The organism is Micromonospora sp. NPDC049047 (assembly GCF_040649135.1).
GTDB lineage: Bacteria > Actinomycetota > Actinomycetes > Mycobacteriales > Micromonosporaceae > Micromonospora.
This window is the reverse complement of the sequence record NZ_JBEZEY010000017.1, coordinates 1-46,639: the sequence shown is the minus strand read 5'-3', so window position 1 is coordinate 46,639 and position 46,639 is coordinate 1. Positions and strand designations below refer to the sequence as shown.

At 71.3% G+C, this 46,639-nt stretch carries 45 protein-coding genes and 2 pseudogenes; 22 read left to right on the top strand and 25 right to left on the bottom strand.

The window, feature by feature from the left end:
* Nucleotides 1-683 (bottom strand): annotated as a pseudogene (locus tag AB0B86_RS23970) (hypothetical protein); the annotation flags it as partial.
* Between the two features lie 611 nt (nucleotides 684-1,294).
* On the opposite strand from AB0B86_RS23970, the gene AB0B86_RS23965 reads away from it, so the two are divergent.
* The gene (locus AB0B86_RS23965; RefSeq protein ID WP_357407081.1) at nucleotides 1,295-3,100 is read left to right on the top strand and encodes a glycoside hydrolase family 6 protein; all 1,806 of its coding nucleotides are present in this window, start codon (nucleotides 1,295-1,297) and stop codon (nucleotides 3,098-3,100) included.
* Between the two features lie 117 nt (nucleotides 3,101-3,217).
* Here AB0B86_RS23965 and AB0B86_RS23960 read toward each other — a convergent pair whose 3' ends face one another.
* From AB0B86_RS23960 to AB0B86_RS23940, 5 genes and pseudogenes are all read right to left on the bottom strand, one after another.
* Nucleotides 3,218-3,604, bottom strand: a complete 387-nt coding sequence (locus AB0B86_RS23960; protein ID WP_357407079.1) for a hypothetical protein — start codon at nucleotides 3,602-3,604, stop codon at nucleotides 3,218-3,220.
* A gap of 155 nt (nucleotides 3,605-3,759) precedes the next feature.
* Nucleotides 3,760-4,068 (bottom strand): hypothetical protein, encoded by a 309-nt coding sequence (locus AB0B86_RS23955; RefSeq protein WP_357407077.1) that lies wholly within the window; start codon nucleotides 4,066-4,068, stop codon nucleotides 3,760-3,762.
* A 15-nt stretch (nucleotides 4,069-4,083) separates the two neighbouring features.
* Entirely contained in the window at nucleotides 4,084-5,742 is a 1,659-nt protein-coding gene (locus AB0B86_RS23950) for a sodium:solute symporter family protein (RefSeq protein WP_357407075.1), read from the bottom strand.
* A 674-nt stretch (nucleotides 5,743-6,416) separates the two neighbouring features.
* A pseudogene (locus AB0B86_RS23945) lies at nucleotides 6,417-6,605 on the bottom strand (hypothetical protein); the annotation flags it as partial.
* Between the two features lie 374 nt (nucleotides 6,606-6,979).
* On the bottom strand, nucleotides 6,980-7,573 hold the full coding sequence (locus AB0B86_RS23940; protein WP_357407073.1) for a hypothetical protein: 594 nt from the start codon (nucleotides 7,571-7,573) through the stop codon (nucleotides 6,980-6,982).
* A 352-nt stretch (nucleotides 7,574-7,925) separates the two neighbouring features.
* Between AB0B86_RS23940 and AB0B86_RS23935 the strand changes: the two genes are divergently transcribed.
* The 7 genes from AB0B86_RS23935 (at nucleotide 7,926) to AB0B86_RS23905 (ending at nucleotide 16,401) form a co-directional block, all read left to right on the top strand.
* A complete protein-coding gene (locus AB0B86_RS23935; RefSeq protein WP_357407071.1) occupies nucleotides 7,926-10,286 on the top strand; it encodes a nitrate- and nitrite sensing domain-containing protein in 2,361 nt (786 codons plus the stop codon).
* A complete protein-coding gene (locus tag AB0B86_RS23930; protein WP_357407069.1) occupies nucleotides 10,286-10,708 on the top strand; it encodes a roadblock/LC7 domain-containing protein in 423 nt (140 codons plus the stop codon). Before AB0B86_RS23935 ends, AB0B86_RS23930 begins: the two co-directional genes overlap by 1 nt.
* Entirely contained in the window at nucleotides 10,698-11,087 is a 390-nt protein-coding gene (locus AB0B86_RS23925; RefSeq protein WP_357407067.1) for a DUF742 domain-containing protein, read from the top strand. Before AB0B86_RS23930 ends, AB0B86_RS23925 begins: the two co-directional genes overlap by 11 nt.
* Entirely contained in the window at nucleotides 11,068-11,670 is a 603-nt protein-coding gene (locus tag AB0B86_RS23920) for an ATP/GTP-binding protein (protein ID WP_357407064.1), read from the top strand. Before AB0B86_RS23925 ends, AB0B86_RS23920 begins: the two co-directional genes overlap by 20 nt.
* A gap of 87 nt (nucleotides 11,671-11,757) precedes the next feature.
* The gene (locus AB0B86_RS23915; RefSeq protein ID WP_357407062.1) at nucleotides 11,758-12,795 is read left to right on the top strand and encodes a lactonase family protein; all 1,038 of its coding nucleotides are present in this window, start codon (nucleotides 11,758-11,760) and stop codon (nucleotides 12,793-12,795) included.
* Nucleotides 12,796-12,952: 157 nt separating this feature from the next.
* Entirely contained in the window at nucleotides 12,953-14,710 is a 1,758-nt protein-coding gene (locus tag AB0B86_RS23910; RefSeq protein ID WP_357407060.1) for a substrate-binding domain-containing protein, read from the top strand.
* 224 nt (nucleotides 14,711-14,934) lie between these two features.
* A complete protein-coding gene (locus tag AB0B86_RS23905; protein ID WP_357407115.1) occupies nucleotides 14,935-16,401 on the top strand; it encodes a sugar transferase in 1,467 nt (488 codons plus the stop codon).
* Nucleotides 16,402-16,410: 9 nt separating this feature from the next.
* On the opposite strand, the gene AB0B86_RS23900 is transcribed toward AB0B86_RS23905, so the two are convergent.
* Nucleotides 16,411-17,541, bottom strand: coding sequence for a PP2C family protein-serine/threonine phosphatase (locus tag AB0B86_RS23900; protein WP_357407058.1), 1,131 nt, complete (start codon nucleotides 17,539-17,541; stop codon nucleotides 16,411-16,413).
* A gap of 58 nt (nucleotides 17,542-17,599) precedes the next feature.
* On the opposite strand from AB0B86_RS23900, the gene AB0B86_RS23895 reads away from it, so the two are divergent.
* Entirely contained in the window at nucleotides 17,600-18,289 is a 690-nt protein-coding gene (locus AB0B86_RS23895; protein WP_357407057.1) for a MarR family transcriptional regulator, read from the top strand.
* Between the two features lie 20 nt (nucleotides 18,290-18,309).
* On the opposite strand, the gene AB0B86_RS23890 is transcribed toward AB0B86_RS23895, so the two are convergent.
* Both AB0B86_RS23890 and AB0B86_RS23885 read right to left on the bottom strand, forming a co-directional pair.
* Complete coding sequence (locus AB0B86_RS23890; protein ID WP_357419846.1) at nucleotides 18,310-19,917, bottom strand: SpoIIE family protein phosphatase; 1,608 nt, start codon at nucleotides 19,915-19,917, stop codon at nucleotides 18,310-18,312.
* 127 nt (nucleotides 19,918-20,044) lie between these two features.
* Nucleotides 20,045-21,283, bottom strand: coding sequence for an ROK family transcriptional regulator (locus tag AB0B86_RS23885; RefSeq protein ID WP_357407052.1), 1,239 nt, complete (start codon nucleotides 21,281-21,283; stop codon nucleotides 20,045-20,047).
* 78 nt (nucleotides 21,284-21,361) lie between these two features.
* Between AB0B86_RS23885 and xylA the strand changes: the two genes are divergently transcribed.
* The 3 genes from xylA to AB0B86_RS23870 all read left to right on the top strand — a co-directional run bounded on the left by xylA (nucleotide 21,362) and on the right by AB0B86_RS23870 (nucleotide 25,535).
* On the top strand, nucleotides 21,362-22,549 hold the full coding sequence (gene xylA / locus AB0B86_RS23880) for a xylose isomerase (protein WP_357419845.1): 1,188 nt from the start codon (nucleotides 21,362-21,364) through the stop codon (nucleotides 22,547-22,549).
* 9 nt (nucleotides 22,550-22,558) lie between these two features.
* Nucleotides 22,559-23,986, top strand: a complete 1,428-nt coding sequence (xylB, locus tag AB0B86_RS23875) for a xylulokinase (RefSeq protein ID WP_357407048.1) — start codon at nucleotides 22,559-22,561, stop codon at nucleotides 23,984-23,986.
* A gap of 94 nt (nucleotides 23,987-24,080) precedes the next feature.
* Complete coding sequence (locus AB0B86_RS23870) at nucleotides 24,081-25,535, top strand: MFS transporter (protein ID WP_357407046.1); 1,455 nt, start codon at nucleotides 24,081-24,083, stop codon at nucleotides 25,533-25,535.
* Between the two features lie 322 nt (nucleotides 25,536-25,857).
* Here AB0B86_RS23870 and AB0B86_RS23865 read toward each other — a convergent pair whose 3' ends face one another.
* From AB0B86_RS23865 to AB0B86_RS23845, 5 genes are all read right to left on the bottom strand, one after another.
* Entirely contained in the window at nucleotides 25,858-27,531 is a 1,674-nt protein-coding gene (locus AB0B86_RS23865) for a glycoside hydrolase family 13 protein (protein WP_357419869.1), read from the bottom strand.
* Between the two features lie 52 nt (nucleotides 27,532-27,583).
* Nucleotides 27,584-28,630, bottom strand: coding sequence for a LacI family DNA-binding transcriptional regulator (locus AB0B86_RS23860; RefSeq protein ID WP_357407044.1), 1,047 nt, complete (start codon nucleotides 28,628-28,630; stop codon nucleotides 27,584-27,586).
* Between the two features lie 73 nt (nucleotides 28,631-28,703).
* Nucleotides 28,704-29,669: a carbohydrate ABC transporter permease gene (locus AB0B86_RS23855; protein ID WP_357407042.1), complete on the bottom strand. Its 966-nt coding sequence runs from the start codon at nucleotides 29,667-29,669 to the stop codon at nucleotides 28,704-28,706.
* A 1-nt stretch (nucleotide 29,670) separates the two neighbouring features.
* On the bottom strand, nucleotides 29,671-30,717 hold the full coding sequence (locus AB0B86_RS23850; RefSeq protein ID WP_357407040.1) for a sugar ABC transporter permease: 1,047 nt from the start codon (nucleotides 30,715-30,717) through the stop codon (nucleotides 29,671-29,673).
* A gap of 70 nt (nucleotides 30,718-30,787) precedes the next feature.
* Complete coding sequence (locus tag AB0B86_RS23845) at nucleotides 30,788-32,131, bottom strand: ABC transporter substrate-binding protein (RefSeq protein ID WP_357407038.1); 1,344 nt, start codon at nucleotides 32,129-32,131, stop codon at nucleotides 30,788-30,790.
* Nucleotides 32,132-32,381: 250 nt separating this feature from the next.
* Here AB0B86_RS23845 and AB0B86_RS23840 point away from each other — a divergent pair, with 250 nt between their 5' ends.
* Nucleotides 32,382-33,155 (top strand): peptidoglycan DD-metalloendopeptidase family protein, encoded by a 774-nt coding sequence (locus AB0B86_RS23840; protein ID WP_357419844.1) that lies wholly within the window; start codon nucleotides 32,382-32,384, stop codon nucleotides 33,153-33,155.
* Nucleotides 33,156-33,206: 51 nt separating this feature from the next.
* Here AB0B86_RS23840 and AB0B86_RS23835 read toward each other — a convergent pair whose 3' ends face one another.
* From AB0B86_RS23835 to AB0B86_RS23815, 5 genes are all read right to left on the bottom strand, one after another.
* Entirely contained in the window at nucleotides 33,207-33,701 is a 495-nt protein-coding gene (locus AB0B86_RS23835; RefSeq protein WP_357407034.1) for a TspO/MBR family protein, read from the bottom strand.
* Nucleotides 33,702-33,922: 221 nt separating this feature from the next.
* Nucleotides 33,923-34,066, bottom strand: coding sequence for a GPGG-motif small membrane protein (locus AB0B86_RS23830; protein WP_007464364.1), 144 nt, complete (start codon nucleotides 34,064-34,066; stop codon nucleotides 33,923-33,925).
* Nucleotides 34,057-34,833: a metallophosphoesterase gene (locus AB0B86_RS23825; protein WP_357407032.1), complete on the bottom strand. Its 777-nt coding sequence runs from the start codon at nucleotides 34,831-34,833 to the stop codon at nucleotides 34,057-34,059. Before AB0B86_RS23825 ends, AB0B86_RS23830 begins: the two co-directional genes overlap by 10 nt.
* 10 nt (nucleotides 34,834-34,843) lie before the next feature.
* Nucleotides 34,844-35,119 carry a hypothetical protein gene (locus AB0B86_RS23820; protein WP_357419843.1) on the bottom strand — a complete coding sequence of 92 codons (276 nt, stop codon included), beginning with the start codon at nucleotides 35,117-35,119 and terminating at the stop codon, nucleotides 34,844-34,846.
* Nucleotides 35,116-35,700, bottom strand: a complete 585-nt coding sequence (locus AB0B86_RS23815; RefSeq protein WP_357407028.1) for a nucleotidyltransferase — start codon at nucleotides 35,698-35,700, stop codon at nucleotides 35,116-35,118. The genes AB0B86_RS23820 and AB0B86_RS23815 overlap by 4 nt, the downstream gene beginning before the upstream one ends.
* Nucleotides 35,701-35,861: 161 nt before the next feature.
* Between AB0B86_RS23815 and AB0B86_RS23810 the strand changes: the two genes are divergently transcribed.
* Nucleotides 35,862-36,551 (top strand): dTMP kinase, encoded by a 690-nt coding sequence (locus AB0B86_RS23810; protein ID WP_357419842.1) that lies wholly within the window; start codon nucleotides 35,862-35,864, stop codon nucleotides 36,549-36,551.
* Here AB0B86_RS23810 and AB0B86_RS23805 read toward each other — a convergent pair.
* Nucleotides 36,536-37,228: an SDR family NAD(P)-dependent oxidoreductase gene (locus AB0B86_RS23805; protein ID WP_357419841.1), complete on the bottom strand. Its 693-nt coding sequence runs from the start codon at nucleotides 37,226-37,228 to the stop codon at nucleotides 36,536-36,538. The genes AB0B86_RS23810 and AB0B86_RS23805 overlap by 16 nt on opposite strands.
* Nucleotides 37,229-37,333: 105 nt before the next feature.
* On the opposite strand from AB0B86_RS23805, the gene AB0B86_RS23800 reads away from it, so the two are divergent.
* From AB0B86_RS23800 to AB0B86_RS23785, 4 genes are all read left to right on the top strand, one after another.
* Nucleotides 37,334-38,350, top strand: coding sequence for an NAD-dependent epimerase/dehydratase family protein (locus AB0B86_RS23800; RefSeq protein ID WP_357419840.1), 1,017 nt, complete (start codon nucleotides 37,334-37,336; stop codon nucleotides 38,348-38,350).
* Nucleotides 38,351-38,425: 75 nt separating this feature from the next.
* The gene (locus AB0B86_RS23795; RefSeq protein WP_357407021.1) at nucleotides 38,426-39,340 is read left to right on the top strand and encodes a MurR/RpiR family transcriptional regulator; all 915 of its coding nucleotides are present in this window, start codon (nucleotides 38,426-38,428) and stop codon (nucleotides 39,338-39,340) included.
* Entirely contained in the window at nucleotides 39,337-40,293 is a 957-nt protein-coding gene (gene murQ, locus AB0B86_RS23790; RefSeq protein WP_357407019.1) for an N-acetylmuramic acid 6-phosphate etherase, read from the top strand. The genes AB0B86_RS23795 and murQ overlap by 4 nt, the downstream gene beginning before the upstream one ends.
* A gap of 376 nt (nucleotides 40,294-40,669) precedes the next feature.
* The gene (locus AB0B86_RS23785) at nucleotides 40,670-41,659 is read left to right on the top strand and encodes a sigma-70 family RNA polymerase sigma factor (RefSeq protein ID WP_357407017.1); all 990 of its coding nucleotides are present in this window, start codon (nucleotides 40,670-40,672) and stop codon (nucleotides 41,657-41,659) included.
* Between the two features lie 72 nt (nucleotides 41,660-41,731).
* Here the strand turns inward: AB0B86_RS23785 and AB0B86_RS23780 are convergent, their stop codons facing one another.
* Entirely contained in the window at nucleotides 41,732-42,709 is a 978-nt protein-coding gene (locus AB0B86_RS23780) for an NlpC/P60 family protein (protein WP_357407015.1), read from the bottom strand.
* 574 nt (nucleotides 42,710-43,283) lie between these two features.
* Between AB0B86_RS23780 and AB0B86_RS23775 the strand changes: the two genes are divergently transcribed.
* Nucleotides 43,284-43,718, top strand: coding sequence for a DUF6232 family protein (locus tag AB0B86_RS23775; RefSeq protein ID WP_357407013.1), 435 nt, complete (start codon nucleotides 43,284-43,286; stop codon nucleotides 43,716-43,718).
* 49 nt (nucleotides 43,719-43,767) lie between these two features.
* Here AB0B86_RS23775 and AB0B86_RS23770 read toward each other — a convergent pair whose 3' ends face one another.
* Nucleotides 43,768-44,097, bottom strand: coding sequence for a DUF3817 domain-containing protein (locus tag AB0B86_RS23770; RefSeq protein WP_357407011.1), 330 nt, complete (start codon nucleotides 44,095-44,097; stop codon nucleotides 43,768-43,770).
* Nucleotides 44,098-44,122: 25 nt separating this feature from the next.
* On the bottom strand, nucleotides 44,123-44,548 hold the full coding sequence (locus tag AB0B86_RS23765; protein ID WP_357407009.1) for a hypothetical protein: 426 nt from the start codon (nucleotides 44,546-44,548) through the stop codon (nucleotides 44,123-44,125).
* Between the two features lie 131 nt (nucleotides 44,549-44,679).
* On the opposite strand from AB0B86_RS23765, the gene AB0B86_RS23760 reads away from it, so the two are divergent.
* The 3 genes from AB0B86_RS23760 to AB0B86_RS23750 are packed head-to-tail and all read left to right on the top strand — an operon-like array spanning nucleotide 44,680 to nucleotide 45,943.
* Nucleotides 44,680-45,015 (top strand): DUF6158 family protein, encoded by a 336-nt coding sequence (locus tag AB0B86_RS23760; protein ID WP_357407007.1) that lies wholly within the window; start codon nucleotides 44,680-44,682, stop codon nucleotides 45,013-45,015.
* Nucleotides 45,015-45,347, top strand: coding sequence for a hypothetical protein (locus tag AB0B86_RS23755; RefSeq protein WP_357407005.1), 333 nt, complete (start codon nucleotides 45,015-45,017; stop codon nucleotides 45,345-45,347). The genes AB0B86_RS23760 and AB0B86_RS23755 overlap by 1 nt, the downstream gene beginning before the upstream one ends.
* Before the next feature lie 53 nt (nucleotides 45,348-45,400).
* A complete protein-coding gene (locus tag AB0B86_RS23750) occupies nucleotides 45,401-45,943 on the top strand; it encodes a DUF1360 domain-containing protein (protein ID WP_357407003.1) in 543 nt (180 codons plus the stop codon).
* Nucleotides 45,944-45,997: 54 nt separating this feature from the next.
* Here the strand turns inward: AB0B86_RS23750 and AB0B86_RS23745 are convergent, their stop codons facing one another.
* Both AB0B86_RS23745 and AB0B86_RS23740 read right to left on the bottom strand, forming a co-directional pair.
* A complete protein-coding gene (locus tag AB0B86_RS23745) occupies nucleotides 45,998-46,192 on the bottom strand; it encodes a hypothetical protein (protein WP_357407001.1) in 195 nt (64 codons plus the stop codon).
* Between the two features lie 56 nt (nucleotides 46,193-46,248).
* Nucleotides 46,249-46,482: a hypothetical protein gene (locus tag AB0B86_RS23740; RefSeq protein ID WP_357407111.1), complete on the bottom strand. Its 234-nt coding sequence runs from the start codon at nucleotides 46,480-46,482 to the stop codon at nucleotides 46,249-46,251.
* Nucleotides 46,483-46,639: the final 157 nt, after the last annotated feature.

The window sequence follows — 46,639 nt, the reverse complement described above, 5'->3', positions numbered from 1 at the left end:
CTCTTGTCGGAGCCGTGTTCGTCCTTCGACTCCCAGCTCTTGTCGGAGCCGTGCTCGTCCTTGGACTCCCAGTCCTTCTTGCCCTCGTCCTTGGAGCCCCAGTCCTTCTCGTCGCGGCTGTCGTCCGCGTCCTGGCCGTGCTCCTCGCCCTTCCAGTCCTTGCTGCCCTCGTCCTCGTAGGCGTCGGCGGCAGCGCCGCCGCCCTGGCCACCGGGCTGCGACTGGTCCTTGCCCTCGTCCTTGCCGTGCTCGTCCTTGCCGTTATCGTCCTTGCCCTTGTCGTCCTTGCCGTGTTCGTCCTTGCCCTCGTGGTCCTTGCCCTTGTCGTCCTTGCCGTGCTCGTCCTTGCCCTCGTCGTCCTTGCCGTTCTCGTGGTCGTAGGAGTCCTCCTCCTCGCTCCACTCGCGGTCCTCGCCCCGGTCCTTCTTGGCCGGGTCGAGCTTGACCTTGCCGGTGACCTTGGACCACACGAACGCGTGCTCCTGCCGATCCGGGCAGATCTCGAGGAGCTTGACCTCTTCGCCGGCCTTGACGACGTGCGGCTTGGCGTAAACCTTGCCGTCCTGGTGGTCCCCACCGTCGTCGTGGCCGTTGGCGTAGGCGATCCCCGGTGCGAACACCAGGAGCGACGCGCCGCCGAGCGCGGCGCCCGCAACGACCTTCCCGAGCATCTTCTTAGCCATGACCTGCGTCACTCCATCCCTGTTGTCCTGAGCCCGGCGACAACCGAGCTAAGACCGACGTTAGACCGTTTCATGACTTATGAAGTGAAAGATTCGCGTTTTGACCTTTGGTCAGGGTAAGAGGTGAAGGGGTGCTACGCGGCTTTCAATGCACGTCGCGTCGTGACAGGCGGTGCGAAGCCTTGCGGGCGGCCCACGGCGTTCCGCGCTCGTCGTGCCGCCCCGCCACGGCCATCCCATAGTGCCGGGGACGGCCGCTGACGTGCCGCTCGGGCGAGCTCGGGGGTATCGTCCGAAACGGATCCGCCGGCCGACCACAGCCCCAGGCATCGAGCCATTGCCATGGAAGCGCTCCCATGTAAGAATCGGCGCACGCGGTTCGGGGAGCCACACCGCGCAGGCAGGCAGTCGAGGGCACCCGGTTCACCGGGGCGACGTCCCGCCGTCGATCGACCCGCCACCGCGCTGGTCGTGCACCACCACCATCGCCCGTCCGGGTCGGGCGTCCCCGAAAAATCCCGTTGGCGCCGGCGGCCGTCCGTGCAGGACGCCCACCGGGCCGTCCCGCCGGGCCGTACCTGGGCCCGGTCTCGCCCAAGGAGATCAGTGGCATGAATGTGTGGAGAAGGCTGTCCGGCCAACGCCGGGCCCTCGCGCTCGCCGGCGCGGGTGCCCTGGTCGCCGGTGGGTTGGTAACGATCCCGGTCACGGCGGCGCAGGCCGCGACGCAGTGCGACATCGCGTACACGACGAATGACTGGCAGGGCGGCTTCACCGCCAACATCACCATCAAGAACCTCGGCGACCCGGTCAACGGCTGGACACTGGGTTGGACCTTCCCCAACTCCAGCCAGCGGGTGCAGCAGGGCTGGTCGGCCACGTTCGCCCAGTCCGGCAGCCAGGTCACCGCCCAGAGCATGTCCTACAACGGCACCCTCGCGACCGGTGCGTCGACGAGCATCGGCTTCAACGGCGCGTGGAGCGGCAGCAACCCGAAGCCGACCTCGTTCACCCTCAACGGCGTGGTCTGCAACGGCGGTGGCAACCCCACCACCCCGCCGCCGACCAGCGCACCGCCCACCACGCCGCCCCCCACCACGCCCCCGCCGACCACCCCGCCGCCCACCACGGGCCCGCCGCCGACCACCCCGCCGCCGGGAGTGAAGGTGGACAACCCGTACGCCGGAGTCCCGGGCTACGTGAACCCGGAGTGGAAGGCCAAGGCGGACGCGGAGCCGGGCGGAAGCCGGGTCTCGAACAACCCCACCGCCGTCTGGCTGGACCGGATCGCCGCGATCAACGGCACCCCGAACAGCAGCTCCAACGGTGCCTTCGGAGTGAAGGACCACCTGGACGAGGCGCTGCGCCAGGGTGCGGGCTACATCCAGTTCGTGATCTACAACCTGCCCGGCCGGGACTGCTCCGCGCTCGCCTCCAACGGTGAGCTGGGCCCGGACGAGCTGCCTCGGTACAAGTCCGAGTACATCGACCCGATCGCCGCGATCCAGGGCGACTCGAAGTACCGGAACATCCGGATCATCAACATCATCGAGATCGACTCGCTGCCGAACCTGGTCACCAACACCTCCGGACAGGCCGGCGGCACTGTCATGTGTGACACGGTCAAGGCCAACGGCGCGTACGTGAACGGTGTCGGCTACGCCCTGGCCAAGCTGGGCGCGATCGGCAACGTCTACAACTACATCGACGCCGGGCACCACGGCTGGCTCGGTTGGGACAGCAACTTCAACCCGTCCGCCGAGATCCTGAAGACCGCTGCGGTCGCCTCCGGCAGCACTGTCAACAACGTGCACGGCTTCATCACCAACACCGCTAACTACTCGGCGCTCACCGAGCCGTACTTCAAGGTCACCGACAACGTGAACGGCCAGACGGTGCGGCAGTCCAAGTGGGTCGACTGGAACTACTACGTCGACGAGCTGTCCTTCGCCCAGGCGTTCCGGACGAAGCTCGTGTCGTTGGGCTTCAACTCCAACATCGGCATGCTGATCGACACGTCCCGCAACGGCTGGGGCGGCGCCAACCGGCCCACCGGCCCGGGTGCGACAACGAGTGTCGACACGTACGTCAACGGTGGTCGGATCGACCGTCGGGCGCACGCCGGCAACTGGTGCAACCAGGCTGGCGCGGGTCTCGGCGAGCGGCCGCGGGCGAACCCGGCGACGGGCATCGACGCGTACGTCTGGGTGAAGCCGCCGGGCGAGTCGGACGGCTCCAGCTCGGAGATCCCGAACAACGAGGGCAAGGGCTTCGACCGGATGTGCGACCCGACGTACGGCGGTAACGCCCGCAACGGCAACAACCCGACCGGGGCGCTGGGAGGCGCGCCGATCTCGGGTGCATGGTTCTCCGCCCAGTTCCAGGAGCTCATGCGCAACGCGTACCCGGCGCTCTGACCGGATCGCGCCAGTAGCCACCCGCCGCCGGCAGTAGGTGAGGCACTGCCGGCGGCAGGTCCCCCCGGTCCCCGGTCCGACCGTCAAGGTCGGGCCGGGGACCCCCTCGTGCTCCGGTCAGGGCACGGTGCGCTCTATCGCCGACCGACCCTGCTCGGCCAGATCGCGGCGGGCCTTGTCCAGGTTCTCCGGGGTGAGGTCCTGCCCGCGGGCCATCACCAGATCCTCCGGCTCCCACTGTTGCTCAGCGCCGGTGCGGATGTTGTCGCCGCCGGCTCCGGTGCCGGTCCCGGTCGCCCCGGTGCCGGCCGCGTACGGGTCGCCGATCAACTCGTCGGTGTCCGGGGCGAGGTCGTCCGGCCGGCCACCAGGCTCGGCGAACCCCGGGGTGTCCCGGTCCGGGCCGCCGCCGGTCCGAAACTGCACGACTGTGGTGTCGTCATCCACCGCCGCGGCCACCTCCGGGCTGTCCTCCAACGGCGGTTGCCGATCGCGATCGGTCATGGTGGTGCCTCCTGTGTCCGACACGTTGCCTGCTTCCCGGCGTACCCCCTCGTGCCGGGCTTATGCCGCAGCGGCGGGGCTCAGGCCGATGGGCCGGCCCGTGTCGGAGGGGCAGGCTCAGGCCGACGGGCCGGAGTGCCGCCCCGCGACGGCCGTCAGGTGCCGGGTTGCTTCTCGTTGGGGGTCGGCGGCTCCGCCGGGCGTCGCCACTGCCACAGCAGCATGAGCAGGCCGAAGAGGAGCATCACCAACCCGGCCCACAGGTTGATCCGGACTCCCTGGGCCTTGTCGACCTCGGCGGAACTGTCGAAGACGCCGATCAACGTCACGATCACCCCGTACGCCACGAAGAGGCCACCGATCACCCGACGGATGTCGAACAACCGGGCGGCGGCGGAGCGGCGCTGCTCCGCCTGCGTCTCGTCGATCAACGGGTCCTGTGCCGGCTGGCCGTCGTTGCTCATCTGCCGACTCCTTTCCTAGAAGACCGGGATGTAGAAGAGGGCGGCCAACGCGACAGCGATCACGCCGAGCAGCACCGGGGAGCGGTACCAGACCGCGTCGCCGGCCAGCACGTCCCCCTTCAGGTCGACGCCACCAAGGCCGTAGACCAGCCCGCGCAACTCCTCGTCGCGCTTGGGCGCGGTGAGCGGGGTGATGATCGCGGCGACCACCACCGCCGTGACGAAGGCGAGACCGGCACCCCAGAAGCTCTCCTCCAGGTCGGAGTTGAAGTCGATGACGCCACCCTTGTAGAGCAGGTAGAGACTGAGCGACACCAGGGTTCCCAGCAGCAGCGACCAGAAGCCGGCGAGCGCGGTCATCCGCTTCCAGAACATGCCGATGATGAAGGTGGCGAACAGTGGCGCGTTGAAGACGGAGAAGAGCGCCTGGATGTAGTTCATGATGTTGCTGAACCCGGCCGCGATGAACGCCGTGCCGATACCGACCACCACGGCGGCGACCGTCGCCCACCGCCCGACCCGCACGTAGTGGTCGTCCGGCCGGTCGCGGCGGATGTACGCCTGCCAGATGTCGTAGGTGAAGACGGTGTTGAAGCCGCTCACGTTCGCCGCCATGCCGGCCATGAACGAGGCCAACAGGCCGGTGACCGCGACGCCCAGCACGCCGTTGGGGAGCAGGTCGCGCATCAGCAGCGGGATGGCGTTGTTGTACTGCAGGTCGCCGCTCTCTGCCCCCAGGCCCTTCACCGTCACCAGGGCCACCAGGCCGGGGATCACCGTGACCAGGGGGATGAGCAGCTTCGGGTACGCGGCGATGATCGGCGTACGCCGGGCGGCGCTCATGTTCTTCGCGGACAGCGCCCGCTGCACCTCGGCGAAGTTCGTCGTCCAGTAGCCGAAGGACAACACGAAGCCGAGGCCGAAGACGATGCCGATCCACTGCGCGCCCAGCGGGTTGTCGGTGCTGCCGGTGTCCTGCCAGGCGTGCAGGCCCGCCTCGCCGAGCTTGGAGTCGCGTACCGCGTCCATCAGGCCGTTCACCCCGCCGACCTTGACCAGGCCGATCACGGTGACCGGGATGAGACCGGCCAGGATGACGAAGAACTGGAGCACCTCGTTGTAGATCGCGCCGGTCAGACCACCGATGGTGATGTACGCAAGGACGATCGCCGCGCCGACCACGATCGCGGTCCAGAGCGGCCAGCCGAGCAGCGCCTGCATCACCAGGGCCAGCGCGTAGAGGTTCACGCCGGCGATGAGCACCTGGGCGACGGCGAAGCTGAGCGCGTTGAGCAGGTGGGTGGGGCGGTTGAACCGCAGCCGCAGGTACTCCGGCACGCTGCGGACCTTCGAGCCGTAGTAGAAGGGCATCATCACGATGCCGAGGAAGACCATCGCCGGCACGGCGCCGATCCAGTAGTAGTGGACGGTCATGACGCCGTACTGGGCACCGTTCGCGGCCATCCCGATGATCTCCAACGCGCCCAGGTTCGCCGAGACGAAGGCGAGCCCGGTCACCCAGGCCGGCAGGGACCGGCCGGAGAGGAAGAAGTCGACGCTGGTCCGGATCGCCCGGCGTGCGGCGACGCCGACCCCGAGGACGGTGACGAAGTACAGCGCCAGAATCAGGTAGTCCAGGCCGTTCATGTCGAGCCGAAGACCGTCGCCGTCCATCCCGCCACCCCTCAACCCGACGTCCGCGCCAGTTGGTACGCGCGCGCCCTATTACCCCGTCCGAAACGTTTCACGCCTCGAAGCAGGTGGAGTCCGGTTCGGGCGATTCGGCGTGGGGTCGCGCGCCTGTCGCTCACCCGCCGCCGCGGCGGCACCTGCCGCACAGCGCGAGGGGCACCCCAGCCAGCCGGCCGGGGCGCCCCTCGGTGCGTCGTTCAGCGACCCAGTACGCGGTCCAGGAAGTCCCGGTAGTTGCGCACCGCCATCCGCAGTTGCTCGGTGTCGGCCGAGCCGGCGTCCTGCCATCCGCCGAGCGTGGTCTTCTGCGCGGCCAGCGCCGAGGAGAGTGCCTGGATGGCCTCCTCCACCAGCGACTGCGCCTCGCCGGCCGCAGCCTGCGGATCATCGACGAAACGCAGCTGCACGTCCCGCCAGCGGTCGCGGAAGCCCTGTGCGGTGTCGGTGTCCAGGAGTGTCGCCGGCTCCGCCGCGACTGTCGACCCGGCGGGCCGGGATGTCCCGGCGGCCCCCAACGACGTGCCGTCGCCCTCGGTGTCGACCGGCTCGCCGTCGGCGTCCGGGTCGACCATCTCGGGTGTCGCGCTGCCGTAACCGGCCGCGCCGGCGGTCACCGCGTCCGGGTCGGTCCCCGGGGCGGCGTCCCGGCGGTGCAACTCGGCAGTGGGGTCGGCCCGCAGGCCCTCCCGCTCGCCGTCCTCGGCGCCGTCGCCCGGCTGGGCCGTCCGTTCGGCCCGGGCGTCCGGCTGATCCTGCGGGTTGGGGCTGGCCAGTGCCGAGGCGGCCACCGCGTCGGCCACCGTGGTGGCGCCGAACGCCGTGGGCAGCGGCCCCGGCTCGTGGAAGCCGCCCTCGTCGGCGGAGCGGTCGTCCCGCCGGTGGCGCGGGTCGGAGTCGTCGGCGCGCTCGTCGTCGACCGGGTCGTACGCGGCATCCCGCTCCGCGTCGTCGAACCGGTCGGCGTCGCCGATCCGTGTGGTGTGGTCGGCCCGGTCGGTGTCGTCGACCGGCTCGGTGGCGTCGAACCGCTCGTCCGAGTCGGCCCGCTCGTCGGCGGCGGTCTGGTTGTCGAAGGTGCCCCGGTCTTCCAGGGCATCCTCGGGGACGTCCGAGCGGCCGGCCCGGTCGCCGGTGGGCGGTACCGGGACGGGCGCGGACCGGACGGCCTCCGGGTGGTCGTTGCTCACCTGCTGCTCTTCCTGGCGCATCGGTGACCTCCTCAGCGGCTCGTGGAGTCGTGGTCCGGGTGGTGGCGCTGTTCGGGCGCGCGGTGGCCGACCGGCTCCTCGCCGAGCAGATCGGCGAAGAGCGCCCGGTAGTGCACGACCGCCTGCCGCAGCTCCTCGGTGCTGGCCTCGCCCCGGGAGTTGCGCAGGTGGATGTCGTGCGCGTCGCGGTAGTTGGTGAGTGTGCGAGCGTGCTCGACGGAGAGATGGGCGATCTGGTCGGAGAAGTCGCCGGTCGGGTAGCCCTGCTCCTCAATGAGCCGGGTGACCAGAGCGTCGGCGTCGCCAACCGTTTCGCCGGGCGAGTCGATGAAGCGCACCTGGAGTTCCTCCCAGGCGGCGCTGTAGCGGGCCCGGGACTCCGGGCTGAGCGGGGTGAGCGTGAGCTCGGCGTGCCGGCGTTCCCGGTCGCGCAGTTCGCGCTCGGCGGCGGATCGGCTGTCCTGCTCCTCCACCACCCGGTCGTACTCCGGCCCGAACCGGTCGCGCAGCGCGCGACGGCGGCCGAGCGACCGGACGGCCACGGCCAGCACCGCGACGATCACGAGCACGACGAGCACGATGACGATTACCTGCGTGGGCGACATGGCTCCTCCTTCGTCACCTGGTATTCCCTCCGCGCACTGATCGCCAATCCCGATCCGAGGTACTTTCTGGCCGGCTTGTGTGCGGGAGCGGGAGAAGGAGCTGCCGAGGGCCGCAGCCCGCCGAGCGGCGCAGACCTGACCGAGTCCAGAAAGCGGACCTTCCGCCGCCCGGTGCGGGGCATCTCGGAGCGTCGATGTCGGTGCGACGGGCGGTAGTGCAACGGCCCCCGATTACGTATCCTGCCCAAGGCGCCCGCGCCGGTGCCCGGCGTCACGCCGGGCGCACCGCCGGCCGACGCGTTGCCCGGCGGTGCCGGCACCCCTCCTGCCACCCCTGTACGGGCGAGGTCTGATGAGAACCCGCGACTGGCCGATCCGTTCGAAGCTGACCGCGTTGGTCGTCGCGCCGGTGACCGCGCTCCTGGCGCTGTGGATCTTCGCGACCACGCTCACCTTCGGTCCCGCCCTGGACCTGCTCTCCGCCCGCACCCTGCTCTACGACCTGGGTCGCCCCGGCGAGATCGTGGTCACCGAGCTGCAACGGGAACGCCGGCTCTCGGTGGTGCAGCTCGCGGGCACCGCCCAGCTCCCGGTCCTGGCCGAGCAGCGGGAGCGCACCGACCGGGCCATCGCCGAGCTGCGTCGCCGGGTCGACGGGGAAGCCCTGCGCGACGCCGCCGACGACCCGCTGGAGGCGCGGATCGACGACCTGCTCACCGCCCTGGCGGCGCTGCCGGCCGGGCGGCAGTTCATCGACGACCGCAAGGTGGACCGCAGCGGCGCGATCGGCCTGTACAGCGGCATGGTCACCGCGGCCTTCCAGACGTTCTCCGCGATGGCGACCCTCAACGACCCGGACCTCAACCGGCAGGCCCTGGCGCTCACCGCGTTGGGCCGGTCCCGGGAACTGCTCGGCCAGAGCGACGCCCTGCTGGCCGGCGCGTTGTTCGCCGGACGGTTCGCCGAGGGGGAGCACGCCCAACTCGTGCAGGCCATCGGCAACCAACGGTGGCTCACCGACAACGCCGTGGCCGACCTGCCCGAGTCCGGCCGGGTCGCGTACCAACGGTTGACCGAGAGCGAGGCGTTCACCCGGCTGCGCACGATGCAGGACGCGCTGGTCGCGGCCAACCGGTCCGGCCGACCGCCGGTCGACGCGGCGGCCTGGCAGGCCAGCTACGACGCGGTGCAGCAGCAGCTGCGCGATTTCGAGCTGGCCGAGGCCGACGGTCTCACCGACCGCTCCGTGCCGATGGCGGTACGCATCCTGGTGCGGCTCGCCGCCGCCGGTGTGCTCGGGCTTGTCGCAGTGGTCGTCTCGGTGCTGGTGGCGTTGCGCCTCGGCCGCACGCTGGTCCAGCGTCTCAGTGGCGTCCGCACCGCCGCGCTCGAGTTGGCCGAGCACCGTCTCCCGGACGTGGTGACCCGACTGCGTCGCGGCGAGCAGGTGGACGTCGCCCGGGAGGCACCGCCACTCGAGTACGGCCACGACGAGATCGGCGAGGTCGGCCGCGCCTTCACCGAGGTGCAGCGCACCGCCGTCCAGGCCGCCGTGGACGAGGTCACCCTGCGGCGTGGGCTCAACGAGGTCTTCCTGAACATCGCCCGGCGCAGCCAGAGCCTGGTGCACCGTCAGCTGCACCTGCTGGACCGGATGGAGCGCCGCGCCGAGGACCCGGACGAGCTGGCCGAGCTGTTCCAGGTCGACCACCTGGCGACCCGGCTCCGCCGGCACGCCGAGGACCTGGTCATCCTTGCCGGCTCCGCGCCCGGCCGCGGTTGGCGAAACCCGGTAGCGATCGTCGACCTGATCCGCGGCGCGATCTCCGAGGTCGAGGCGTACGACCGGGTGGACATCACCGCCGCGCAGCCCGCCGGGGTGCTGGGCCGGGCGGTCGGCGACGTCATCCACCTGCTCGCCGAGCTGATCGAGAACGCCACCGCCTTCTCCCCGCCGGACACCCGGGTCACCGTCTCCGGGGACCAGGTCGCGAACGGGTACGCCGTGGAGATCACCGACCAGGGGTTGGGCATGTCCGCCGCGGCCCTGGAGACGGCGAACACCCGGCTGGCCAGCTCGCCCGAGTTCGACCCGGCGCAGAGCGCCCGGCTCGGCCTGTTCGTGGTGGCCCGGCTGGCGGCCCGGCACGGCGTACGGGTGCGGTTGCGCCAGTCCGAGCAGGGCGGGGTGATCGCTGTGGTGCTGATCCCCGCCGAACTGGTCACCGCCGAGCCGCCGGCCGGCCCTGACCCCGCCACGCTGCCCGCCGCGTCGGCCGACCCGGCCCGGCGGCTGGCCCGGACGGCTCGTCGGGGCGCCGTGCCCCGCACCCGCCCACCCACGGCACCGCGCGCCGTCGTCGCACCGTCCGCCCCACCCACCGGCGCACCGAACTCGGGGCCGGCGGCGGGCGGCGGGCCGGGCGACGCGGGGTCGGCAGCGGACGACGAACTCGACGGTCTGCCCCGCCGGGTGCGACGTCGTACCCCCGCCGCCCAACCGCGGTCCGCCGTCACCGACACGCCGGCGCCCCGGTCTCCCGAGGAGGTGCGCCGGGTGATGGCGGCCTTGCAGGCCGGCACGGCGCGCGGCCGCGCCACCGGCACCACCCCGACCGCTGCGGCGACGCCGGCAGTGCCAACCGATCCAACCGATCCGGCCGCCCCGGTGTCGCCCCCCGAACCCCCGACCGCGACTGAGAGGGACGCCTAGTGCGGCATTCGACGAAGCAGAGCACCGGCCTGGACTGGTTGCTCGACGAGCTGGTGCAACGGGTGCCGGCCGCCCGGGAGGCGGTGGTGCTCTCCGCCGACGGTCTGCTGCTCGGCTGCTCGGCCGAGTTGGAGCGCTCGGACGCGGAGCACCTGTGTGCGCTCGCCGCGGGCTTTTCCAGCCTGGCGCGGGGCGCCAGCCGGCACGTGGACGGCGGTCCGGTCCGGCAGACGGTGGTGGAGATGGAGTCGGCGTACCTCTTCGTCACCACCGCCGGGCAGGGCGCCTGCCTGGCCGTGGTGAGCGACGCCGACGCGGACATCGGGTTGGTCGCGTACGAGATGGCGATGCTCGTCATCAGGGTGGGGGAGAGCCTCGCCGCGCCGGCCCGATCGTCGGCCGGAGCCGGTGATGCGGGCTGAGCCGCCGGGGCCGCAACACGAGTGGCTGGACGGCGAGGCCGGTCCGGTGGTGCGCCCGTACACCCTCACCAAAGGCCGGGTACGCTCCGCCGTCGACGGTTTCGACCTTGTCGCATTCGTGCTTGCGACATCGGACGGCGACGTGGCGGGCCATCCGCACCTGCTCCCGGAGCACCGACGGCTGATCGCGTTGGCCCTCCGGCCGGTGTCGGTGGCCGAGTTGGCAGCCGAGCTGGACCTCGCGGTCGGGGTGGTCCGGGTACTCCTCGGTGATCTCCTGGCCGAGGGCCTGGTCGCGGTGCACGAGCCGCCGGCCGCCGGAATTCTTCCCGACGACGACATCCTCAAGGCGGTGGTCAGTGGACTCCGTGCGTTGTGACCATACGGGCACCAGCACCACCATCCCGCTGGCGCTGAAGATCCTCATCGCGGGGGGCTTCGGGGCCGGCAAGACGACACTTGTCAGTGCCCTCAGCGAGGTGCGCCCGTTGCAGACCGAGGAGGTGTTGACCGGCGCCGGGGTCGGCACCGACGACGTCTCCGGGGTGGAGGGCAAGTCGACCACCACTGTGGCGATGGACTTCGGCCGGATCACCATCAACGACGACCTGCAGGTCTACCTGTTCGGCACCCCCGGCCAGGACCGGTTCTGGTTCCTGTGGGACGAGTTGGCGTTCGGCGCGCTCGGCGCTGTGGTGCTCGCCGACACCCGTCGGCTGGCCGACTGTTTCCCGTCCATCGACTACTTCGAGCAACGCGGCATCCCGTTCGTCGTCGGTGTGAACTGCTTCGACGACTCGCGGCGGTTCAATCTGGAGACCGTACGCCGGGCACTCGACCTCGACCCGGACGTGCCGATGGTGCTCTGCGACGCCCGCGACAGGCAGTCCGGAAAGCTGGTGTTGATCTCCTTGGTCGAGCATGTCGCCCGGCAACGCGGGGAGCCGGTGCCGACGGCCTGAGATCCGGGCGGCAAAGCCGGTTAACCGGCCGGCGATGCGGGCAGCCTCTGATTGGATCAGCGGAGGATGCCGGCGGAGGAGTGGGACGTGAGTGCTCAGGGTGGGGTCGTCCACATCGGGGGTTACACCGCGCAGAGCGGTGGGCGGGGCAGCGGCATCGTCGCCGCGCGTCGCGACCCGACGACCGGGGCGCTGACCCCGCTCGGCACGGTGGCTGTCACACCGTCCCCCTCCTTCCTGGCGCGGCACCCCACCCACCCGGTGCTGTACGCGGTGAACGAGTTGACGGCCGGTGAGATCAGCGCCTGGCGGGTCGGGCCGGACGGTGGGCTGGATCCGCTGGGCAGCCGGTCGACGGGTGGCGCCGAGCCGTGCCACCTGGCGGTGCTGCCCGACGGCGACCAGTTGGTGGTGGCCAACTACGGCAGCGGCAGCGTGGCGGTCTTCCCGCTCGACCCGCAGGGGGTGCCCGGCGAGCGCACCGACCTGGTGGTGCACGAGGGGCACGGCCCCGACCCGGACCGGCAGGACCACGCGCACGCCCACATGGTCTCCCCGGGGCCGGGCCGGGGGCCGCTGCTCGCTGTGGATCTCGGCACCGACTCGGTCTACCGGTACGACCTGGACCGGGCGAGCGGTCGACTGGTGCCGCGTGCGCCACGCATCCGTACGACGCCCGGTGCCGGGCCCCGGCACCTGGCCCGGCACCCGGACGGACTGCGGTGTTACCTCGTCGGCGAGCTGGACGCCTCCGTCACCGCCTACGAGCTGACCGACGACGGCGCGCTGCACCAGCGAGGTCGGGTCGAGGCGAGCGCGCGGCCCGGTCACGTCCAGCCCTCGGAGGTGGCGGTCAGCCCGGACGGCCGGTTCCTCTACGTCGCCAACCGGGGGGTGGGCACCCTGTCGGCTTTCACCCTGGCCGGCGAGTTGCCCGAGTTGGTGACCGAAGTGGAGACCGGTGGTGAGTGGCCCCGGCACTTCGCGCTGATCGGGGAGCACATCTACGTCGCCGACGAACGGGCCGACATGGTGCGGGTCTTCCGGCGCGACATCGACACCGGCGTTCCGGAGGCGATCGGGGAACCGGTGCCGGTGCCGAGCCCGACGTGTGTGCTGCCGTGAGGGCCGTCACGGGGACGTGAGACGGACGCTGATTCGGCAACCCCTCGGGGCCGGCACGTCACGCTCCGTTGCCAAATGCTGGTGATCTGTTTCTCCTGCGTAACTTTAGGCCGAACGGATGTGGCAGAGACGGCACCTTGTACGCAAGATGGTCACCGTGTCAGCAGGCCGCCATCGCATGCGTTCGAAACTCCACCTCGCAGCCGCCGCCGCGACGGCGACGGTGCTCGTCGTCACGACCGGCCTGTGGTTCGGCTATCGGGAGCTGGTCCAGTCCAGCTGCTCGGGGGAGATCCGACTCGCGGTGGCGGTCGCCTCCGAGCTGGCCCCCGCTGTGGACGCTGCTGCGTCCCAGTGGGTCAAGGACGGCGCCGCGGTGGGTCCGACCTGCATCAAGGTCGATGTCTCCGCGTCCGACCCGGTCGACGTGGCGGCCGTGGTGGCGGCCAAGCATGGCGCGGTCCTGGCCGGTGTGGGGCAGGCCAGCGGCACCGCCGTCAGCCCGGACGTCTGGGTGCCGGACTCCTCGACCTGGCTGCTGCGGTTGAAGAAGGACGCGACAGCGTTCGCGCCGACCAACGGCGCGTCGATCGCGCGCAGCCCCATCGTCGTCGCGATGCCCGAGCCGATCGCCCTGCGGCTGGGTTGGCCGGACAAGAAGTTCAACTGGACCGACCTGCTCAAGCAGGTGAACAACACGAGCGCGCCGCTGCGCACCGGGATCGTCGAGCCGACCCGTGACGCCGCCGGCCTGTCCGGCCTGCTCTCGTTGACCGCCGCCGCCAACGGCGCAGGCGGCGACGCCCAACGCAACACCGTCGGCGCGCTTCGCGCACTGGCCACCGGCCGCTCCTCGCTGCGCAACGACCTGCTGGCCCGCTTCCCGACCGCCAACGACGCGACGTCGATCGCCAGCGGTCTCGGCGCGGCGGCGCTGTCCGAAGAAGACGTGATCGCCTACAACAGCAAGAAGCCACCGGTGCCGCTGGCCGCGCTCTACATGGAGCCGGCCCCGATGCCGCTCGACTACCCCTACGCGGTGCTGCCCGGCATCGAGCCGACCAAGGCGTCGGCGGCCCGGGTGCTGTTCGAGTTGCTCACCAGCCCCTCCTTCCGGAACCGGCTCGCGGCGCAGTCGTTGCGCGCACCGGACGGCAACTGGGGTGACGGCTTCAAGGCTCCGCAGGGCGCCCCGAGTCCGTCCGGTGGTGCGCCGACCGCAGCGGCGAACGGCGGCACCGCCGCTGGTGGGCTGGACCCGGCAGCGATCCAGCGGGTCGTCTCCAGTTGGTCGATCGCCACCCAGTCCGGCCGGATGCTCGCCGTCATCGACGTCTCCGGCTCGATGAAGGACCCGGTGCCCTCCGCCAACAACCGGAGCCGGGAGGAAGTCACCGTCGACGCGGCCCGTCGTGGCCTCGGCCTCTTCGACGACTCCTGGTCGATCGGCCTGTGGACCTTCTCCACCAAGCTGGTCGGCAACCGGGACTATCGGGAGTTGGTCGGCATCGGCCCGCTCTCCGGCCAGCGGGCCCAGCTGGAGGCGGCGCTCGGTGGCATCAAGCCCTCCGACGGCGACACCGGCCTCTACGACACGATGTTGGCCGCGTACCAGGCGGTGCAGGAAAACTGGCAGCCCGGCCGGGTCAACTCGATAGTGCTGTTCACCGACGGTAAGAACGACGACGACAACGGCCTCACCCAGCAGCAGCTGCTCGCCAAGCTCAAGCAGATCGCTGATCCGGAGCGGCCGGTCCAGGTCATCATGATCGGCATTGGTGAGGGCGTCAGCAAGGCCGAGCTTGAGTCGATCACCAAGGTGGCCGGTGGCGATGTCTTCGTCACCAAGGACCCGAGCGAGATCGGCAGCATCTTCCTCAGCGCCATCGCGCGACGTCCGCCGGCACCGCGCTGAGCTGACGTACGGCCCTCAGCGGCCTGCCTACCGGGATCCGGTAGGCGGGCCGCTTTTTGGCTTCCAGGTTGAAGAAAAGTGACGGCAATACGTCCGAAGCAATCGGCGGTCATAGTTATGGAGGCAGGATGTCGACTGTTCCGGCATAGTCGGTGCGCCTCCGGTCCGACCCGTTGGCCGGGGCCATCCTGAGCAGAGTGGGAGGGCCGGTGACCGCGGCGACACTGTTGACCCCCGCCACGACGGCGGAGCCGAACGACAACCGCGCCGGGCTGGTGGCGCGTGCCGACGAGCGGTCCTACATCCGGGTCATGGTGGTCCTGGACACCACCGTGCTCATCATCGCGCTGCTCATCGGCTACGTCACCCGCTTCGGTGACGGCGAACCGGCCGGCTCCGAGATCCCGTACGTGCTGGTGGCCCCCGGGTTGGTGCTGGCCTGGCTGACCTCGCTCAAGGCGCTCGGCTGCTACGACGACCGGGTGATCGGCTACGGGGCGGACGAGTACCGGCGGGTCAGTTCCGCGAGCCTGCGCCTGGCCGGCGCGATAGCCATCATCGGCTACATCACCGACCTCGGCGTCTCGCGGGGCTTCCTGGGCATCTCCTTCGCGGTGGGCACCGTCGGGCTGGAGGTGGCCCGGTTCGCCGCCCGCAAGCGCCTGCACCGGGCCCGCTCGATGGGTGCCGGCTGGTCCCGCCGGGTGCTGGTGGTCGGCGACACCGCCCACGTGTTGGAGTTGGTGCACACGCTGCGCCGCGAGCCGTACGCCGGGTACCAGGTGGTCGGCGCGTGCATCCCGGACGCGCTGCTGGCACCGGTGGCGCAGCGCCTGGGCGACGTACCGGTGGTGGGGTCGTTCCGGGGCATCCCGGAGGCCGCCACCGCCATCGGCGCGGACACCGTCGCGGTGACCGCCTCCGGCGAGCTGACCGCGACCCGGCTGCGTCGCCTCGGCTGGCAGTTGGAGGGCACCGGCGTCGACCTGGTCGTGGCGCCCGCGCTCACCGACGTCGCCGGCCCGCGAATCCACACCCGTCCGGTGGCCGGCCTGCCGCTGATCCACGTCGAGGCACCGGAGTTCCGTGGTGCGCGCAAGTTGGTGAAGGGTCTCGTCGACCGGTCGGCCTCGTCGCTGGCGCTGGCGCTGCTGATGCCGCTGATCGCGGTCATCGCCCTGGCCATCAAACTGGACAGCCGCGGCCCGGTGCTCTTCCGGCAGGTCCGCGTCGGCCGGGGTGGGCAGGAGTTCGGCGTGTTCAAGTTCCGCACCATGGTGGTGAACGCCGACTCGCTGCTCGCCGAGCTGACCGCGCGCAACGAGACCGACGGCCTGATGTTCAAGATGCGCCACGACCCTCGGGTCACCCGCGTCGGCCGGCTGTTGCGCAAGTGGTCGCTTGACGAGCTGCCGCAACTGGTGAACGTGCTGTTGGGCCAGATGAGCATGGTCGGACCGCGACCGCCGCTGCCCTCGGAGGTGGCCCGCTACGACGGCGACGTGGCGCGGCGGCTGCTGGTCAAGCCGGGCATGACCGGACTGTGGCAGGTGAGTGGCCGCTCCGACCTCAGCTGGGAGGACGGCATCCGGCTCGACCTCTACTACGTGGAGAACTGGTCCCTCGCCGCCGACCTCACCATCCTCTGGAAGACCTTCGGTGCGGTCCTGAACGGTCGCGGAGCGTACTGACGCCGGCGGTCACGACTGCGGGCCGGTCCAGTCCAGGCAGACGACCACCGCGTCGTCGACCAGGTCACCGGCCACGAAGGCGCGTAGGTCACCGATCAGGGACCGGACGGCGTCAAGGGGCTCCATCGGCCCGGTCCGCCGCAGGAACCGGTCAAGTGCCGTCTCGCCGTAGCGCATGTGCTGGCCGGTGGCCTCCACCACGCCGTCGCTGACGACGAAGACCCGGTCGCCGCGCTCCATCGGGAACTTCTGCTCGTGGTAGTCGGTCTCCTCGAACATGCCGAGGGGGAACTGCGCTTCCAGGGGCTGCTCGGTGACCTCCCCGTTGCGGAGCAGGACCAGCCGGGGTGAGCCGGCATCGACAACTGTCATCATCCCGGACCGCAGGTCAAGCTCCATCAGCAACGCCGACAGGTGCTGCTCGCCCCGGTACAGGTCGTAGATGGCCTGGTCGGCGAGGGCGGCCTGGTCGGCCAGGCGCAGCCCGGCCCGACGCGCGTTGCGGAGCGCGTGGGTGGCCAACGAGGTGAGCAGGGAGGCGGCGACCCCCTCGCCGGTGCCGTTGATCGTGGACAACCAGAGTCGTTCCCCGTCGTCGGACCAGTCGAAGCTGTCGCCGCGGACCGCGTAGGCCGGCTCCAACTGCCCGGCCAGGCTGAACGAGGGGCGGATCCGGCTGCGGCCGGGGAGCAGGTCCCACTGCATCTCGGCGGCCAGGGTGAGGCGCTGGGTGCGCCGCGCCGTCCGGTAGACGTCGGTGCCGGCGGAGACCGCCGCCACCTCGTGGGCGAGCGCGGTGGCGATGTCGGCCAGCTCCGCGATGACCTCCCGGTCGTCCGGGACGGGCGCCAGGCACAGCACCCCGCGACGCTCGCCACGCATGGTCACCGGAAACCAGGCGGTGCCGTCGGCCAGGATCGGCGACTGGTGGTCGAAGGCACGCCAGGCGGGATGCCCAGGGCTCGTGATCGAGTCACCCTCGGTGAGTGGCAGTAGCTCCGAGAGCCGGTAGTCGACCTGGTAGAGCTCGACGTCGGTGATTGCGTACGACCGGGCGAGCACCTCGCCGATACCACCGACGAGACGGTCCGCCGATGTCTCGTTCAGGGCGCGTCGTGCCTGATTGACCGGTTCACTCATCGTCGCTCCCTCGGTGAAAGCTCAACCACCAGTGGTTTCGGAGTACTCTCGGGCCACCATGGCTGAACTGCACAGTTCGACGGACCCCGAGACGAGTATGGCTGCCGCGCTCGATGAGACTGCCGCTGCCCTGCTCGGCATCTGGGAATCCGCCCGGGAGGGGACGGCCGGCCGAGTCTCCGGCGCCCAACTACGGGCGGTGATGGTGGTCGAGCAGCACGACGGGATCAACCTGCGGCGGTTGGCCACCCGGCTCGACATGCTGCTCAGCTCCGCCAGCCGGCTCTGCGACCGGCTGGTCGCCGCCGGCATGCTTGAGCGTGAGCCGGGGCGCTTCGACCGGCGGGAGATCTCGCTGCACCTCACGCCGGAGGCCCGCCGGCTCCTCACCGAGCTGCGGGCCGACCGGCAGGCGCGGCTCGCCGTCGTGCTGGCCGGGATGAGCCCCGCGGGCCGCCACGCGCTGCTTGACGGCATGCGGGAGTTCGACGAGGTCGCCCGCCAGCAGCGGGCGCAGCGCACCCCGAAGTCGCGGGACTGGCCGGACGACCCGGACCGGCCCGGTGGGCGCTCGGACGACTGGTCGGACGACCCGGACCGGCCCGGTGGGCGCTCGGACGACTGGTCGATCGATCCGGACCGGCAGACCCGCCAGGCCTGGGCGGACCAGTCCGGTGCGCCGGAACTGTCGATCGGCGGCAACCGGGACCGCCCGGCCGACGGACCGCCGGTGGCGCGGACCGCCTGACCACCTCGCCGAGGCGACGATCACCCCGGCGTCGGGGCACCCACGGCCAGCATCGCGATGTCGTCGTGCGCCTCGCCGGCCAGCCATTCGTCGACCGCCTGCCGTACCCGGTCGACGAGCGCGGCCGGCGACAGCCCGGCCGCCGAGGCGAGCACGGCGCGCAGCCGGGCCACGCCGAACGTCGCCAGGTCACGCGGGCCGCGCGCCGAGGTCACCCCATCGGTGTACGCGAGCAGCAGGTCACCCGGGGCGAGGTGCACCCGGGTCTCGGCGAATCGTGCGACGGTCAGCGCTCCGACCGGCATCCCGCCGACCGGGACCGTGCTGACAGTGCCGTCGGCGGTGACAAGCAGTGGCGCGGGGTGGCCGCCACCGGCGATCCGGATGTCCAGCCCGCCGGGCCCGCTGTCGATCGAGCCGAGCAGCAGGGTGGTCAACTGGCTCTGCCGTGCCGCGTCCGGGGCGTCGGCCAAGGCGCGGTCGAGTAGCTGGATCAGCTCCAGCGGACGCTGCTCGACAAGCCGCAGCGTCCGCAACGACTGGCGGACCCGGCCGGTCAACACGGCCGCGCCCACCCCCTTGCCGCACACGTCGCCGAGCGCGAACAGGGCTCCGCGTGGGTGTGGGAACACCTCGTAGAAGTCGCCACCGATGCGCAGGGTGTCTCCGGCCGCCCGGTATCCGCCGGCAATGGCCACGCCGGGCACTGTGGGCAGCTCGGGCGGGAGCAGGCTGGTTTGCAGCACCTGGGCCAGGTGGGCCTGTTCGCCATGGAGGTCGGCGCTGGTCAGCGCGGCGCCGGCCCGGGCGGCGAACTCGCGGGCCAGTTGGACGTCACGCTCGTCGAAACCGGGCCGCCCGACTCGGCGGATGAGCAGTAGGGCGCCGGCCGATCTGTCGGCGCTGAGCAACGGGCTGACCAGCACGGTGCCCGGGCCGAATCCGGGCGGCAGCAGGGTGGCCAGGTCGGCGGGGCCGGCATCCGGCCAGGGCCCCGGCTCGACGAACTCGCCGGCCAGCGCCGCGGCGACGCCGGGCACGGTGCCGGTCAGGCTGGCGGGGGTCAGGCCGGCGACCGCTGTCGGCTCTCCGTCGGCGTACCGGATCCAACGGGTGGGAGACCCGGTCGGGGTGGCCGGTCGGGGCAGTGCCACCGCCAGGTCGGCCAGGTACGGCACGGCGAGGGTGGTGGTGGCCAGGAGCACCTGGTCCCGGTGCAGGGAGAGCCCGAGCCGGCTGCCGGTCTGGGCGAGGAACGCGGTGCGGGCGCGCTCGGTCCGCAGCGCGGCGGTGTGGGCGTGCTCCTCGGTGACGTCGCGGACGTACCACGCGTACCGGGAGCCGGCGAGCTGCCGCCGGGTGCCGTGCAGCCGCCGGCCGTGGTGCTCGGCGTAGAACTGGGCGGCGTCGTCGGCGAAGGCCCGGGCCAGGGCGGCCACCGGGCAGCGGGCCAGGTCGGTGCCGATGGTGATCTCCGGGAGCAGTTGCTGCGCCGTGGCGTTGGTCAGGGTGACCCGACCGGTCCCGTCAGTGGTCAGCACGGCCTCGGCGAGCCCGTCGAGCAGCTCGCGGGCAAGTCTCGCGTCGGCCGGCAGAGTGGTGTCGCTGGGTTGCCGGGTCGTGGTCACCGTCCGACGTCACCGCGCGTCTGACGACCTGTACGCATGCTGCTGCTCGCCTCCTCGCCGCGGATCGTTGCTGCTGGAAAGGCTACCGAGCCCCTCGGACACCCGCCCAGCCAGCGCTTGGCGTCGATCAACCGGAGCGGCCCAACCAGCCGGCGGGCTGGGCGACGATCCGGCGGGCCACCGAGCCGGCGGCGCCCACCGCGGCGGCCTCCGCACCGAGCGTCGACGGCCGGACCGTCACCGGCGACCAGGCGGCGGTGAGCACCCGACTGGCGATCTCGGCGAGCACCGGCGGACACAACCAGGGTGCCAGCGCCGCGTAACCGCCACCGAGCACCACGGTGTCCAGGTCGAGCAGGTTGACGACACCGGCCACCGCGACGCCGAGCGCCGTCCCGGCCTCGTGGAGCGCCCGGAGCGCGTCCGGGTCACCGGCCGCGGCCAACTCGGCAAGTCGCGCTGTCCCGGTGTCCGCGGGGAGTTCGGTCCGGGCGAGCCCGGCGGCGGTCACTATCGCCTCCTGACCGGCGTACTGCTCCAGGCAGCCCTGTCCGCCACAGCGGCACGGGCGGCCCTCGGGGTGCACCGGGAGATGCCCGATCTCGCCGCTCCAGCCGCGGACGCCGCGGAACAGGGCGCCGTCCAGCACGATGCCGGCGCCGATGCCCACCTCTCCGGAGATGTGCAGGAAGCTGGCCGGTCCGGGTGGCCGGGAGTGCAGCTCACCGAGGGCGGCGAGGTTGGCCTCGTTGTCCACCACGAGCGCGGGTACGCCGGGCACCTGCTCGACAAGCGGCGGGTGCGCGGCGAGTAGCGCGGGCACCGGCACGTCGCGCCAGCCGAGGTTCGGCGCGAGCCGGACCACTCCGGAGTCGTCCACCAGGCCGGGCACCGCGAGTGCGGCCCCGACCAGGGTGAGGCCCTCGTCGGCGGCGTGGTCGCGGGCCGTCCCGGCGATTTCGACAAGCTGGGCCAGGGCATCGGCGGGGGCCACCGGGCGCAGGTCGGCCCGGTGTACCGTGCGGTGCCGGACCTGTCCGGTGAGGTCCACCACACAGACCGCCAGATAGTCGACGTTGACCTCCAGGCCGAGCCCGGCCGGTCCCTGGTCGGCCAGGACGAGGCCGCGGGCCGGGCGGCCGGCGCCGGCGCGGGGCGCCGGTTCGGACTCGCTCACCAACTGCCCGGCGAGTAGGTCCTCGACCACCGCGGACACCGTGGCTCGGGTCAGGCCGGTAGCGGTCGCCAGATCGGCCCGGGACGGAGGTCGGTCGGCCGCGGCGATCCGGCCCAGGACCAGCGCGAGGTTGAGTTCGCGCAGACTGCCCTGACGGACTGCGCCGGCCGGGGCGTGGGTGAGGCTCACCCCTTGACAGTGCCATAGGGCGGGCAAATAATTCAATGGCTGAACAAATAGCCGACAACACCACCCCGGAGGTTGCTCATGGCACCCCGTCCCACTCCCGCCGACAAGTTCTCCTTCGGGCTCTGGACCGTGGGCTGGCAGGCCCGTGACCCGTTCGGTGACGCCACCCGGCCCGAGCTCGACGCCGTCGAGGCGGTGCACCGGCTCGCCGAGCTGGGCGCGTACGGCATCACCTTCCACGACGACGACCTGATCCCGTTCGGCGTCGACGCCGCCACCCGGGACCAGCACATCGCCCGGTTCCGCAAGGCCCTCGACGAGACCGGCCTGGTGGTGCCGATGGTCACCACCAACCTCTTCACCCACCCGATCTTCAAGGACGGCGGCTTCACAAGCAACGACCGTGACGTCCGCCGGTACGCGCTGCGCAAGGTGCTGCGTCAGGTCGACCTGGCCGCCGAGCTGGGTGCCAGCACGTTCGTGATGTGGGGCGGTCGCGAGGGCTCCGAGTACGACCTCGCCAAGGACGTCCGCGCCGCGCTCGACCGCTACCGCGAGGCCGTCAACCTGCTCACCCAGTACTCCATCGACAAGGGCTACAACCTGCGGTTCGCGCTGGAGCCCAAGCCCAACGAGCCGCGCGGCGACATCCTGCTGCCCACCATCGGGCACGCGCTCGGCTTCATCTCCCAGCTGGAGCACCCGGAGCTGGTCGGCCTCAACCCGGAGGTCGGGCACGAGCAGATGGCCGGGCTCAACTACGCCCACGGCATCGCCCAGGCGCTCTGGCAGGGCAAGCTGTTCCATCTGGACCTCAACGGCCAGCGCGGCATCAAGTACGACCAGGACCTGGTCTTCGGCCACGGTGACCTGATGAACGCGTTCGCCCTGGTCGACCTCCTGGAGAACGGCGGCCCCAACGGCGGCCCGGCGTACGACGGCCCCCGGCACTTCGACTACAAGCCCTCCCGGACCGAGGACATGGACGGCGTGTGGGCCTCGGCGGCGGCCAACATGAGCACCTACCTGCTGCTCAAGGAGCGGGCCGCGGCGTTCCGCGCCGACCCCGAGGTCATCGAGGCGCTCGCCGCCAGCAAGGTCGGCGAGCTGAGCAGGCCCACGCTCGGCGACGGCGAGGGCTACCAGGAGTTCCTGGCCGACCGGTCCGCGTTCGAGGACGTCGACGTGGACGCGGTGGCCGCGCGGGGCTTCGCCTTCGTCCGGCTCAACCAGCTCGCCGTCGAGCACCTGCTCGGCGCCCGCTGAGGCCCCGCCATGCCGTTTGTCGCAGGCGTTGACTCGTCCACCCAGTCCTGCAAGGTGGTCATCCGGGACGCGGAGACCGGGGCTCTGCTGCGGCAGGGCCGGGCACCGCACCCGGACGGCACCGAGGTCGACCCGGAAGCCTGGTGGCAGGCGCTGCGCAGCGCCGTCGACCAGGCCGGCGGGTTGGCCGACGTGGCGGCGATCTCGGTCGCCGGCCAGCAGCACGGCATGGTGTGCCTCGACGAGGACGGCCGGGTGGTCCGCCCGGCACTGTTGTGGAACGACACCCGATCCGCCGACGCCGCCGTCGACCTCGTCGAGGAGGCCGGCGGCGGCGCGGCCGGGCGTCGGTTCTGGGCCGAAGCCGCCGGCAGCGTCCCGGTGGCCAGCTTCACCATCACGAAACTGCGGTGGCTGGCCACCCACGAGCCGGAGGCGGCGGCCCGGGTGGCCGCCGTCTGCCTGCCGCACGACTGGCTGACGTGGCGGCTGGCCGGCGCACCGGGGTTGGGCGCGTTGCGCACCGACCGTGGGGACGCCAGTGGCACCGGCTACTGGTCGCCGGCGACCGGTGAATACCGGCCGGACCTGTTGGAGCGGGGCTTCGGTCGGCAGTTGGTGCTGCCCGAGGTGCTCGGTCCGGCGGAGTCGGCCGGCAAGCTGGCCGACGACCTGGGCGGCTCGGGCGGCGCGCTGCTCGGGGCGGGCACCGGGGACAACGCCGCCGCCGCGTTCGGCGTCGGTGCCGGCCCCGGCGACGTGGTCGTCTCGATCGGCACCTCCGGCACCGTGTTCAGCGTCGCCGACGTGCCGGCCGCCGACGAGAGCGGTGCCGTGGCGGGCTTCGCCGACGCGTCAGGTCGTTTCCTGCCGCTGGTCTGCACGCTCAACGCGGCCCGGGTGCTGGACGCCGCCGCGGCGATGCTCGGGGTCAGCCTGGACGAGCTGGCCGACCTGGCGCTCTCCGCGCCAGCCGGCGCGGACGGGCTGGTCATGGTGCCCTACCTGGAGGGGGAGCGGACGCCGAACCGGCCGCTCGCCACCGGTGCGGTGCACGGCCTGACCCTGCGTACGTCGACCCCCGCGCACCTGGCGCGGGCCGCCGTGGAGGGCATGCTCTGTGCGCTCGCCGACGGCCTGGACGCGCTCATCGCACAGGGCGCCACCGTCCGCCGGGTCATCCTGGTCGGCGGCGGAGCCCGGTCGGCGGCGGTGCGTCGGATCGCACCGCAGGTCTTCGGCTGCCCGGTCGTCGTGCCGCCGGCCGGGGAGTACGTCGCCGACGGCGCCGCCCGGCAGGCCGCCTGGGTCGCCCTGGGCGGCCCTACGCCGCCGGCCTGGGCGATCGAGGGCACCGAGGAGTACGCGGGCGAGCCGGTTCCCGCCGTCCGCGACCAGTACGCGGCGGCTCGCGGACTGGTTCTCGACCGGCGCTGACCGTCGGGATCGACGCGGGTGGGGTGCCGGAGCCTGTGGGCCGGCACCCCACCCGCGTGCCGGCCCTCGTGGCGGCGTCTGGTTGGCTGCCGGCATGACGGTGACCAGTGGCGGACCCGGTCGGGGTCGGGCGCAGCCCGGCCCACGCCCGCCGGGCCGGGGCGGTGGTCCGGCCCACCGGTTGTACAGCGTCGTGGTGTTCGTGCTGCTCGCCTCCCTGGACAACGTGGCGATCGGGCTGGTCCCGCCGCTGTACGGCCCGATCTCCGACGCGTTCCAGGTGTCCGGGCGGCTGCTGGGTCTGGTCACCGCGGTCAGCTTCCTGGTGAGCGCGGTGGCCGCGGTCGGCTGGGCGTACGTCGGCGATCGGACCAATCGCAAACGCCTGCTCATGGTGGGGACGCTGCTCTGGGCGGCCGGCACCGGCGGCAGTGCGCTGGCCGGCGGCTACCTGACCTTCCTGGCCGCCCAGTTGGTGGCGGCCGTCGGTCTCGGCGCGGTCGGCTCGGTGGGGTTCTCCGTGGTCACCGACCTGATCTCACCGACCCGGCGGGGGCTGGTGATGAGTTTCTGGGGCCTTTCCCAGGGGGTCGGCACCCTGGCGGGCACGCTCGTCGGCGGGCTGCTCGGGGCGACCGACTGGCGGCGACCGTTCCTGATCCTGACCGGCGTCGGCCTGGCCGCCACAGTGGCCTACCTCTTCACGTACGACATCCGGCGCGGTCAGAGCGAGCCGGAGTTGGCCGACCGGCTGGACGCCGGCGCGGAGTACGACTATCGGATCAGCCGCGCCGACCTGCCGCGGATCCTGGCCCGCCGGACCAACCGGTGGCTGATCCTGCAGGGCCTGACCGCGCAGGCCGCGTTCGGTTCGCTGGTCTGGCTGCCGGTGCTCTTCGCCGAACGGGCCGAGGCCCAGGGCTATTCGGCGTCGACGGCGGTGGTGGTGGGGAGCGTCTTCGCCACGCTGTTCCAGCTCGGCGGGGTGCTCTCCATCGTGGGCGGTCTGATCGGCGACGCGGTGCAGCGGCGCAACCCCGGCGGTCGGGCGCTTGTCGCAGCGGTCGGCATCCTCGCCGCGCTGCCGTTCTACCTGGTGCTGTTCTTCGTCCCGGTGACCATCGACGTGCCGGACGGTGCCAGCGGTGGCGCGGTGGTGGGCGCGGTGCTGGCCAGTGTGTTCACCGAGCCGTCGGTGGGCCTGAGCCTGCTCACCGCTGTCGTGGCGCTCGCGTTGACCTCGGCCAACTCGCCGAACTGGTTCGCGCTGATCGCCGACGTGAACCCGCCGGAGCACCGGGGCACCGTCTACAGCCTGGGCAACCTGGTGAACGGGGTCGGCCGGGCGGCCGGCAACGGCCTGGTCGGGGTCGCCTTCCAGGCGCTCCGGACGGCGTTCCCGCCGCCGCTGAACTTCGCGGTGGGGCTGGCCGCGTTCCAGCTCTTCTTCATCCCCACCGGCGTCATGTACTGGCTCGCCTCGCGGAGCTCACCAGCGGACATCGAGAACGTGCACGATCTGCTGCACACCCGCGCCGACCGCCTCTGACCGCCCGCGCCGCGCTGGGATCGTGCCCGTGCCCGCGTCCGGGACTTCGCCCGCGCCCGGGTTGGGACCGCGCCCATCCCCATGCCCAAGATCGCACTAGTTCCAGGATGTAGTGCTTTCGACGCGGCACGAAGCCCCTACATCCTGGAAATAGCACGATCTTGGCATCGGGCATCGGGCATCGGGCGTCGGGCGTCGGGCGTCGGGCGTCGGGCGTGGCGGCGCAGGGACCGTCTGACTCGTTTGCGGCATCAGCTCCAAAGCACACCCGACAGACCCGCCCTGGGAGCGTCGCTTCCAGGGCGGGTCTGTCGGCGGGGGATCAGCCCCGCAGCCAGACGGTCACGTCGGTTGGGACCGCGCCGTCGTCGTTCAGGGGGGCACTGGTGGCGAGCACCTCGGCACCGGTGGGCACCGGCACCGGGGCGGTGCCGAAGTTGGTGAGCACGGTCAGCGCACCGTTGCGGAAGGTCAGCACCTCGTCGCCGGCGGGCAACCAGGCAAGGGTGCCGCGACCCAGCCCGTGCTCGCGGCGCAGCCGCAGCGCCGTGCGGTACAGCTCGTACGTCGAGCCGGGCACGTCACGTTGACGGTCCAGGGCGTACTCCGCCCAGACCGCGGGTTGCGGCAGCCAGCTCGCGTCGGTGGGCCCGAAGCCGTACGACGGGGCGTCGGCCTCCCACGGGATCGGCACCCGGCAGCCGTCCCGGCCGCGCTGGGTGTGTCCGCTGCGCGCCCAGGTCGGGTCCTGCCGGGCTTCGTCGGGCAGCGTGGTGTGCTCGGGCAGCCCCAGCTCCTCGCCCTGGTAGAGGTAGGCCGAGCCGGGCAGGGCGAGCATCAGCAGGGTGGCCGCCCGGGCCCGGCGCAGGCCGAGCGCGGCGTCCGGCTGCGGGTCACCGATGCCGATGCCGTTGGGACGGCCGCCGCCGATCGGCAGGCCGAGCCGGGAGGCGTGCCGCACCACGTCGTGGTTTGACAGCACCCAGGTGGTCGGCGCGCCGACCGAGTCGGTCGCCTCCAACGAGCGGGTGATCACCGCGTACTGGGCCGGTGCGGTCCAGGCGGCGAGCAGATACTCGAAGTTGAACGCCTGGTGCATCTCGTCCGGGCGGACGTAGCGGGCCAGCCGCTCGGCCGGCTCCACCCAGGCCTCGGCGACCAGCACCCGTTCGCCGGGGTAGCTGTCCAGAACCTGCCGCCACTGCCGGTAGATCTCGTGCACGCCGTCCTGGTCCCACATCGGCGGGCGCGGCTTGTCGATCTCGTTGCCGGAGAGGATCTCCTGCGGCTCCTGCCAGTCGGCCAGGTCGGCCTGCTTGATCAGGCCGTGCGCCACGTCCACCCGGAAGCCGTCCACGCCACGGTCGAGCCAGAACCGCAGCACGTCCAGGAACTCCGCGTGCACCTCCGGGTTTTCCCAGTTGAGGTCCGGCTGGCCGGTGTCGAACAGGTGCAGGTACCACTGGCCGGGTTGCCCGTCGGCGTCCACCGTCCGGGTCCAGGCCGGGCCGCCGAAGACGCTCTGCCAGTCGTTCGGCGGCTGGTCGCCGGCCGGTCCCCGACCGTCCCGGAAGATGTACCGGGACCGTTCCGGGCTGCCGGGCGCGGCGGGCAGCGCCGCCTGGAACCAGCGGTGCGCGGACGAGGTGTGGTTGGGGACCAGGTCGACGATCACCCGCAGGCCGCGGGACCGGGCCTCGGCGATCAGCTTGTCCGCGTCGCTGAGGGTGCCGAACAGCGGGTCGATGTCGCGGTAGTCGGCCACGTCGTAGCCGGCGTCGGCCTGCGGCGACGGGTAGAAGGGGGAGAGCCACACCGCGTCCACGCCCAGCTCGACCAGGTGGTCGAGGCGGGCGGTGATGCCGGGCAGGTCACCGATCCCGTCGCCGTCGGAGTCGGCGAACGAGCGGGGGTAGATCTGGTAGATGGTCGCCTCGGTCCACCAGCCGGTGACCGGGTGACCGGAGGAGTTCTGCTGGGTCGGATCGGTGTTCAGGGTCTGCTCCCATGTCGCGCTGTGGGTAAATTGCCGGTGGATTGTGGGTTTTTCAGTGTGCCCGGGGTGGTGCTGTCGAGTCCCGCACCACCAACCGAGTGGGCAGGATCACCGGCGTGTCGTGGCCGGCGTCGCGTTGACCCACCACCGGGCCCGGCGGGCGGGCCCCGAGCGGGTCGAGCAACATCCGGGCGGCCAGCCGGCCCTGCTCGGCCGCAGGCTGGGCGACGGTGCTGAGCCCCAGCACACCGGCCAGGTCGTGGTCGTCTATCCCGATCACGCTGATGTCCTGCGGCACCCGCAGCCCAGCGTCGCGTACCGCTGTCATCGCTCCCATCGCCATCTCGTCGCAGGCGGCGACGATCGCGGTCGGCGGTTCGCCACTGGCCAGCAGCTCGGCGGCGGCCCGGTTGCCGCCGTCGATGGTGAAGGTGGACTCGACATCCAGGCTCGGGTCGGGCCGCAGGCCGGCGGAGCGCAGCTCCGCCTGGTAGCCACGGCGCCGGTCGAGGTGGGTGGTGAAGGCCAACTCGTCGTCCGGGTCGCCGGAGATGTGCGCGATCCGGTGGTGGCCGAGGTCGATCAGGTGCCGGGTGGCGGCCCGGGCGGCAGCGACGTCGTCGATCCGTACGCAGGGCCAGTTGGGCACCCTGCTGCCCGAGCTGATGGTGACGCCCGGCAGCTCCAGGCTGGCCAACGCGGTCAGGTCGGCCGACCGGAGTGGCGTGGCGACAAGCATGATGGCGTCCACCCGTTTGTGCAGATTGGCCGTGCGCAGGACCCGCTGGCGGACCTGCTCCCGGCCGCCCAGGTTGTAGAGCAGCAGGTCGTAGCCGGACTGGTGCAGGTACTCCTCGACCGCCTCGACGACGGTGCTGAAGAACCAGCGGGTGATCCGGGGGACCACCACCGCGACAGTGCCGGTCCGGCCCCCGGCCAGCCGGGACGCGCTCGGTGAGACCGCGTAGTCGAGTTGCTCGGCGGCGGCGAGCACCCGGTGCCGGGTGGCGGCGGAGACCGTCGGAAGCCCGCGCAGGGCCCGCGAGACGGTGGCCGTGGACACTCCGGCCAGCCGGGCCACATCATCGATCCTCGTCACGGTTCTTTTCCCCCGCTCGGTGCCCGGAGCGCCCGCCGCCGCCCGAGGGGCCAGGCGGCGGCGGGCGCGCGGGTCAGCCCTTGACGCTGCCGGCGAGCAGACCTCGCACGAAGAAGCGCTGCAGGGACAGGAACACGATGAGGGGTACGACGATGCTGACGAACGCGCCGGCGGTGAGGCGCTGCCACTCGTTGCCCCGGGTGCCGGCCATCTCGGCGAGCCGGACGGTGAGCGGCGCGGTCTCGTTGCCACCACCGGCGAAGATCAGCGCGACCAGCAGGTCGTTCCAGACCCAGAGGAACTGGAAGATGCCGAACGCCGCCAGCGCCGGGGTGATCAACGGCAGCACGATGGTGCGGAAGATCTTCGGGTGGGTGGCCCCGTCGACCCGGGCCGCCTCCATCAGGTCACCGGGCAGCTGCGAGATGAAGTTGTGCAGCAGGAAGACGGCGAACGGAAGCGCGAAGCAGGTGTGCGCGAACCACACCTGGGCGAACTTCTGCTCGTCGACCAGATCCCAGGCCGGCATCAGGGTCACGCCGCCGAGGGTGACGCCGGTGGAGAAGAACTTCAGCAGCGGCACCAGGGCCATCTGCAACGGCACGATCTGCAGCGCGAAGATCGCGATGTAGAGCCAGTCCCGGCCGCGGAAGTTGATCCACGCCAGCGCGTACGCGGCGAGCGAGGCGAAGGCGAGCGGAAAGAGCACCGACGGGAGGGTGATCGCCAGCGAGTTGATGAAGTAGCTGGCGAGCTGCCCGGAGGAGGACGACCCTCCGAACAGCACCTCCTGGTAGTTCTCCAACGTGAACTGTGGGTTGGTGAAGGCCGTCCACCAGCCGGTGGTCTTGATCTCGTCCTCCGGTCGGAGGGACGAGACGAGCAGGCCGAAGGTCGGGATGGTCCACACCACCGCGATGACGATCGAGATGAGCGTCGCGGTACGGCTGTTCAACCGCTTGCGAACTCGCCCGGCGGTGGACGTGGGGCCATCGGTCTTCTGGGTGCCGACGGCGACGGTGGGCGTTGCGGTGGTCATCTCAGCCCTCCCGCTGCTGACGGAGGTTGCGGATCTGGTAGATCACGACCGGGATGACCAGGATGAAGAGGAAGACCGCGAGCGCGGAGCCCTGCCCGTTCTGGCCGTACCGGAACGCCTGGTTGTACATCTCACTGGCGATCACGCTGGTGTCGTAGTTGCCGTTTGTCGAGGTCCGGACGATGTCGAAGACCTTGAGCGTGGCGATGGTGAGCGTCACCACCACGACGATCAGCGCCGGCCGGATGCTCGGCATGGTGATCCGCCAGAACATCTGCCACGGGCTGACGCCGTCGAGCCGGGCGGCCTCGACGATGTCGCCGGGGATGGCCTTGATCGCGGCGGAGAGCACCACCATGGCGAAGCCGGCCTGGATCCAGACCATGATGACGATCAGCAGCAGCGTGTTCAGCGGTGATTCGAGCAGCCACTGCTTGGGCTCACCGCCGACGCTGACGACGATCTGGTTGAGCAGACCGATCTGGTCGCCCTCACCCCGGTAGGCGTAGACGAACTTCCAGATGATGCTGGCGCCGACGAAGGAGATCGCCATCGGCAGGAAGATCAGGGACTTCGCCACCGCCTCGAACCGGGCCTTGTCCACCAGGATGGCGTAGATCAGGCCGAACGCGGTCGCCACCAGCGGGACCAGGACCACCCAGACCAGGGTGTTGATCAGGACCCGGACGATCGAGTCGTCGGCGAACATCCAGCCGTAGTTGCGCAGACCGACCCAGTTGGTGCTGCTCCCGTCCATCAGGGAGAGCAGCAGGGTGCGGATGGCCGGCACGACCAGGCCGACGAGGAGCAGCAGCAGCGTGGGCAGCAGGAAGAAGAGAGCGAAGACGCCCTCGCGCTGCTTGGGCCGCCGGGTGATCGTCGCCCCACTCATGGACGCGGCGACGAGTTGGGCCTCCCGCCGCCGGGCGAACCAGGCTGGCACCACGTCGAGCAGCAGCAGCAGACCGCCTACCACCAACACGAAGGCCAACAGCCCGTACATCAGCATGAGGAGCTTCGGCTGCTCAGCGGCGAAGTCGAACTCCATCAACCCTCCCTCTTGGGTCCAGATCCGCCGGTGGGCCGGCCCGCGGCTGCGGACCGGCCCACCGTTCAGATCACTTCCAGCTGCTCTCGATGCCCTGGAGCACCGTCGCGGTGTCCTTGCCGTTGATCCACTCGACCATGCCCTTCCAGAACGTTCCCGCGCCGACAGCGGCCGGCATCAGGTCGGATCCGTCGAAGCGGAAGGTGCCGGTCTTGTCCTGCAGGATCTGGACGGAGAGCTTGTCGATCGGGCTGGCCACGTTGGCGATGTCCAGCTTGTTGTTCGCCGTGACCCAGTTGCCGAGCTTCGCCCGGCTGTTCACGTACTCGGCGGAGGCGAGGTAGGTCTGCACCGCCTGGACCTCGGGACGGTCGGCGTAGCCGACGACGAACTCGCCCGCGCCCAGCACCGGCTTGCCCTTGGCCGGGTCGATGGCCGGGAAGTAGAAGGCGAACGCGTCGCCGTCCGCGGCCACGTTGGTGCCCTTGGGGAACTGGTTGGCGTAGAAGGACGCCTGTCGGTGCATCGCGCACTTGCCGGTGGTGACGGGCAGGCCGGCCTCACCGAAAGCGGTGGTGCCGATGCTCTTCACCCCACCGAAGCCGCCGTTCATGTACTTCTCGTTCTTGAGGATGGTGCCGGCGCGGTTGACCGCGTCGATGATCTTCGGGTCGTTGAACGGGATGGCGTGGGTCGTCCACTGGTCGTAGACCTCGGGACCTTGGGTCCGCAGGATCACGTCCTCGATCCAGTCGGTGGCCGGCCAACCGGTGGCGTCACCGGACTCGATGCCCGCGCACCACGGCTTCATGCCGCTGGCGGCGATCTTGTCGCTCAGGGCGATGAGCTGGTCCCAGGTGGTCGGAACCTCCCAGCCCTTCTCCTTGAACGTCTTCGGGGAGTACCAGACGAAGGACTTCACGTTGGCGCCGAGCGGCACGCCGTAGAGGGTGCCGTTGACGGTGCCGTACTTCAGCCAGTCGGCGGGCATGTTCTGCTCGGCGAGGGCCTTGGTGTCGGCGCCGAGGGACTTCAGCTTGCCGGCGTCGGCGAACCGCTTGACCAGACCTGGCTGGGGCACGAAGGCCAGGTCGGGCGCGTTGCCGCCGTCGACCCGGACGGGGAGCTGCGCCTCGAACTCGGCGTTGCCCTCGTAGTCGATCTCGATGCCGGTGCAGTCCTCGAACGTCTTCCAGGAGTTCCTGAGCAGGTCGGCCTCGGCGTCACGGATGGACGCGTAGATGGAGACCTTCTTGCCGTCGTGGCCCTCGTACTTGTCGTACGCGGCGCACTCCGCGGAACCTGCCTTGTCGCTCTTCTTGTCATTGCCGGTACCGCAGGCGGTGGCGCTGAGCGCCAGCCCGAGTACGCCGGCGATCACGAAGGCCTGGCGTGGTCTGGTGAAGACCGCCATGCCGTCCTCCTTCCTAGCCGGCGCGGTCGTGCTGGTGACCCGTCGCCGGTCCGATTGGGCGTGCACACATGTAAGCGCTTGCATCCGATCCGGTCCACCCCCAGTCAGACACGAGCGAGTAACAATCCGGAAACCTGCGGGCTGCCTGGTGAGCGCCTTGTCGAGGCGAAACTCCGACTCTTTCGAAGACTGACGATATCTGTCAGGCTAGGCGCACCGGATCGAAGGTTTTCGACATAGGAGGAGCTGTATGCGAAAGCGGTGGATCAGCCTGCTGGTGACGGGTCTCTTGGTCGGGGGCGCGCTGGCACCGGCGAGCCCGGCGCTTGCCGCGCCGACCTTCCGGGTGCCGTTCCCGTGCGGGCAGACCTGGTCCGGACAGACCCGGTCGGACCACAGCCCGGCGTACGCCGTCGACTTCAACCGCACCGACGACCAGGGTGACCCGGTGGTGGCCAGCGCCCCCGGCACCGTCGACCGGGTGACCGACCTCGGCGGCACCAGCTACGGCAAGTACGTCCGAATCAACCACGGGGGCGGATACAGCACGTACTACGCCCACCTCAGCGGCTTCAACGTCTCGGTCGGGCAGACGGTCGGCTACGGCAAGGTGATCGGCTGGGTCGGCAGCACCGGCGGCTCGACCGGCCCCCACCTGCACTACGAGCAGCGCCTCGACGGCGCCGACATCCAGGTCCGCTTCAACGGCACCCTCGCGCTCTACTGGGGCACCAAGAGCTACACCAGTGGCAACGGGTGCTCCTCGGGCAGCGGCAACGCCACCGTCGACACCAGCGGCACCCCGCTGACCGTCCGCTCCGGCCCCGGCACCGGGTACGCCTCGGTGGGCACCGTCGCCGACGGCACCCGGGTGACCATCGCCTGCCAGACCAGCGGCACCACTGTCACCGGCACCTTCGGCACCAGCTCGATCTGGGACCGGATCGGCTCCGGCCGCTTCATCGCCGACGCGTACGTGTACACCGGGTACGACGGTTACATCCCCGGCGTGCCCCGCTGCTGACCCGGCAACGGCCACGGTCCCCGGCGGCCACCGCCGCCGGGGACCGGTGGGTCAGTTGTTCAGCTGCCAGATCGACAGGTTCAGCGCGGCGGCGAAGGTGACCCAGGCCCAGTACGGCAGCAACAGCGCCGCCGCCACCCGGGACACCCGGGCGAACAGCACCACGGTGAGGCCGATCGCCAGCCACATCAGCACGATCTCGGCGAACGCCAGCCCGTACCTCCCCGCGCCGAAGAAGAGCGGGGTCCAGATCGCGTTGAGCACCAGTTGGGCGGTCCACGCCCAGAGCGCTGCCGAGAAACCGACCCGCCGCCACACCAGCCAACCGGCCACGGCGATCAACGCGTAGAGCAGCGACCAGACCGGGCCGAAGAGCCAGGAGGGCGGTGCCCAGTCGGGCTGCCGCAGGCTCGCGTACTCGTCGGTGGTGCCCTGCACCCCCAACCCGCCGATGGCGGCCGCGACGAAGACGGCCGCGGCGAAGCCCAGGAGAGCCCACCACCGCCGCCGGCCGGAGGTCCTCGACGCGTGCTGAGTCATCTCCATGGTCGAGATGATTTCCGGCACGCGTCAGCTCAAACCGCCAGCGGCGAAGCTGCGCCACCGGGCCGCGACGATGCGTCAGCGGCCGGACCCGGGCCGGGACGAGCGGCGCGAGCGCCCACAGAAAAGCGCCGGGATCGCCCCGGCCGGTGCTCCTGTCGGGAGGACGGAGCTCCGGTCGCGGCGACCCCGGCGGGTCCCGGTGTTACGTAGTGCGAACGTCGTCAATTGAAGATGCTGACACCACCAGGGCCGACCAACAGCCCGACAACGATGAGGACGATGCCCCACAGGATCTGCCGGCGGAACAGCGCGAGGATGCCGGCGACCACGAGTACGACTGCGAGAATCCAAAGAATCAGCTCCATGACCTCTGAATACCCGACGTGCCGAGCGGGGAAACCTGGTCGGTATCAAGTTGATCGCCCACGTGGAAGACGCTGTACGCCTGCTTGATCACCGGGTGCGCGACGTTGCGTACGCGGACCCCACCGGGGGTCGTGCCGCGCTCGGTGCCGGCGTGCGCGTGCCCGTGCAGGGCCAGCGCCGTGGGTGCCGAGTCGATCGCCTGTCCCAGCTGGTACGAGCCGAGGAACGGGTAGATCTCCAGCGGTTCGCCGACCAGGGTGTCCGGCACCGGCGCGTAGTGGGTGAGGGCGACGAGCATGTCGCAGTCCAGCGAGCGCAGCGCGGCGCCGAGGCGGTCCGCGCTCTCGGTGGTGGTCCGCACGAAGGCCTTCATCTCCGGCTCGCCGAAGTCGCTCGCACACCGCCCGGCGAACCCACCACCGAAGCCCTTGACCCCGGCGATGCCGAGTCGGCCGCCCGCGCAGTCCAACACCACCCCGTTGCCCTCCAGCACTGTGATGCCGGCGTCCTCGAGCACCTTGACCACCTGCGGCACCTGGTCACACTGGTGGTCGTGGTTGCCCAGCACTGTCACCACCGGCACTGCCAACCCGCCGAACTCCTCCGCCACGCAGCGCGCCTCGGCCTCGGTGCCGTGCCGGGTCAGGTCCCCGGCCAGCAGCAGCACGTCGGCGCACTCCGGCAGTTCTTCCAACGCCGGTCGGAACCGTCCGACCACGTCCTCGTCCAGATGCACGTCACCCACCGCGGCGATCCGGATCACCATGGAACCTCCCTCAGGGCAGTTGCTCGATCTCCGTGGGCGCCTGGGTGCGAATCACCCCGATGTCGTCGGCGATAGGTACGTCAGGAAAGCGCTCGGACACCCGGCGCAGGATCTCCGCCCGCCGGTGCGAGCTCTCCACCTCGCCCTGGAGCACGAGGGCGCGTTCCCGTCGGACCACGGTGATCCCCTGTTCGGCGACGGCGGGGTCCTCGGCGAGCAGCCGCTGGATCTCCGCTTCGACGTACTCGTCCGGTGGCCCGGTGTCGATGTCGCGATGATGGGTCACGATGTCCCCTCTCCTGGCTGGGTGCCGACCGCCGGCACCACCTCCAGCCGGTCCAGCAGCACCAGGAACGCCTCGGCGTACGGCGAGTGCTGCGTCTCCTTGCGTACCCTTTCCCAGTCGATCTGCTCCCGCAGCGACCGGGCCAGCGGCAGGCCGCGGGCGAAGTCGCAGTAGTGCTGGGAGAAGCTGAGCAGCTTGTGCACCATCAGCTGGGTGGCGGACAGCACCGGCATGTGAATCGCGTCCACCGGCCGGATGACAGTGTCGGCGAACGTCTCCTCGGTCACCGGCGTCTCGATCGGGCGGTGGATGAGGTCCACCATCCGGCCGTCGTCGAAGACCTTGACCAGCCAGTCCTCCGGCGGTCGCTGAGCGACGAAGCCGGCGTCCACCAGGGCAGCCAGGGCCTGTTCCACGTCGGCCTCCCGGATCAGGAAGTCGACGTCGTGCTCGCTGGAGTGGCCCCCGTGGGCGTAGACGGCGAAGCTGCCGCCCAGGGCGAACGGGATCTCGGACTGCTTGAGCACGGCGGCGACCTTCTTCAGGGTGTGCACCAGACTCTCGTCCCCGCGCTCAGCCATCTGGATCTCCCGTCGTGTTGGTGGACCGGCGGTTGGGTTTCAGACTCCCGTACCCGGCATTCCGGTCGGCCACACCTGCGCGGGGCGCGGTCGGGCGTCAACAGGGACCAAGCGGTGCAAACCACGCGGAGTGGGTGCGCGGGTCGGATAATCTGTGGAGGGTGGCCAGATCATCGGGGACGCGACGCGGCAGGGCCCGGTTGCGCACCGTCGCCCTGATCGGCATCGACGGCTCGGGCAAGACCACTCAGGCGCACCGCCTGGCCGACGCGCTGACGGCCGCCGGTCGCCCCGCCACCTACCGCCGCAACGCCAGCGGACGCCGTTGGCTCGGCCGGCTCGCCCACCGGCTCGGACGGCCGGACGCGCAGCGGCTCGTCGGGCGCGACGGCGTGCTGGCGGTGGAGTCCGTGCTGCGCTGGCTCGCCATCGCCGTAGCCCTGCTCACCTGCCTGGTCACCGGCCGGACGGCGGTGATGGACCGCTACTCGGCCTGCCAGTACGCGAGCATCCGCGCGCATGGCGGGCACCGCTGGGAGCGGCTGGCCCGGGCCGGCTACCGACTGTTCCCGACCCCGCAGGTGACCTTCCTGCTCACTGTCGACCCGGCCGAGGCGTACCGGCGCATCGAGAAGCGCGGCACCGACCACGAGACGATGGGCTGGCTGACCGCGGCGGACACCGCCTACCGGGCCCTGCCCGAATACCCGAGCTTCGTCGTGGTGGACGCGGGCCGGCCGGCCGAGGAGGTGACCGAGCAGATCCAGGCGCACCTGGGCACCTGGCTGCCGGCGTCCCCCGGGCCGGCGGACGGTGACGGCGACCCGTTGGTGGCTCAGGCCCGCCCGTAGACCGGCACTGTGGCGCCGCTGGTCGGCGCGGAGTCGGCCGAGGCGAGGAACCGGATCACCGACGCGATCTCGGCCGGGGCCACCCAGCGGGAGTGGTCGGCGTCGGGCTGGGCGGCCCGATTCGCCGGGGTGTCGATGACGCTCGGCAGCACGGTGTTGCAGCGCACGTTGCGGGACCGGTACTCCACAGCGATCGTGTTGGCGAGGGCGAGCACCGCCGCCTTGGCCGTCACGTAGCCGGCGGCGCCGGGAAACGGGGCGAGCGCCGCGCGGGCCGCGACGCAGACCACCGCGCCGCCGCCGGCCGCCACCAGGTGGGGCAACGCGGCCTGGGTGACCAGGTAGGTGGGGCGCAGGTTGACGGTGAGCATCCGCTCGAAATCCGCAACCGGCGTCTCGTGCACCAGGCCGCCGCTGGCGTACCCACCGGCCAGGTTGACCACCGCCCGCAGCGGCGCGGCCGGCGTGTCGGCAGCGGCCTCGACCGCCCGGGCGGCCCCCGCCGGGTCGCTGAGGTCCGCGACCAGTCGGACCAGCTCGTCCGCCGCCGGGCCCGAGTCGGGCCGGGCGGTCCGCTCCGGTACGACCACCCGCCAACCCGCTTCGGCGAACGCGGCCACCACCGCCCCGCCGAGCCCGCCGCCGCCTCCGGTGACCAACACGCTGCGCTCCGCCATACGCTGCACGCTAGTCCCCGCCCCGGACGTCATCCTGCGCGGTCCGTCGTCTGCCCACAGCAGACGGGCTGGGCAGACGGCCCGGGGATAGCGCAGCATCACTGGATGCGCATCCTCGTTCTCGGTGGTACCCGCTTCCTCGGCCGGGCGGTGGCTCGACTCGCCGCCGCGCAGGGGCACGACGTGACCTGTGCGGCCCGGGGGGTGTCCGGCTCGGTGCCGAGCGGGGTCCGGTTCGTGCCGGTGGACCGGGACAACCCCGGGGCGCTGGAGCCGCTCGCCGACGTCGGGTTCGACGCCGTGGTCGACGTGACCAGTCAGATCAGTCACGCCCGGCACGCGCTCGCCGCGCTCGCCGACCGGGTCGGCCACTGGTCCTTCGTGTCGACGATCTCGGTGTACGCGGACAACACCACAGCGGGTCAGACCGCGTCGGATGCACCGCTGCTGGCGCCGGCCCCACCGGAGGTGGACGGTCCGGTCGGCGCGGACCATCGCTGGTACGGCGAGTGCAAGGTGAGCATCGAGCGGTTGGTCCGGGAGCGGATGGGGGTGGACCGCTCGTTCATCTGCCGGGCCGGGCTGATCGTCGGGGCGGAGGATCCGAGCGATCGTTTTCCGTACTGGGTGCGGCGGCTGTCGACAGGTGGCGAGGTGCTCGCGCCGGGCCGGCCGACCGACCGGGTGCAGTTCGTGGACGTGGCCGATCTGGCTGCCTGGCTCCTGCACGCCGCCGGCACCGGCCTCGCCGGCACGTACGATGGCACCGGGCTGGCGATGCCCCGCGCCGAGCTGCTGCACGGGGTGGCCGCCGGGCTGGGTGTCGCCGATCCGGCCCTCGTCTGGGTGGACCAGGAGTTCCTGCTGGACCACGACGTGCGGGAGTGGACGGGGGAGCGGGCCCTGCCGCTCTGGGTGCGGTTGCCGGAGTTCGCTGGCCTGATGGACCGGGACGCGGGACCGGCTCTGGCCGCCGGGCTGGCGGTCCGTCCACTTTCCGACACTGTTCGGGCGACCGCGGCCTGGATGACAGCGGACCCGGCCGCCGTCCGGCAGGGGGGACTGGACCCGGCGGATGAGGCGGCGGTGCTGCGGGAGTGGCAGGCTGTGCGGGACCGGTGATTCGGGCGTCGGCCGTTTGCCCCGTTTCGGCCGGTCGTAGTTGACGCTCACGCCAGGTGAAAGTAAGTTTCATCCGTGGCGAAGAGTCCGAAGATTTCTGCGAGTCAGGAGCCCGGTGGGCTGATCGTCCACATCAGCGGGCTGTTGCCGTCGCTGTCGCCCGCCGAGCAGCGGGTAGCCCGGCTGGTCGTCTCCGACCCGGCCGCCGCGGCCCGGCGGACCATCACCGACCTCGCCACCGCGGCGGAGACCTCGGAAGCGACAGTCATCCGGTTCTGCCGTTCGGTCGGCATGGACGGTTATCCGCAGCTGCGGATCCGGCTCGCCGCCGAGGCCGCCCGCCGGATCGAGCCACCGGACGCCCGGGTGGTCGGTGGCGACATCCCGCCCGGTGCCGACCTCGCCCAGATCATCGCCACCATCGCGTTCAACGACGCCCGCGCGGTCGAGGAGACTGCCGAGCAGCTCGACCCCGCCGTCTGTGAGCAGGTGGTCGAGGCGATCAACAGCGCCGCCCGGATCGACATCTACGGCGCCGGTGCCAGTGGGTTCGTGGCCTCGGACTTCCAGCAGAAGCTGCACCGCATCGGCCGGATCGCCTTCTACTTTCCGGACGTGCACACCGCGCTCACCTCGGCCGCCCTGCTCGGCCGCGGCGACGTGGCGATCGGCATCTCGCACAGCGGCACGACCTCCGATGTGATCGAGGTGCTGGAGCAGGCCCGTACGCGAGGTGCCGTCACCGTGGCGCTCACCAACTTCCCGCGCTCGCCGATCACCGAAGTGGCGGACTTCGTGTTGACGACGGCGGCGCGGGAGACCACCTACCGCTCCGGTGCCACGGCCAGCCGGCTGGCCCAGCTCACCGTTGTCGACTGCCTCTTCGTCGGGGTGGCCGCCCGCAACCGGGCGCGGGCCCGCAAGGCCCTGGAGTCGACCGCCGAGGCGGTCCAGTCGCACCGGGTGGGTGCCAACCGGAGGCGGCCATGACGGCCGGTGCGCTGGCCCCCGACGAAGACCTGCCGGCGCGGCACGCCCGACCGACAGTCCGGGTGGGCGCACCCACCGAACGGCGCAACCCGCTGAGCGTCGACCTGGACCTGATGTCGACCCGGGACGTGCTCACGGTGATCAACGAGGCGGATCGGCGGGTGCCGGCGGCGGTCGCCGCGGTGCTCGACGAGATCGCCGCCACCGTCGACCTGGCGGTCGAGGCGCTGCGCGGTGGCCACCGGGTGCACTACTTCGGGGCCGGCACCTCCGGCCGGCTCGGTGTCCTGGACGCGGCCGAGCTCGCCCCCACCTTCAACTCGCCCCGGCACTGGTTCTGTGCCCACCTCGCCGGCGGCCCGGACGCCATGTGGCGGGCCGTGGAGGACGCCGAGGACGACGAGCGGGGCGGCGCGGTCGAGGCGGCCAGTTGTGTGCGCACCGGTGACCTGGTGGTGGGTCTGGCGGCGAGCGGACGCACCCCGTACGTGCTCGGGGCGCTCGCCGCGGGCCGCGCCAAGGGCACCTCGACGGTGCTGCTCTGCGCCAATCCGGAGGCGGAGGCCGCCCGGTCGGTGGACGTGTTCATCGGGGTGGACACCGGACCCGAGGTGGTCACCGGGTCGACCCGGATGAAGGCGGGCACGGCGCAGAAGTTGGTGCTCAACACGTTCTCCACCGCCGTCATGGTGCGCCTGGGCCGGGTCTACTCGAACCTCATGATCGATATGGTGGCCACCAACGCGAAGCTCCGCGGTCGAATGATCTCAATTCTGATCGAGGCCACCGGCTGCTCGGAGGAGGTTTCCCGGCGGGCGCTCGCCGAGGCCGACGGTGACCTGAAGACGGCGCTCGTCGCCCTGGTCTCCGGTGCCGAGGTGGACGCCGCCCGGGCCGCGCTGGCCCGCTCCGCCGACCAGGTACGCGGGGCCCTCGCCCTGCTCGCCCCCTAGGCTCCCGCGCCCCGGGAAGCGAACGGGGCTTCGGATTGTTCATCTGGCCGGGGGGTAATACACCCCCGAGGATGAACCGGCCGGTCCTTCGCCGCGTATCTGGCAGTGACCAGGATCGCAGCGTGGTGGTGACCCGGGTCGCTGTGCCCCCACGGCGGGTGGTGTTGCCATGGTGCGGTAACCCGTGCGTGGTGCCCAGCGGCGAGCCATCCGACGGGGTGCTGACAGCAAACGTGGACCGTGCTCTCAGCTACTACTCAGGCATTCGTGACACTTTCGACTCACCACACGGAATCCCCGACACGTCTCATCTGTTGTGTAGGTGTCAGCACCGATGGGCACAGCAGAAGTTACCAGGGGTTGACGGACGTGGGGAATGGCAAGGAACCGGGCAACCGGCGCGAGCGAGGGGACCGTGGGCAACGTGGACAAGAACATCGGCATGCGAACCGACGAGGTTGCCGAGGAGCGCGACCTGGTCGGCGTCTACCTGCACGAGATCTCCCGGACGCCACTGCTGGACGCCGCCAAGGAGGTCGATCTCTCCAAGGCTATCGAGGCCGGCCTCTACGCCGAGCACCTGCTCGGTGAGGACGCCGTCCCCGCCGGTGCGGACCGGGCCGACCTGGAGTGGCTCGTCGTCGAGGGGGAGCGGGCGAAGGATCTCTTCATCCGCGCCAACCTCCGACTTGTCGTCTCGATCGCCCGCCGTTACGTGCGTTCGGGCATGCCCATGCTGGACCTGATCCAGGAGGGCAACACCGGCCTGGTCCGGGCGGTCGAGAAGTTCGACTACGAGCGCGGTTACAAGTTCTCCACCTACGCCACCTGGTGGATCCGTCAGGCGATCAGCCGGGCGATCGCGCAGCAGGAACGCACCGTCCGACTGCCGGTGCACCTGGTGGAGGACGTCAACCGGATGCGCAACGTGGCCCGGCAGTTGACCCGTGAGCTGGGCGCCGACCCGGAGCCGGAGCAGATCGCGGCCTCCCTGGGCGTCACCGTCGAGCGGGTGAACGAGCTGCGCCGCTGGTCGCAGGACACCGTCTCGCTTGACACCCCGGTGGGCGACGACGGCGACACGAACCTCGGCGACCTGGTCGCCGACAGCGACGCACCGTCGCCGGAGGACATCGTCCTCAGCGGCCTGGAGCGGCAGCGCATCGAGGGGCTGCTCAACCACCTCGACGACCGGTCCGCCGGCATCATGCGGGCCCGTTACGGGCTGGAGGACGGTCGGGAGCACTCGCTCACCGAGGTCGCGTCGCGCTTCTCGCTGTCTCGCGAGCGGATCCGGCAGTTGGAGATCCAGGCACTCGGTCGGCTGCGCGAGCTGGCCCGGGCGGAGGGGCTGCAGGCGGCCTGACCTGGTAGTAATTACGGCGAACGGCCGGCGTCCGATAGGGGGACGCCGGCCGTTCGCCGTACTTGGTCGGTGCTAGCGGACCCGGCCGTAGCCCTGGATGGACATCATGTTCATGCCTCGTTTGAGCACGTTGCGGCCGGCGCTCGGCGCGTCGATCACCTGGCCGTCGCCGACGTAGAGGGCGACGTGCCCGAGCCCGCTGTAGAAGATCAGGTCGCCTGGGCGTAGGTCGCCCCGGCCGATGTGCGCGACGGCACCCCACTGCATCCGGGTGTTGTGCGGCAGGGACTTCCCGGCCGCCCGCCAGGCCGCCGAGGTCAGCCCGGAACAGTCGTAGCCGTTCGGTCCGTCTGCTGCCCAGACGTACGGCTTGCCGATCGCGCCGAACGCGTAGCGCACCGCGGCGCCGGCGTCACCCGCCACCGCTGGCACATTCTTGGCCTCGGTCGCCGCGGCCTTCGGCGCGGGGCGCTCGGTGGCCGCCCCGTACGCCTGCCGACGCAGCTCGTACAGCTTGGCCAGGTCCTGCTCGATCTGCTTCTTACCGGCCGCGAGCTGGCGGGCCTGCGCGGCCTGCCGGGTCAGGGTGGCGTCGAGACTCGCCTTCTGGTCAAGCAGCCGCTGCTGGTCGGCGGTGAAGCCGGAGATGCGCTCCTGCCGCTGCCGGGTCAACTGGTCGAGCGTGCCCAGCCGGTCCAGCAATGCGGCGGAGCCGCCGGGACGCAAAAGGGCGTCAGCGGTCCGCAGGCCACCGTTCTTGTACGCGGTCGAGGCAAGCTCCGCCACGTCGGCCCGGCTCTGCTCGACCTGCTGCTCGAGCGGGCCGATGCGGGTCCGTAATCGGGCCACCGAGGCCTCGTTGGTCTTGATCTCCTCACGCAGCTTGTTGTACGACTCCACCACCCGTTCCAACTCGGCCGAGGACGTCTCGATCCGGCGGGTCAGGTCGGCGGGGGACGGCTCGGCGTGCGCCACCGCCGTCGGGGCGATAAGCGCTGCCGACATGCCGGCCAGCGCCACGGTACGCAGCAGGTTTCTCAGGGATGACAAGAGCGGAAGGCCCCTCTCCCACGGCCGCCGGGGCTGCTGACGCCCTCGTCGACACCGGCCGGGGTCATCCGGGCGGACGGCACTGGGCCGGACCGGCGCACCCAACCTAACCCGGGACGGATGTCGCTCGCAGTTGAAGCAGGGGCGAAAGTTGGCCGAGTGGCGGTTCGGGTCGGTGCGGCGGATGGCGCTGCTGACACCTGCCGCGCCGGGGCAGAGACCTTTTTCTGAGGCATTGACGGATATACGACTTTCGTCGTTCCGGGCGTATCCCGCCGGATCGCTGGCCGCCATAACCGAAAAAAGGCGAAATGGATGCTGTTTCTCGGCGATGTCCCGCCCGGGGTGAGCTGTCGAGAACCGGTAATTGCCCAGGTCGGCTGGCGGTGCGCAAACACAATGGGAGCTGAGGCCGGGAATCCCGTCGGTGGACAGGGCGAGCCGTCACCGCCGGTCACCTCGGCCAACCGTCCCCGCGGGAGGAACCGTGGATCGTGAAGGCGCAAGTGTGCGACCGCCGCGAACGAAGCCGGGTGGCCGGTCGACCCTGTTGTACGCGCGGCCCGGAATCATCGTGACCGTCGACCGGTTCACCGTCGGCCGCACCAGTTACCGGATTGCCGACCTGACCCATCTGCGTACCACCCGGGGCCCGCACGACCGGATCGCCGTCCGGGCCGTCATCATCACCGCCAGCATGCTCGGCGGCGTCGGACTGCTGCTCGGCTTCACCGGCGGCCTGCAACGCCTGACCGCCGGGGCGTACCTGATCCTCGGCGCGGTGTTGCTGCTGCCGGCCGCGCTCGCGGTGGTCGGCGATCGGTGGCGCCCACCGCCGCACGAGCTGTGGGGGTGGTACGGGGGAGTGGAGGTGCTGCTGTTCAGTGCCGACGACGAGCGGCAGTTCGGCCAGGTCACCCGGGCACTCTTGCGGGCCCGGGAAATGAACCGTTACGGCGGCTGGGTCGACCCGCTCGCCTCCGCCGAGCCGTGGCGGCCCACTCGGTGAGCCGACAGACGGGGGCCCGCGGCGAACGGGCGTCGGCCGGGCGGCCCGCTCAGTGGGCGACCGGCTCCGGGGTCCGGGTCTCCTGCGGCGCGGCCAGCCAGGCGCTGACCCGGCGCTCGGCGTAGAACGACACGAACGGGACGGTCCCGGCCAACATCACCAGCAACATCCGCTTCAGCGGCCAGTCGGCCCGACGGCTCAGGTCGAACGCCGCCACCAGATAGATCATGTAGAGGAACCCGTGCGCGGGCCCCACCGTCTCCACCACCACCGCGTTGTGGAACACGTACTTCATCGGCATGCCGATCACGACCAGCAGGATCAGCACGACGCCCACGATCCAGGCGATCGCGCGGTACCGGGTAAGGGCAGCGCCCACCTTCGTCCGTCCTTCCGAGCCCGGCTCAGCCGGGATAGTCGCCGGGTCGGGCGCCCGGATTGGCGCTCAACCATGACAGGTAGTGGTTGTAGGCGGCCAGGTCCGTGTCCTCGACGGCGTCGCCCCCACCGGACGGCCGGCGGGACACCCGCACCGGTCGGCGTACCGCCGGTCGGGACCCCGTGGTGAGCGCCGGCGCGGGCTCGGCGGCCGGCTCCGTCGACGGCACGTCGGTGTCGGCCGCCCGGCGACGGGCCAGCCTCACCTCACGCCACCAGACGTAGACCACGAAGCCGGCGAAGACCGGCCACTCGACCGCGTACCCCCAGCTGAGGCTGTTGCCGGCGGTGGCCCGGCTGATCTGCCACCAGCCCAGCCCGAGGAAGGCCACCACCAGCACGACCATGGCCACGTGACGTGCGATCCACGCCGGGGTCCAGAGCCGCCTCATGGCACCGAGAATACCGGGGTCGCCGCCCGTCTCCGACACCGTGTCGTAGTTGTCGCGCCGCCGGGCTGGTTTGGCGTCACCACGCCTGGGCAATCGTCTAGACGCCAGCCCAAACGAGATCAAGGGGGGCGATGATGACCGGATCGGTACGCGAGGACGACTTTGCGACCAGCGGCAGCACGGACATGAGCCCGGAGCAGCGGGTGCCCGAGTGGGGTGGCGATCACCTCGCCGACCCGGCGGGTGTTCTCGACGGCGACCTGCCCGGCGTCGACCCGACGGAGTTGAGCGACGAGGATCTGATCCGCGAGATGCACAGCCTGCACCGCACCCGCCTGGACACCCTGCGACACGCGGCGGACTCCGCGCTCGCCAACCACCTGCGGCGCACCGCGGAGCTCGAGACCGAATACCTGGCCCGTCACCCGGGCCGGGAGGTCGACCCCAACCGGCTGCGGGACTCCTGATGGCGGCGCGCGCCGTGCGCGGCATGTCCGCGCCACCCGAGGTGGTCTTCAACACGGCCACCGACCCCGACCGGGCCTCCGCCTGGCTGCCGGAACCGCTGCGCGGTGGCGGCAGCCCGGCCGCGGAGATCAGCGGTACCGAGTTGACAGCGCGGTGGGGTGGCGACGCCGACTGGTCCGCCGAGATCAGGGTGGAGTCGGCCGACTCCGGCGGGGCCCGGATCCAGCTCGACCTGGCCGACGGATCGGACGGGCCGGGCCCGGACCAGTTGGCCGACGAGGCGCTCACCAATCTGGCCCGCGAGGTCGCCGACAACCTCCAGGCCGGCTGAGTCGGCCGCGCGGGACGCCGCTCCCGCACCACCACGAGAAGTAAGGAGACCGGGTGCGCGACACTGGCCTGCGACAGAAGGCGGCGCGGTTGCGTCGCGCGTACGCGCCGCACGAACACCGGCCGCTCGGCGGCTACCTGGCGGCGATGGGCACGTACGCCGGGGTGACCGGGGCGCTCGCCGGTCTGGTCAAGGTGACCGGTCGGCCGGTGCCGGAGCGTCCCGCCCCGTCCGACGTGGTGCTGCTCTCCATCGCCACGCACAAGCTGAGTCGGCTGCTGTCCAAGGACGCGGTGACCAGTCCGCTACGGGCACCGTTCACCCGCTACGACCGTCCGATCGGCAGCGGTGAGGTGATGGAGCAGGTCCGCGACTCGGGCAGCCCGACCCGGCACGCCATCGGCGAGTTGCTGAGCTGCCCGTTCTGCCTGGCCGTCTGGGTGGCCACCGGGCTTACCGGCGGCCTGGTGCTCGCACCCCGGCTGACCCGGCTGGTGGCCACCGCGCTGACGGCGGTCGCCGCGTCCGACTTCCTCCAGATGGCGTACGCGACGGCACAGCAGGCCGCCGAGGGTGGGCACCACGACGACGACTGATCGAGTAGACGCGCAGGGGGGCCGGCAGTCGCCGGCCCCCCTGTCGTAACCACCTCAGCGCTGCATGCCGGACCAGCCGTGCGGCGACTCCGGTTCCCGTTCGTCCTCGTCCGCACCGGTGATGATGTCCCGGTCGACAGCCGTCTTGTCGTGCTCGTTGGCGAAATCCGGTTCGGGGGTGGTGTCCCTGCCCTTCGGCGGCTGACCCAGCGCCGGCATCTTCTCGTCGTGATCCTCGTGGTGACTCATGTCGGTGTCCCTTCTGCTGGCGAGATCGCCTCCGGCGATGAAGCTGGCGGGGCCGCTCACCCGATGGAGCCGCCCAGCAGGTCGCTGGCCTCGTCCACCGAGTACTCGCCCTCGGGCAGCGCGTCGATCCGGGTGAGCAGATCCGCCGGAAGCTCGGCGGCCACCGCCCGGCGGTAGATCTCGCCCTGGTCGACCCGCTCCTGCCCCCGGAAGACGTCGTCGAGCAGGTCGTCGAGGGCCTGGGTGTCCGGCTCGTCGGTCACGGATGCGTCGTCGGTCACCTCGATCAGCTACCCGGGGCGGAATCGGTCAAACGTCACCGGCGGATGGCCGCCGCCGGGCGACTGAGACTGTCCCGACCCGGGCAGACAGCGCCGCCCCCGGCCTTGTGGGCCGGGGGCGGCGCTGGTGTCGGTGTGCAGGTCGCCTCTCGGCGAGTGGGGCGGC

Excerpts from the sequence above, each read along its gene's own strand:
- AB0B86_RS23745 (WP_357407001.1), bottom strand. The coding sequence starts at position 46,192 with ATGAGTCACCACGAGGATCACGACGAGAAGATGCCGGCGCTGGGTCAG.
- AB0B86_RS23965 (WP_357407081.1), top strand. The coding sequence starts at position 1,295 with ATGAATGTGTGGAGAAGGCTGTCCGGCCAACGCCGGGCCCTCGCGCTC.
- AB0B86_RS23855 (WP_357407042.1), bottom strand. The coding sequence starts at position 29,669 with ATGACCACCGCAACGCCCACCGTCGCCGTCGGCACCCAGAAGACCGAT.
- xylA (WP_357419845.1), top strand. The coding sequence starts at position 21,362 with ATGGCACCCCGTCCCACTCCCGCCGACAAGTTCTCCTTCGGGCTCTGG.
- AB0B86_RS23955 (WP_357407077.1), bottom strand. The coding sequence starts at position 4,068 with ATGAGCAACGACGGCCAGCCGGCACAGGACCCGTTGATCGACGAGACG.
- AB0B86_RS23870 (WP_357407046.1), top strand. The coding sequence starts at position 24,081 with ATGACGGTGACCAGTGGCGGACCCGGTCGGGGTCGGGCGCAGCCCGGC.
- AB0B86_RS23815 (WP_357407028.1), bottom strand. The coding sequence starts at position 35,700 with ATGGCTGAGCGCGGGGACGAGAGTCTGGTGCACACCCTGAAGAAGGTC.
- AB0B86_RS23895 (WP_357407057.1), top strand. The coding sequence starts at position 17,600 with ATGGCTGAACTGCACAGTTCGACGGACCCCGAGACGAGTATGGCTGCC.
- AB0B86_RS23785 (WP_357407017.1), top strand. The coding sequence starts at position 40,670 with ATGGCAAGGAACCGGGCAACCGGCGCGAGCGAGGGGACCGTGGGCAAC.
- AB0B86_RS23900 (WP_357407058.1), bottom strand. The coding sequence starts at position 17,541 with ATGAGTGAACCGGTCAATCAGGCACGACGCGCCCTGAACGAGACATCG.
- AB0B86_RS23805 (WP_357419841.1), bottom strand. The coding sequence starts at position 37,228 with ATGGCGGAGCGCAGCGTGTTGGTCACCGGAGGCGGCGGCGGGCTCGGC.
- AB0B86_RS23850 (WP_357407040.1), bottom strand. The coding sequence starts at position 30,717 with ATGGAGTTCGACTTCGCCGCTGAGCAGCCGAAGCTCCTCATGCTGATG.
- AB0B86_RS23950 (WP_357407075.1), bottom strand. The coding sequence starts at position 5,742 with ATGGACGGCGACGGTCTTCGGCTCGACATGAACGGCCTGGACTACCTG.
- AB0B86_RS23940 (WP_357407073.1), bottom strand. The coding sequence starts at position 7,573 with ATGTCGCCCACGCAGGTAATCGTCATCGTGCTCGTCGTGCTCGTGATC.
- AB0B86_RS23825 (WP_357407032.1), bottom strand. The coding sequence starts at position 34,833 with ATGGTGATCCGGATCGCCGCGGTGGGTGACGTGCATCTGGACGAGGAC.
- AB0B86_RS23935 (WP_357407071.1), top strand. The coding sequence starts at position 7,926 with ATGAGAACCCGCGACTGGCCGATCCGTTCGAAGCTGACCGCGTTGGTC.
- AB0B86_RS23830 (WP_007464364.1), bottom strand. The coding sequence starts at position 34,066 with ATGGAGCTGATTCTTTGGATTCTCGCAGTCGTACTCGTGGTCGCCGGC.
- AB0B86_RS23925 (WP_357407067.1), top strand. The coding sequence starts at position 10,698 with ATGCGGGCTGAGCCGCCGGGGCCGCAACACGAGTGGCTGGACGGCGAG.
- AB0B86_RS23845 (WP_357407038.1), bottom strand. The coding sequence starts at position 32,131 with ATGGCGGTCTTCACCAGACCACGCCAGGCCTTCGTGATCGCCGGCGTA.
- AB0B86_RS23800 (WP_357419840.1), top strand. The coding sequence starts at position 37,334 with ATGCGCATCCTCGTTCTCGGTGGTACCCGCTTCCTCGGCCGGGCGGTG.
- xylB (WP_357407048.1), top strand. The coding sequence starts at position 22,559 with ATGCCGTTTGTCGCAGGCGTTGACTCGTCCACCCAGTCCTGCAAGGTG.
- AB0B86_RS23755 (WP_357407005.1), top strand. The coding sequence starts at position 45,015 with ATGGCGGCGCGCGCCGTGCGCGGCATGTCCGCGCCACCCGAGGTGGTC.
- murQ (WP_357407019.1), top strand. The coding sequence starts at position 39,337 with ATGACGGCCGGTGCGCTGGCCCCCGACGAAGACCTGCCGGCGCGGCAC.
- AB0B86_RS23760 (WP_357407007.1), top strand. The coding sequence starts at position 44,680 with ATGATGACCGGATCGGTACGCGAGGACGACTTTGCGACCAGCGGCAGC.
- AB0B86_RS23840 (WP_357419844.1), top strand. The coding sequence starts at position 32,382 with ATGCGAAAGCGGTGGATCAGCCTGCTGGTGACGGGTCTCTTGGTCGGG.
- AB0B86_RS23765 (WP_357407009.1), bottom strand. The coding sequence starts at position 44,548 with ATGAGGCGGCTCTGGACCCCGGCGTGGATCGCACGTCACGTGGCCATG.
- AB0B86_RS23835 (WP_357407034.1), bottom strand. The coding sequence starts at position 33,701 with ATGGAGATGACTCAGCACGCGTCGAGGACCTCCGGCCGGCGGCGGTGG.
- AB0B86_RS23960 (WP_357407079.1), bottom strand. The coding sequence starts at position 3,604 with ATGACCGATCGCGATCGGCAACCGCCGTTGGAGGACAGCCCGGAGGTG.